The organism is Agrobacterium sp. ICMP 6402, assembly GCF_009498615.1.
Classification (GTDB): Bacteria; Pseudomonadota; Alphaproteobacteria; order Rhizobiales; family Rhizobiaceae; genus Agrobacterium; species Agrobacterium burrii.
The window spans coordinates 811-46,044 of sequence record NZ_QSNV01000018.1; the positions used below are offsets into that span (position 1 = coordinate 811).

General features: G+C 58.9%; 43 protein-coding genes. 26 read left to right on the forward strand and 17 right to left on the reverse strand.

From position 1 onward, the window contains the following. Nucleotides 1-109: 109 nt before the first annotated feature. Nucleotides 110-832 carry a CPBP family intramembrane glutamic endopeptidase gene (locus tag DXT96_RS26075; RefSeq protein WP_153517130.1) on the reverse strand — a complete coding sequence of 241 codons (723 nt, stop codon included), beginning with the start codon at nt 830-832 and terminating at the stop codon, nt 110-112. 253 nt (nt 833-1,085) lie between these two features. On the opposite strand from DXT96_RS26075, the gene DXT96_RS26080 reads away from it, so the two are divergent. The 9 genes from DXT96_RS26080 to queE all read left to right on the forward strand — a co-directional run bounded on the left by DXT96_RS26080 (nt 1,086) and on the right by queE (nt 9,340). Beyond that, a complete protein-coding gene (locus DXT96_RS26080) occupies nt 1,086-2,318 on the forward strand; it encodes an ABC transporter substrate-binding protein (protein ID WP_153517097.1) in 1,233 nt (410 codons plus the stop codon). A gap of 144 nt (nt 2,319-2,462) precedes the next feature. Continuing rightward, nucleotides 2,463-3,365, forward strand: coding sequence for a carbohydrate ABC transporter permease (locus DXT96_RS26085; protein ID WP_149899208.1), 903 nt, complete (start codon nt 2,463-2,465; stop codon nt 3,363-3,365). After that, complete coding sequence (locus DXT96_RS26090; RefSeq protein WP_371419013.1) at nt 3,358-4,299, forward strand: carbohydrate ABC transporter permease; 942 nt, start codon at nt 3,358-3,360, stop codon at nt 4,297-4,299. The genes DXT96_RS26085 and DXT96_RS26090 overlap by 8 nt, the downstream gene beginning before the upstream one ends. A gap of 5 nt (nt 4,300-4,304) precedes the next feature. Beyond that, nucleotides 4,305-5,393 (forward strand): ABC transporter ATP-binding protein, encoded by a 1,089-nt coding sequence (locus tag DXT96_RS26095; protein WP_153517099.1) that lies wholly within the window; start codon nt 4,305-4,307, stop codon nt 5,391-5,393. A 61-nt stretch (nt 5,394-5,454) separates the two neighbouring features. Then, the gene (locus DXT96_RS26100) at nt 5,455-6,219 is read left to right on the forward strand and encodes a sugar phosphate isomerase/epimerase (RefSeq protein ID WP_153517100.1); all 765 of its coding nucleotides are present in this window, start codon (nt 5,455-5,457) and stop codon (nt 6,217-6,219) included. 22 nt (nt 6,220-6,241) lie between these two features. Continuing rightward, entirely contained in the window at nt 6,242-7,375 is a 1,134-nt protein-coding gene (locus tag DXT96_RS26105) for a Gfo/Idh/MocA family protein (protein ID WP_153517101.1), read from the forward strand. A gap of 146 nt (nt 7,376-7,521) precedes the next feature. Further along, nucleotides 7,522-8,232, forward strand: coding sequence for a 7-cyano-7-deazaguanine synthase QueC (queC, locus tag DXT96_RS26110; protein WP_153517102.1), 711 nt, complete (start codon nt 7,522-7,524; stop codon nt 8,230-8,232). Then, nucleotides 8,232-8,588, forward strand: coding sequence for a 6-carboxytetrahydropterin synthase QueD (queD, locus tag DXT96_RS26115; RefSeq protein ID WP_153517103.1), 357 nt, complete (start codon nt 8,232-8,234; stop codon nt 8,586-8,588). Before queC ends, queD begins: the two co-directional genes overlap by 1 nt. Continuing rightward, the gene (queE, locus tag DXT96_RS26120; protein ID WP_153517104.1) at nt 8,585-9,340 is read left to right on the forward strand and encodes a 7-carboxy-7-deazaguanine synthase QueE; all 756 of its coding nucleotides are present in this window, start codon (nt 8,585-8,587) and stop codon (nt 9,338-9,340) included. Before queD ends, queE begins: the two co-directional genes overlap by 4 nt. Nucleotides 9,341-9,582: 242 nt before the next feature. Here queE and DXT96_RS26125 read toward each other — a convergent pair whose 3' ends face one another. The 6 genes from DXT96_RS26125 to DXT96_RS26150 form a co-directional block, all read right to left on the reverse strand. Next, a complete protein-coding gene (locus DXT96_RS26125) occupies nt 9,583-10,632 on the reverse strand; it encodes a Gfo/Idh/MocA family protein (protein WP_153517105.1) in 1,050 nt (349 codons plus the stop codon). 6 nt (nt 10,633-10,638) lie between these two features. Next, nucleotides 10,639-11,424: a ThuA domain-containing protein gene (locus DXT96_RS26130; RefSeq protein WP_153517106.1), complete on the reverse strand. Its 786-nt coding sequence runs from the start codon at nt 11,422-11,424 to the stop codon at nt 10,639-10,641. A gap of 57 nt (nt 11,425-11,481) precedes the next feature. Further along, the gene (locus tag DXT96_RS26135; RefSeq protein ID WP_153517107.1) at nt 11,482-12,510 is read right to left on the reverse strand and encodes an ABC transporter ATP-binding protein; all 1,029 of its coding nucleotides are present in this window, start codon (nt 12,508-12,510) and stop codon (nt 11,482-11,484) included. A gap of 10 nt (nt 12,511-12,520) precedes the next feature. Continuing rightward, nucleotides 12,521-13,354, reverse strand: a complete 834-nt coding sequence (locus DXT96_RS26140) for a carbohydrate ABC transporter permease (protein ID WP_153517108.1) — start codon at nt 13,352-13,354, stop codon at nt 12,521-12,523. Then, nucleotides 13,351-14,325 (reverse strand): carbohydrate ABC transporter permease, encoded by a 975-nt coding sequence (locus tag DXT96_RS26145; RefSeq protein WP_153517109.1) that lies wholly within the window; start codon nt 14,323-14,325, stop codon nt 13,351-13,353. Before DXT96_RS26145 ends, DXT96_RS26140 begins: the two co-directional genes overlap by 4 nt. Nucleotides 14,326-14,386: 61 nt before the next feature. Beyond that, entirely contained in the window at nt 14,387-15,652 is a 1,266-nt protein-coding gene (locus tag DXT96_RS26150; protein ID WP_153517110.1) for an ABC transporter substrate-binding protein, read from the reverse strand. Nucleotides 15,653-15,921: 269 nt separating this feature from the next. Between DXT96_RS26150 and DXT96_RS26155 the strand changes: the two genes are divergently transcribed. The 3 genes from DXT96_RS26155 (at nt 15,922) to DXT96_RS26165 (ending at nt 17,689) form a co-directional block, all read left to right on the forward strand. Beyond that, entirely contained in the window at nt 15,922-16,935 is a 1,014-nt protein-coding gene (locus DXT96_RS26155) for a substrate-binding domain-containing protein (RefSeq protein ID WP_153517111.1), read from the forward strand. A 174-nt stretch (nt 16,936-17,109) separates the two neighbouring features. Next, nucleotides 17,110-17,307, forward strand: coding sequence for a hypothetical protein (locus tag DXT96_RS26160; protein WP_035243556.1), 198 nt, complete (start codon nt 17,110-17,112; stop codon nt 17,305-17,307). Between the two features lie 223 nt (nt 17,308-17,530). Then, a complete protein-coding gene (locus DXT96_RS26165) occupies nt 17,531-17,689 on the forward strand; it encodes a hypothetical protein (protein ID WP_080842802.1) in 159 nt (52 codons plus the stop codon). On the opposite strand, the gene DXT96_RS26170 is transcribed toward DXT96_RS26165, so the two are convergent. Then, nucleotides 17,686-18,276 carry a DNA-3-methyladenine glycosylase gene (locus tag DXT96_RS26170; protein WP_153517112.1) on the reverse strand — a complete coding sequence of 197 codons (591 nt, stop codon included), beginning with the start codon at nt 18,274-18,276 and terminating at the stop codon, nt 17,686-17,688. The two genes, DXT96_RS26165 and DXT96_RS26170, sit on opposite strands and share 4 nt — an antisense overlap. A 97-nt stretch (nt 18,277-18,373) precedes the next feature. On the opposite strand from DXT96_RS26170, the gene DXT96_RS27030 reads away from it, so the two are divergent. From DXT96_RS27030 to DXT96_RS26190, 4 genes are all read left to right on the forward strand, one after another. After that, complete coding sequence (locus DXT96_RS27030) at nt 18,374-18,757, forward strand: hypothetical protein (protein WP_174375309.1); 384 nt, start codon at nt 18,374-18,376, stop codon at nt 18,755-18,757. Next, nucleotides 18,754-19,539 carry an SDR family NAD(P)-dependent oxidoreductase gene (locus DXT96_RS26180; RefSeq protein WP_149899192.1) on the forward strand — a complete coding sequence of 262 codons (786 nt, stop codon included), beginning with the start codon at nt 18,754-18,756 and terminating at the stop codon, nt 19,537-19,539. The genes DXT96_RS27030 and DXT96_RS26180 overlap by 4 nt, the downstream gene beginning before the upstream one ends. Before the next feature lie 164 nt (nt 19,540-19,703). Then, nucleotides 19,704-20,759: a murein L,D-transpeptidase family protein gene (locus DXT96_RS26185; RefSeq protein WP_188356017.1), complete on the forward strand. Its 1,056-nt coding sequence runs from the start codon at nt 19,704-19,706 to the stop codon at nt 20,757-20,759. Nucleotides 20,760-20,778: 19 nt separating this feature from the next. Continuing rightward, on the forward strand, nt 20,779-21,564 hold the full coding sequence (locus DXT96_RS26190; RefSeq protein ID WP_153517114.1) for a L,D-transpeptidase: 786 nt from the start codon (nt 20,779-20,781) through the stop codon (nt 21,562-21,564). Between the two features lie 72 nt (nt 21,565-21,636). Here DXT96_RS26190 and DXT96_RS26195 read toward each other — a convergent pair whose 3' ends face one another. Continuing rightward, nucleotides 21,637-23,457: a methyl-accepting chemotaxis protein gene (locus DXT96_RS26195; protein ID WP_153517115.1), complete on the reverse strand. Its 1,821-nt coding sequence runs from the start codon at nt 23,455-23,457 to the stop codon at nt 21,637-21,639. Nucleotides 23,458-23,601: 144 nt separating this feature from the next. After that, the gene (locus tag DXT96_RS26200; protein WP_153517116.1) at nt 23,602-24,936 is read right to left on the reverse strand and encodes an aspartate aminotransferase family protein; all 1,335 of its coding nucleotides are present in this window, start codon (nt 24,934-24,936) and stop codon (nt 23,602-23,604) included. A gap of 146 nt (nt 24,937-25,082) precedes the next feature. On the opposite strand from DXT96_RS26200, the gene DXT96_RS26205 reads away from it, so the two are divergent. The 4 genes from DXT96_RS26205 to DXT96_RS26220 all read left to right on the forward strand — a co-directional run bounded on the left by DXT96_RS26205 (nt 25,083) and on the right by DXT96_RS26220 (nt 29,651). Further along, nucleotides 25,083-25,631 (forward strand): cupin domain-containing protein, encoded by a 549-nt coding sequence (locus DXT96_RS26205; RefSeq protein WP_153517117.1) that lies wholly within the window; start codon nt 25,083-25,085, stop codon nt 25,629-25,631. A gap of 617 nt (nt 25,632-26,248) precedes the next feature. Next, nucleotides 26,249-26,929, forward strand: a complete 681-nt coding sequence (locus DXT96_RS26210) for a sugar transferase (RefSeq protein ID WP_149899187.1) — start codon at nt 26,249-26,251, stop codon at nt 26,927-26,929. 192 nt (nt 26,930-27,121) lie between these two features. Next, on the forward strand, nt 27,122-28,375 hold the full coding sequence (locus tag DXT96_RS26215; RefSeq protein WP_153517118.1) for a polysaccharide biosynthesis/export family protein: 1,254 nt from the start codon (nt 27,122-27,124) through the stop codon (nt 28,373-28,375). Between the two features lie 7 nt (nt 28,376-28,382). After that, nucleotides 28,383-29,651, forward strand: coding sequence for an O-antigen ligase (locus tag DXT96_RS26220; RefSeq protein WP_153517119.1), 1,269 nt, complete (start codon nt 28,383-28,385; stop codon nt 29,649-29,651). On the opposite strand, the gene DXT96_RS26225 is transcribed toward DXT96_RS26220, so the two are convergent. From DXT96_RS26225 to DXT96_RS26245, 5 genes are all read right to left on the reverse strand, one after another. Continuing rightward, the gene (locus DXT96_RS26225; protein ID WP_153517120.1) at nt 29,648-30,142 is read right to left on the reverse strand and encodes a hypothetical protein; all 495 of its coding nucleotides are present in this window, start codon (nt 30,140-30,142) and stop codon (nt 29,648-29,650) included. The genes DXT96_RS26220 and DXT96_RS26225 overlap by 4 nt on opposite strands. 85 nt (nt 30,143-30,227) lie before the next feature. Further along, nucleotides 30,228-31,586 carry an HlyD family type I secretion periplasmic adaptor subunit gene (locus tag DXT96_RS26230; RefSeq protein WP_149899183.1) on the reverse strand — a complete coding sequence of 453 codons (1,359 nt, stop codon included), beginning with the start codon at nt 31,584-31,586 and terminating at the stop codon, nt 30,228-30,230. An 8-nt stretch (nt 31,587-31,594) separates the two neighbouring features. Next, entirely contained in the window at nt 31,595-33,811 is a 2,217-nt protein-coding gene (locus DXT96_RS26235; RefSeq protein ID WP_153517121.1) for a type I secretion system permease/ATPase, read from the reverse strand. 83 nt (nt 33,812-33,894) lie between these two features. Next, the gene (locus DXT96_RS26240) at nt 33,895-35,913 is read right to left on the reverse strand and encodes a hypothetical protein (RefSeq protein WP_153517122.1); all 2,019 of its coding nucleotides are present in this window, start codon (nt 35,911-35,913) and stop codon (nt 33,895-33,897) included. A gap of 151 nt (nt 35,914-36,064) precedes the next feature. Next, nucleotides 36,065-37,030: a fibrinogen-binding protein gene (locus DXT96_RS26245; protein WP_153517123.1), complete on the reverse strand. Its 966-nt coding sequence runs from the start codon at nt 37,028-37,030 to the stop codon at nt 36,065-36,067. Nucleotides 37,031-37,934: 904 nt separating this feature from the next. On the opposite strand from DXT96_RS26245, the gene DXT96_RS26250 reads away from it, so the two are divergent. After that, entirely contained in the window at nt 37,935-38,705 is a 771-nt protein-coding gene (locus DXT96_RS26250; RefSeq protein WP_153517124.1) for a response regulator transcription factor, read from the forward strand. A gap of 49 nt (nt 38,706-38,754) precedes the next feature. Here DXT96_RS26250 and DXT96_RS26255 read toward each other — a convergent pair whose 3' ends face one another. Then, nucleotides 38,755-39,105 carry a hypothetical protein gene (locus DXT96_RS26255; RefSeq protein ID WP_149899178.1) on the reverse strand — a complete coding sequence of 117 codons (351 nt, stop codon included), beginning with the start codon at nt 39,103-39,105 and terminating at the stop codon, nt 38,755-38,757. Nucleotides 39,106-39,500: 395 nt separating this feature from the next. Between DXT96_RS26255 and DXT96_RS26260 the strand changes: the two genes are divergently transcribed. The 5 genes from DXT96_RS26260 to DXT96_RS26280 are packed head-to-tail and all read left to right on the forward strand — an operon-like array spanning nt 39,501 to nt 44,931. Further along, nucleotides 39,501-40,523, forward strand: coding sequence for a UDP-glucuronic acid decarboxylase family protein (locus tag DXT96_RS26260; protein WP_153517125.1), 1,023 nt, complete (start codon nt 39,501-39,503; stop codon nt 40,521-40,523). A gap of 1 nt (nt 40,524) precedes the next feature. Continuing rightward, nucleotides 40,525-41,508, forward strand: coding sequence for a UDP-glucose 4-epimerase GalE (galE, locus tag DXT96_RS26265; RefSeq protein WP_153517126.1), 984 nt, complete (start codon nt 40,525-40,527; stop codon nt 41,506-41,508). Then, nucleotides 41,505-43,436 carry a glycosyltransferase family 2 protein gene (locus DXT96_RS26270; RefSeq protein WP_153517127.1) on the forward strand — a complete coding sequence of 644 codons (1,932 nt, stop codon included), beginning with the start codon at nt 41,505-41,507 and terminating at the stop codon, nt 43,434-43,436. The genes galE and DXT96_RS26270 overlap by 4 nt, the downstream gene beginning before the upstream one ends. Nucleotides 43,437-43,451: 15 nt before the next feature. Beyond that, nucleotides 43,452-43,955 (forward strand): DUF995 domain-containing protein, encoded by a 504-nt coding sequence (locus tag DXT96_RS26275; RefSeq protein WP_153517128.1) that lies wholly within the window; start codon nt 43,452-43,454, stop codon nt 43,953-43,955. Nucleotides 43,956-43,968: 13 nt separating this feature from the next. Next, entirely contained in the window at nt 43,969-44,931 is a 963-nt protein-coding gene (locus DXT96_RS26280; RefSeq protein WP_153517129.1) for a glycoside hydrolase family 26 protein, read from the forward strand. Between the two features lie 54 nt (nt 44,932-44,985). Here DXT96_RS26280 and DXT96_RS26285 read toward each other — a convergent pair. Then, the coding region (locus DXT96_RS26285) for an AGE family epimerase/isomerase (RefSeq protein ID WP_194287750.1) at nt 44,986-45,234 on the reverse strand (249 nt) is incomplete at its 5' end.

Genomic DNA, 45,234 nt, shown 5'->3' on the forward strand with positions numbered 1-45,234 from the left:
AGATGATGTCATTCGCATCGAGGATGACTATAAGCGGCAATAGATGTTGTGCGCTAAAGCCATATTCCAATAGCGAAAAACGGCAGTCGCGCAGACTGCCGTTTCCCGTTCAGGATGCCAGCGCATTCACGCAATGGGCAAACGTATGGGAAAACATTGCTGCCTCCAGTCCCCGACGCCAGAACAGCCACCCGAACAACAGGCCGGGGATAAAATTGGCGAGCAGGATTGTAATGATCAGCGATGGTTGCGGCTGAGCGGCGATCGTGAACAGAAGCGGCAGATGACCAGCGGCGAAGAGGGCGGCGGCCAGCACTATGGTGGCCCACAAAATGGCTGGGCGGACTCCACCTTTGCCGCCCAGGCGCCAGAGTGCCCATGCGAAAAATGACATCAGGCCCCATCGGGTCAGCAACTCTTCCGTGATGCCGCCGTAAAGAATTCGGGTTGTCAGCGGAACGGGAAAAGCGGTCATCTTTGCCATGGTTGCTGCATCCGTGACCGATGGCAGGATTGCCCGCGCATAGGCAATCATCAGCAGGCCGACGGCGAGACCCACCAGTAGTGCGGGCGGCACCTGCCTTCGTAGTATTGCGCTGAGATTGCCTCCCTGCAGCCAGGCATCGACCAGCGGCGCGCCAAGCCCGACTTTTACGGCCAGAGCCTGGCCGACCGCGACTGCCGCAACGGTCAGAATTGCTGGCTGGATCAGCATCAACAGGCGCATCGCGAGTGAAAATTGCATTCCCGGCGCAAGCTGCTCGAACCCCGCCAGTAAAAGCGATGCGACACCGGCCAAGCCGATGATCAAAAGAATATGCCAACGTTTCATAGTCGTGTTGCCCGTTTTACCCTGTTGCTCATCCGGTCTGGTGCCGATGCAGTTGTCCGTCCCGATACAGTAGAAGATCGGCATTGCCGGTAAGTTACGCGGCTCGACCCTGCGTTTCGTCCGGTCATTCCGCTTTTTCGGCTGTTCGAAACAACTCACGAGAAGGATGGCTAGATTCGTATCTATGGCGGTTGCCTAATCAAAAATCTTCGCATACGTTCCTACTGCAACGTTTCAGTGAGGGAGGAGACTCATGCGAATGCGTGTTATTTCTGCGGCCTTTTTGGCCAGTGTTATTATACCGGCGGGTATGGCCGGGGCTACCGATTTGGAAGTTACCCATTGGTGGACATCGGGCGGCGAAGCCGCAGCGGTCGCCGAGCTTGCCAAGGCTTTCGATGCGACCGGCAATAAATGGGTGGATGGCGCGATTGCCGGTTCAGGCGGCACTGCCCGTCCGATCATGATCAGCCGCATCACCGGCGGCGACCCGATGGGGGCCACCCAGTTCAACCATGGCCGACAGGCGGAAGAGCTGGTGCAGGCCGGCCTGATGCGTGACCTTTCAGACGTTGCCGCAAAGGGCAATTGGAAAGACGTCATCAAACCGGCAAGCCTGCTCGACAGCTGCACGATCGACGGCAAGATCTATTGTGCGCCGGTCAACATCCATTCCTGGCAATGGCTGTGGCTTTCCAACGCAGCCTTCAAGAAGGCGGGCGTCGAGGTTCCGAAGAACTGGACCGAATTCGTCGCCGCAGCACCGGCGCTGAAAAAAGCCGGTATCCAGCCGCTCGCACTTGGCGGGCAGGCGTGGCAGGCCAACGGCCTGTTTGACACGCTGACGCTTTCGATCGGTGGCAAGGACCTCTATCAGAAAGTCTATGGCGACAAGGATGCCGAGGCGGCAGCTGGCCCTGATATGGCGAAGATTTTCGCAGCAGCCGTCGATGCCCGCGATATGGCCAAGGGCACTAATGTTCAGGACTGGAACCAGGCAACCAACATGGTCATAACCGGCAAGGCCGGCGGCCAGATCATGGGTGACTGGGCGCAGGGTGAATTCCAGCTGGCCAATCAGAAGGCCGGTACGGATTATTCCTGCCTGCCGGGCCTCGGCCTTAATGACTATATCACCACCGGCGGCGACGCTTTTTATTTCCCGGTCCTTAAAGACGAGGCGAAAACCAAGGCGCAGGACGTGCTGGCGGCAACCATCGTCGATCCGAAAACGCAGGTCGCCTTCAACCTGAAGAAGGGTTCCTTGCCGATCCGTGGCGACGTCGATCTCAATGCCGCCAATGACTGCATGAAGAAGGGTCTGGCAATTCTGGCCAAGGGCAATGCGCTGACCAGCACCGACCAGCTGATTTCTGCCGATACGCAGAAACAGAAGGAAGACCTGATGGCGGAATTCTTCGCCGGCTCGATGTCGGCGGCAGATGGCCAGAAGCGCTTCGCGGACCTCATCGGTGCGGCTGACTGATTGTGAACTCTCCGGGTTGGGGAGCGGTTCGCCGCTCCCCCTCTCCAACCTCAGGTCTGTGGAATAAGTATCAGCACGGGCAGGGGTTTGATGCGGCAAGGCTTTTGCCTGACCGCTAACTGTAACGTTACAGGAGGAGGTAACATGGCAAGTCAAACGCGCTCGAGGCGTCCCAATCAGCTTTTTCGCAATCTCAATTCCAAGATTGCCTCCATTCCCATGATCTTGACCGCCATGGTGATCTTCCTCGGCGGCACGGTCTGGACGGTGATTTATTCCTTCACCAATTCCAAGCTTCTGCCGCGGGCGAGCTTCATCGGTTTTGACCAGTATGAGCGGCTATGGGCCGCGCCACGCTGGATCATTTCCATCCAGAATCTGGCGATTTATGGCATTCTGTCGCTGATCTTCAGCCTCGTCATCGGCTTTGTGCTGGCGGCGCTGATGGACCAGAAAATTCGGTTCGAGAATACCTTCCGCACCATTTTCCTCTATCCCTTTGCATTGTCCTTCATTGTTACCGGGCTTGTCTGGCAATGGCTGTTGAACCCGGAATTCGGTATCCAGTCCGTGGTCCGCTCGATGGGCTGGGAAAGCTTCACCTTCGATCCGCTCTATAATTCGCAGATCGTGATCTACGGCATTCTGATTGCCGCGCTCTGGCAGGGCACCGGGCTCGTCATGTGCCTGATGCTGGCGGGTCTGCGCGGCATAGACGAGGATATCTGGAAGGCGACGCGTGTTGACGGCATTCCGATGTGGAAGACCTATATCCTCATCATCATTCCCATGATGCGACCTGTCTTCATCACCACCCTCGTCATCATCGCCAGCGGCATCGTCAAGGTCTACGATCTGGTTGTGGCGCAGACCAGCGGCGGGCCGGGTATCGCTTCTGAGGTGCCGGCGAAATATGTCTATGACTATATGTTTCAGGCGCAGAACCTGGGGCAGGGCTTTGCCGCCTCGACCATGATGCTTCTGACTGTCGCCATCATTGTCATTCCATGGGCCTACCTCGAATTTGGAGGCAAGAAGCGTGGCTAATATCAGCACATTAAACACGGTCGTCGTCGCCACCGATGCGGTTTCCAAGGAGCTTTCCGGCCCGCGCGGCAGGAAGCCGAGGAAAACCTTTTCCCGCCGCAACATCATTCTTTACGGTACGCTGTTTGTGGCCGCCGCCTATTACCTTTTGCCGCTTTACGTAATGGTCGTCACCTCGCTGAAGGGCATGCCGGAAATCCGTCTCGGCAACATCTTCGCGCCGCCGGTGGAAATCACCTTCGAGCCATGGGTCAAAGCTTGGGCGAATGCCTGCACGGGTCTGAACTGCGACGGGCTTTCGCGCGGCTTCTGGAACTCGGTGCGCATTCTCGTTCCTTCCGTCGTCATCTCTATCATCGTTGCGTCCGTCAGCGGCTACGCCATGGCCAACTGGAAGTTTAAGGGGTCGGAGCTGTTCTTCTCGATCCTCATCATCGGCGCTTTCATCCCCTATCAGGTGATGATCTATCCGATCGTCATCGTGCTGCGCGAAATGGGCGTTTATGGCACGCTGACCGGCCTCGTGATCGTGCACACCATCTTCGGCATGCCGATCCTGACGCTGCTGTTCCGCAATTATTTCGCCTCGCTGCCGGAGGAACTGTTCAAGGCGGCCCGCATCGACGGCGCCAATTTCTGGCAAATCTATTTCCGCATCATGCTGCCCATGTCGCTGCCGATCTTCGTTGTCGCGATGATCCTGCAGGTGACCGGCATCTGGAACGACTTCCTGTTCGGCGTGGTGTTCACGCGACCGGAATATTACCCGATGACGGTGCAGCTCAATAACATCGTCAACTCCGTGCAGGGCGTGAAGGAATATAACGTCAACATGGCCGCAACCCTTCTGACGGGTGCCGTGCCGCTGATCGTCTATTTCGTCTCCGGCAGGCTTTTCGTCCGCGGCATTGCCGCAGGCGCAGTAAAAGGTTGAGCTATATGAACAAAAGCGTTTCCATCCGCGATCTTTCCCTGTCCTTCGGTGCCGTTACCGTGCTGAAAGACCTCAATCTCGATATTTACGACGGCGAATTCCTCGTGCTGCTCGGCTCTTCCGGCTGCGGCAAGTCGACCCTTCTCAATTGCATCGCCGGGCTTCTGGAGCCGACTGACGGGCAGATCTTCATCAAGGATCGTAACGTCACCTGGGAAGAACCCAAGGATCGTGGCATCGGCATGGTGTTCCAGTCCTATGCACTTTATCCGCAGATGACGGTGGAGAAGAATCTCTCCTTCGGCCTTCAGGTCGCGAAGGTGCCGAAAGAGGAAATCGACCGGCGCGTCAAACGGGCCGCCGGCATATTGCAGATCGAGCCGCTGCTGAAGCGCAAGCCCGCCGAACTTTCCGGCGGCCAACGTCAGCGCGTGGCGATCGGCCGGGCGCTGGTGCGCGATGTTGACGTGTTCCTGTTCGACGAACCGCTCTCCAACCTCGACGCCAAGCTGCGCTCGGAACTACGCGTCGAGATCAAGCGCCTGCACCAGGCGCTGAAGAACACCATGATTTATGTGACGCATGATCAGATCGAGGCGCTGACGCTGGCGGATCGCATCGCCATCATGAAAAGCGGCGTCATCCAGCAGCTGGCCGATCCTGTCACGATCTACAACAAACCGAGGAACCTCTTCGTCGCCGGCTTCATCGGTTCGCCGTCGATGAATTTTCTGCGCGGCGAGCTGATCGAAAAGGACGGCAAGGTGGTGTTCACCACCAATGGCGTCACCTTCTCGCTGGATGGTTATCAGCCGGAAACGCCGCTCACCGCCGGCCGCGCCGTGGTTCTCGGCGTTCGCCCCGAACATGTGCGTGTCGATGCCGATATCGTCGGCGGTGAAGTGCATGAGGCGGTGGTCGATATCGAGGAGCCGATGGGCGCCGACAATCTTATCTGGCTGAAACATGCCGGTCACACCATGTCGGTGCGCGTCGGCGGCCACCGGCGGTTTTCGCCCGGCACCAAGGTTCGCCTCGGCCTCGACCTGACAATGGCCTCGTTGTTCGACGCCGAGAGCGAGGATCGGCTTTAGAGGCTCGGTAATTCCCCCCCCACACACAATCCCAAGACGCAAAATCTCTATGGAGGAGACAATGACAGAACTCGGTTTTCAGCTTTACAGCGCCCGTAATTTCCAGCCTTTTTCCGATATTTTGAAGAAGCTTTCGGCGGCGGGTTACAAACAGGTCGAAGGTTACGGCGCCATGTATGCGTCGCTGGATGAGGCCGGTTTGAAGGCTCTGCGCGCCGAACTCGACGCCAACGGTCTTTCCATGCCAACCGGCCATTTCGGCCTCGACCTTCTGGAAGGCGATCCGAAAAAGGCGTTGAATATCGCCAAGGTGCTGGGCGTAGAGGCGATCTATTGCCCCTATCTCATACCCGACCAGCGCCCCGCGGATGCGGCCGGCTGGTTCGCCTTCGGCAAACGGCTGCAGGAAGCCGGCAAGCCCTTCGTGGATGCCGGGCTGACCTTCGGCTGGCACAACCACGATTTCGAATTCAAGGCGCTCGAGGATGGCTCCACCCCGCAGGAGCAGATTTTTGCTGGCGGGCCGGACCTGAAATGGGAAGCGGATATCGCCTGGATTATTCGGGGCAATGCCGATCCGCTCGCCTGGATCGAAAGTTACGGCAAGCGCATCACCGCCGTGCACGTGAAGGACATCGCGCCCGCAGGCGAAAACGCGGATGAAGATGGCTGGGCCGATGTCGGTCACGGCACCGTGGACTGGAAGGGTCTCATTGCCGCGCTGAAGGCGAAATCCGCCACGAAACATTTCGTGGTCGAGCACGACAATCCGAAAGATATCGACCGGCTGATCACCCGCTCGATCGCCTCGTTCAAAACCTATTAAGTCTCAATCCGGAGTTTTCATCATGCAAAGGGATCTTGGCGTCGGCATCATCGGATGCGGCAACATCTCGTCTGCTTATTTCTCGCTGGCGCCGCTCTTCAAGGGCATCAAGGTGCTGGCCTGCGCCGACCTTAACCGCAATGCCGCCGAACTGCGAGCGGAAGAATTTGGCGTTGTCGCGCAGTCCATTGAGGAACTGCTCGCCAACCCTGACATCGATGTGGTGGTGAACCTCACCATTCCCGCCGCGCATTTTCCGGTGTCGAAAGCAGCACTCGAGGCGGGCAAACACGTCTATTCGGAAAAACCGCTTGTGCTTTCGCTGGAGGAGGGAGAGGAGTTGCGGCGTATCGCCCGCGAAAAGAAGCTTTCCGTTGGCTGCGCGCCGGATACCTTCCTTGGCGGTGCGCACCAGCTTGCCCGGCAATATATCGATGACGGCAAGGTTGGCCGCATCACCTCAGGCACATGCCACGTCATGAGCCCCGGCATGGAGATGTGGCACCCCAATCCCGGCTTCTTCTTCCTGAAGGGCGGCGGGCCGATCCTCGATCTCGGTCCTTATTATGTCGCCAACCTCATCAACCTTATCGGCCCGGTCAAGCGCGTCGGTGCTTTGACCTCCATGGCCAACCCCACCCGCACCGTCACCAGCCAGCCGCTGAACGGCGAGATCATTCCGGTGGAAACGCCGACCAATATCCATGCTCTCCTGGAATTCGTGAACGGCGCGACGATCACGCTTTCGGCCAGCTGGGATGTGTGGTCGCATCGCCACGCCAATATGGAGCTTTACGGTACGGAAGGCTCGATCTACGTGCCGGACCCGAACTTTTTTGGCGGCATAGTCGAGGCGAGCGGGCGCGACAAGGATATCCAGCCGCTGGAAGACTGGGCGCATCCCTTCGGCGTTTCCAATCAGGAAAGCCCGAACGGCCCGCGCGCCAATTATCGCACGGCCGGCCTTGCCGATATGGCGATTGCCATTTTGGAAGGCCGCGATGCCCGCTGCTCGCTGGAACGTTCCCTGCATGGCATCGATGTGATGACCTCGATCCTGAAGTCAGGCGAAGAAGGTCGTTTCATCGAGATGACGACGACCTGCACACAACCGGCAGCACTTGGCATCGAAGAGGCGCAGGCGCTGCTGCGTTAAGCCATAAAGCGATTGGAAAGCGGCGAAGGTGACTTCGCCGCTTTTGTGTTTTTGGCAAAGCCCTTCACAAATCCAGCACTTTGCTTTAAAGCCGCCCCCTGTAATCCGGTCGCAGCCCACCCGGTCAAAACAAGGGATCCCAACCTATGAAAACCATCGTCATCTGCTCCGGCGGATTGGACTCCGTTTCGCTTGCCCATAAAATCGCGGCGGAACACGAACTTCTCGCTCTCGTCTCCTTCGATTATGGCCAGCGCCACAGGAAGGAACTGGATTTCGCCGCCAGTTGCGCCACTCGGCTCGGCGTGCCCCATCATGTCATCGATATCAGAACCATCGGCGCGCATCTCACCGGCTCGGCGCTGACTGATGATATCGACGTGCCTGATGGCCATTATGCAGAGGAGACCATGCGCTCCACCGTGGTGCCGAACCGCAATGCCATCATGCTCACCATCGCTTTTGGCCTTGCCGCTGCACAGCAGGCGGATGCGGTGGCGATTGCCGTGCATGGCGGCGATCATTTCATCTATCCCGATTGCCGTCCGGGCTTCATCGACAGTTTCAACGCCATGCAGGCGCATGCGCTGGAAGGTTATGTCGATGTCACCCTGTTTGCGCCCTACGTCACCGTCTCGAAGGCGGCAATCGTTACCGATGCGGTGAAATACGGCACGCCCTTTGGCGAAACCTGGTCCTGTTACAAGGGCGGCCTCACCCATTGCGGCCGTTGCGGCACCTGCGTGGAGCGGCGCGAGGCCTTTCATCTGGCCGGCGTTACCGACCCGACCGATTATGAAGACCCGGATTTCTGGGTGGCGGCCACCCACGCCTTTGCGGCACAGGAGGTGCGCTGATGTTTCGCATCACCAAGGAATTTCACTTTTCCGCTTCGCACCAGCTGAAAAGCCTGCCCGCCGATCACCAGTGCAGCCGTCTGCATGGCCATAACTACATCGTCGAGGTGGAACTGAAGGGCGAAGCGCTGAACGAGCACGGTTTCGTGCGCGACTATCACGAGCTTGCGCCGCTGAAGCACTACATCGACGACCAGTTCGACCATCGCCATCTGAACGATGTTCTCGGCCATGACCGGGTGACGGCGGAATGCCTTGCGAAGCATTTCTACGACTGGTGCAAGGATCGACTGCCGGAAACCAGCGCCGTGCGGGTCAGCGAAACCGCCAAGACCTGGGCGGAATATCGGCCATGACGGCGGCTGCACAAAAGATTGCAGCGAAGGAAACCCCGATCCGCATCAGCGAAATCTTCGGCCCCACTATTCAGGGTGAGGGGCCGCTGATCGGCCTGCCAACCGTCTTCGTGCGTACCGGCGGCTGCGATTATCGCTGTTCCTGGTGCGATACGCTGCACGCCGTCGACAGCGATTACCGCGACACGTGGAAACCGACGCCGGTCGAGGCGATCTGGCAGGAGGTGCGGCGGCTTTCGGGTGGCGTGCCGCTGACGGTGTCACTGTCAGGCGGTAATCCGGCCATCCAGCCGCTCGGGCCGTTGATCGCCAAGGGGCAGGGCGAGGGTTATCGTTTCGCGCTGGAAACGCAGGGCAGCGTCGCGAAAGACTGGTTTGCCGATCTCGACCATCTGGTGCTGAGCCCTAAACCGCCATCGAGCGGCATGGAAACGGACTGGCACGCCTTCGAGGACTGTCTTGCCGCCGCCGGCGACGGTCCGCAGGTGGCGCTGAAGATCGTGGTTTTTGACGACGTGGATTACGCCTATGCGAAGGCAGCATCCGCGCGCTTCCCGCATCTGGCCGTCTATCTCCAGCCCGGCAACCATACCCCGCCGCCGCCCGATGATGACGATGCGCGCGTGGATATCGACGGGGTGATGGACCGGATGTTGTGGCTGGTGGACAAGGTCAGCGAAGACCGCTGGTTTTCGGTGCGGGTGCTGCCGCAGCTGCATGTGCTGTTGTGGGGGAACAAGCGCGGGGTTTGAAGCTGCGTGGGAGTGAAATTTCACGCTGTAGCTTGCATCCTCAAGAAGCGCACAATGTATTGAGCGAGTGGAAGCCGCTTATTTCTTCTCCCCGAGGGGGAGAAGGTCGCGGCAGCGGGATGAGGGGGCTTGCTCGCCGAAATCCGAGGACGTTGCCCCCTCATCCGACCCTTCGGGCCACCTTCTCCCCCTCGGGGAGAAGAAACATGCGGCAACGTTTTGCCGCATGTTGTTCTTTCATATCAAGCCGAAACGGCAACCTCGCGTCGTTCCCGATCCGCGATGATCGATAGATCGAGCACCTTCTGCAGATTGGCCGCGTGGCGGAAATCTGGGTCGGCCGGGCCGCCTTCCATGACCGCCTTGGCGAATTTTTCGTAATTCGTCGATACGGGGTCGACATCGATCGTCTTCCAGATCGCCTTTTCCACATCCTCGCCAATGCAGGCACGCAGGCTGGAATAGTCAGGCGTGTGGATGACTTCCAGCGCGCCCTTGTCGCCATGGATGCGCAGGCGAAGTTCATTAAGGTGACCCGTCGCCCAGCGGCTGGCGTGGATGACGCCCATGGCGCCGTTTTCCATTTCGGCGGTCATGGTGAAGCTGTCATTGGCGTCGAGGTCGTAGACGCCGATTTTGTTGCCCTCATATTTGTCGAAGGTCTTCAGCCGCGTGAAGATGCGTTCCACATCGCTGCCCGCGCCATAAGAGGCGAAGTCGAGAATGTGGATGCCGACATCACCAAGCACGCCGTTCGAGCCATGCTTGGTGGAAAGCCGCCACAGCCACTTGCTCTCCGTCATCCAGTCACCCCAGGCCTTGGAGACGAGCCAGCTCTGGAGATAGGAGGCCTCGAGATGGCGGACCTTGCCGATCTTGCCTGATAGCACCATCTCGCGCGCCGCCTGCAAGGGGGCAACGTTGCGATAGGTGAGGTTGACCATGGCGACGAGGCCGGCCTTTTCGGCGGCGTCGGCCATTTCGGCGGCCTTGGCGTAGTTTTCCGCCAGCGGCTTTTCGCAGAAGACATGCTTGCCGGCTGCCAGCAGCTTCAGGCTGGTGGGGTGGTGGATGGCATCAGGCGTGACGTTTGCCGCCGCATCGAATTCGCCCCACGCAATCGCGTCATCCAGCGAGGTGAAGGAGAGCGGGATGTTGTGGCGGAGCGCAAAGCCGCGCACCACCACATCGTCCACATCCACCGCCGCGACGAGTTCGACGCCGGGGATTTGCGAGAAATATGTGGCATGGTTGTTGGCCATGCCGCCGGTTCCGAGAATGAGAAGTCTCATGGCTGTTTACCTGTAACCTGCTTCGCCTGCCTGATGCAGCTTGGGGCCGCGTTCCTCGATAGGCTCCAGCGCCTTGTCGACGGGAACATTGGGGGCGTCGTGGATGCTTTTCAGTGCGCCGACCGGATTATAGGCCCATTTTACCGAGTTGCTGATGACCTTCTGGACATTGGCGTCGTGATAGGTGGGATAGGTTTCGTGGCCGGGGCGGAAATAGAAGATATTGCCGGCGCCACGACGCCAGGTGAGACCGGAACGGAAGACCTCGCCGCCCTGGAACCAGGAGATGAACACGGTTTCCAGCGGCTCCGGCACGGAGAACTGCTCGCCATACATTTCCTCGTTTTCCAGCTCGAAATGTTCCGGCAGGCCGGCGGCAATTGGGTGACGTGGATTGATCGTCCACAGGCGTTCACGCTCGCCCGCCTCACGCCATTTCAGCGCGCAGGGCGTACCCATCAGCCGCTTGAACGGCTTGGAGAAGTGGCCGGAATGCAGGACGATGAGGCCCATGCCTTCCCAGACGCGCTTGGCGACGCGCTCGACGATCTCGTCCTGCACCGCGCCATGGTCCTTGTGGCCCCACCAGACCAGAACGTCGGTCTTGTCGAGGCGCTCCTGCGACAGGCCGTGTTCCGGCTCCTGCAGGGTGGCGGTGGTGGCGTTGATCTCGGGGTTCTGGTTCAACGCATCGGCAATCGTGTTGTGCATGCCGTTTGGATAGATCGAACGCACCGTCTCATTGATGTGTTCGTGGATATTTTCGCCCCATACAACGGTGTTGATGGTCATTGTCATGCTCCTCGGTAAAAGCCGGGACCTTGGGTGATCCCGGCGGAAGTTGAAATCTCAGGCAGCGCCGCGCACGGGATTGCGGGCCAGCGCCTGGCCTTGCGTGTCGAAACGATGGATCTGCGCCGCATCGGCCACGAGCGTGATGCGCTCGCCAGCCTTGCGGTCGGTTACGCCTTCTTCGCGCACGACGATGGGTTCGCCAGCGCCGATCTCGACATAGATGAAGCTGTCCGATCCCAGCATTTCCGAATGCACGATCTCGCCGCTCCAGCCGTTCTCGCCGGTGGTGACGGTGATGTGCTCGGGGCGGATGCCGATGGTCGCCGCGCCTTCCGCCTCGGCATATTTGCCTGTGAGGAAGTTCATCTTCGGCGAGCCGATGAAGCCGGCGACGAAGGTGTTGACAGGGCTTTCGTAAAGCTCCAGCGGCGTGCCGATCTGCTCGACGCGGCCATCACGCAACACGCAGATGCGGTCAGCGAGCGTCATCGCCTCCACCTGATCGTGGGTAACGTAGATCATCGTCGTATCATGCATTTCACGATGCAGCTTGGCGATTTCCAGACGGGTGGCGACGCGCAGCGCCGCATCGAGGTTGGAGAGCGGTTCGTCGAACAGGAACACCTTCGGGTCGCGCACGATGGCGCGGCCGATGGCGACGCGCTGACGCTGGCCGCCGGAAAGCTGTTTCGGCAGGCGCTCCAGATAGGGCGTGAGTTGCAGCATTTCGGCTGCCGCTTCGACGCGCTTTTTGCGCTGTTCTTTGTCCGCGCCCGACAGTTTCATGCCGAAGGCCATGTTCTCGAACACGGTCATGTGCGGATAAAGCGCGTAGGACTGGAAGACCATGGCGACGCCGCGTTTGGCGGGCGGCAGGCGGTTGACCGGCTGGCTATCGAAGGACAGCGTACCGCCCGAAATTTCCTCCAGCCCGCAGATGAGACGCAGCAATGTGGACTTGCCGCAACCGGAAGGGCCGACGAAAACCATGAACTCGCCGGAGCGGATATCCATGTCGATGCCCTTGATGACATCGAAGGCGCCGAAGGATTTGCGAAGATCGCGCAGTTGAATGGTGGTCATTTGTTTTCTCCTAGCCTTTGACGCCGCCGGCGGTGAGGCCGGAGATGATGCGTCGCTGGAAGATCAGAACGAGGACGACGAGCGGGGCGGTGACGATGACGGAGGCCGCCATGATCGTTCCCCAGGGGATTTCGAACTGCGAGCCGCCCGACAGAAGGGCGATGGCGACCGGCACCGTGCGCTGCTCGTTCGATGAGGTGAAGGTGAGCGCAAAGAGGAACTCGTTCCACGCGGCGATGAAGGCGAGAAGCCCTGTCGTGACGAGTGCCGGCCACATTAGCGGCATGAACACCTGCGTGATGATGACCCATGGCGTGGCACCATCGACGATCGCCGCTTCCTCGATCTCGATCGGCAGGTCGCGCATGAAGGTTGTCAGCACCCACACCGTGAATGGCAGGGTGAAGATCATGTAGGAAAAGATCAGCGCGAGCGGTGTGTTGAAGATTCCCGCCCAGCGGATCAGTTCGAACAGGCCGGCAAGAACGGCGATCTGCGGGAACATCGATACAGAGAGGATGGTGAGCAGAAGAAGCGCGCGGCCACGGAAGCGAACCCGTGCCAGGGCATAGGAGGCCGTGACTGCAAGGAACAGCGACAGCACGACGACTGAAGAAGCAACGAACAGCGAGTTGCCGAGATTGCGCAGGAAAGTGCCGTTGCCGATGACGAAGCTGTAATTGGTCAGCGAGAATTCACGCGGCCAATAATTGACCTGGAACAGCGCCGAGCCGGATTTCAGGCTGGTCAGGATCGCATAATAAAACGGGAAGACCGAGATCAACATGATGATGGCGACCAAGGCGTAAAAGGCTGTAGTCTTGACGATATCGGTGACGGTCATCGCGCGGCTCCATCGGTGTTGACGCGCCCGAGCCACATATAAATGACCGTGATCGAGGCGATGATGAGGAACAGCATGGTGGAGGCCGCAGCGCCGTAAGCGAACTTGTCGAAATCAAACAGGTTCTCGCGCGCCAGCACGGACATGGTGCGGGTCTGGGCGTTGTTGGGCGTCAGGATATAGATGAGGTCGAAAACGCGCATCGCATCCAGCATGCGGAAGATGACGGCGACCATCAGGGCCGGGCGGATCATCGGCAGGGTGACGCGGAAGAACACCTTGACCGGATGAATGCCGTCCACCTTGGCCGCCTCATACATATCCTTCGGCACCATTTGCAGGCCGGCGAGGATGAGCAGCGCCATGAAGGGCGTGGTCTTCCAGATATCGACGATCAGCACGGCGACCATCGCGGTATCCGGATTGGCCGTCCAGGCGATCTTTTGCGAGATCAGCCCGAGATTGAGGAACAGGTCGTTCAAGATGCCGAACTGGTCATTCAGCATCCACGCCCACATCTGCGCCGAAACAATGGTGGGAATGGCCCATGGGACCAAGATGGCGGCGCGCACGAAGCCGCGCCCCTTGAATTCGGCGTTCAGCACCAGCGCGACGATGAGGCCGAGCACGGTTTCGAAGCTGACGGAAAGAATGGTGAATTTCAGCGTATTGAGAACCGCGCCCCACCAGGCGGGATCGGCCAGCAGGCCGCGATAGATGGTGCGGCCGCTGCTGAGCGTGATCCAGGTGAGGTAATTCTTGAGGCCGACGAATTGCGCACCCTCGAGATTGGTAAGCGACGCATCGGTGAAGCTGAACCAGACGGTGCGCACCAGCGGCCAGCCGGCCACCAGTCCAAGCACCAGAAATGTGGGGGCAAGAAACAGCCAAGCGGATTTCAGGCGTTCCGATTGCAGGTCGGAGCCGGTGCCGGATGCCGCGACCGGTCGTTGAAGGGCGGTATCATTCATGGATATATCTCGCGGTTGAGGCGCGGGAAACGATCAGAGACCGCTTCCCGCGCGGGCCGGATTACCAGCCGTTGCCTTTGAGATCGGTCAGTTCAACCTCGAGCAACTCGAGATTTTCGGCTGCCGTGCCGTTGCCGGAGAGCGTGTTGTGAACCGCGCCCCAGAACTTGGCTGAAACCTCGTTATATTTCACCTTGGCCGAGGCGGAGGGACGGGGAACGGCGGTCTCGAAGATCGGCTTCCATGTCGGCATGAACGGCTGCGCGGCCGCGACATCCGTGTCGTCGTAGAGAGAAGCGATAGTCGGCATGTTGGAAAGCTGGACGGCACGCATCTTCTGGGTTTCCTTGGATGCGATGAACTTCACGAGCTGGATGGCCGCGTCCTGATTGGCGGAATATTTCGATACGGCAAGGTTCCAGCCGCCCAGTGTCGAGGCTGGGGCTTCGCCTTCAGTACCGGCCGGAAGCGGGGTGACGCCGAACTTATCCTTGATGGCGCTATCGGCGCCATTTCCAAGCGCGTAGGCATAGGGCCAGTTGCGCATGAAGACGGAATTGCCGGTCTGCCACACGCCGCGCGCTTCCTCTTCCTTATAGGCGAGCACGCCCTGCGGCGCGATGGTGCCGACCCAGCCCTTGGCCGCTTCGATGGCGGCTGCGGCTTTCTCGTTGTTGATGGAGATATCGCCATTGCTTTCGACGATATGGCCGCCGCCGGCCGACGCGATCCATTCCAGCGCGTTGCAGGTCAGGCCCTCATAGGCGCTCCCCTGGAAAACGAAGCCCCACAGGTCCTTCTGGCCAGCTGCGCGTTCCTTGTCTTGAACTTCCCTGGCGGTCTCGCTCAGTTCCTTCCAGGTTTTCGGCGGCTGCTTGCCGTATTTTTCCAGAAGGTCCTTGCGGTAGAACAGCGCCGGCGCGTCGGTGAACATCGGCATGGCGACGAGCTTGCCGTCCACGGTCTGCGACGCAACGATGGAGGGGAAATGATCGCCGATGACATCCTTGGTCGCTGCGGTCAGATCCACGAATTGCTCAGCCAGCTGCGGCGCCCAGATCACGTCGGTCTGGTAAACGTCGACATCCTTGTTGCCGGCGGCAAGCCACAGCCGGTACTGGCTGAACTGTTCGCTGGATGAAGACGGCATGGTGACGAGATTGACCTTGTGGCCGGTCTCTTTTTCAAAGGCGGCGATCCGCTCTTTGAAAAATGCGACGTTCTTGCCTGTCGAATTGGCGGCGATGGAAATTTCCGCAGCCTGCACGGAAACGGCGGCAGAAAACACGCTGCCGCACAGGAACAAAGTCTTCATGGAAATATTCATTGTCAAAACTCCTCCGTTGACGCTCCCGATCATCCTCAAAATTGAAAGCGCTTTTGACTGAAAGGAAGCTCGCAAAAGCCGGGCAATCTGTCAATACTCTTTCTAATTGGGTGGATATCGGGCGATTTCTCCTGCAATTTTTAGGCGTTTGCCTTTCAAGAATGCCAACTGTAAGGTTTCAGGAGATGAAAAATTGAAATCGTTTTCAATTTTTGTCGGCTTGAAAAATCCGCAGCGGCAACGCATGCAGGGGCAAATTGGCAAAAAACATGAAGCTCAAGGAATTCGCAGAAAAGGTCGGGCTGTCGCCCACCACCGTCAGCCGGGCGCTTGGCGGCTATCCCGAGGTGCGCGAGGAAACGCGGCAGCGGGTGATGGAGGCTGCGCTGAAATACGGCTACCGGCCCAATGCCAACGCGGTCAGGCTGGCAACCGGCAGGGCCGGCGCCATCGGCGTGGTCATGGGCCGTTCAGGTGGCGGGCATTTCTTCTCGGAGTTCATGGGTGGAATGGCGACCCGGCTGGAAGGGGAAGAGACCGACATCCTCGTCAGCGTGACGGTCGACAATGATCTTGACGAGGAGCTGGCGATTTTCAGCCGGCTTGCATCGAGCGGACGGGTGGATGGCATCATCGTGCATTCGCCAAGACCGGAGGATGAGCGCATTGCGCTGCTCAACCGGCTGGGCGTACCTTTCATCGTGCATGGCCGCTCGAAGACAACCTTCGAACATGCCTGGCTCGATATCGATAATCATGACGTGACCTATCGCCCGACGATCCATTTTCTGGAGCGTGGACACAGGCGGATTGCCCTTATCAATGGTCCGGTCGGCCGTACCTTCGTGCAGGATCGAGAACAGGGTTTTCGCGATGCGCTGGCGACCCACGGCATCGCGCCGGATCCGCGTTTCATGATGAGCGAGCATTTCAGCGAAGAGGCGGCCTTCCGTTTTGCCCGTTCGCTTCTGGAGCAGACGCCGCGCCCTACAGCCTTCGTGGCGGGTGCGATGATGACGGCGCAGGGGGTCTATCGCGCTGCAACCCAGATGGGGCTGATCATCGGCAAGGACGTTTCCGTCATCGCTCATGATGACGTGTTTCCTTATCTGACACCGGAAAGCATGATGCCGCCGCTCTCCACCACCCGCTCGCCCATGCGCATGGCCGGCATGCGGGTGACGGACCTGCTGTTGCAGATCGTCGGCGGCCGACCCGTGCGCGAGGTTCAGGAATTATGGCCGGTGGAGCTGATCTTACGGGAGTCGGTCGGGCCTGCCTGAACTTGTCGGCATAGCTCACTGATTCCACTCCATTTTGTGAACGTCAGTTGATAGCGTTCGCCTTTCGTCATCTATACGGCGGCGACATCTCATGTATAATCGAAGCAGTCGTGTTCGTTATGGAACAGGACTTGGGCCGGCGCGTTGAGGGGACGTGTCGAAGGAGGACGACGGATGTTTGAATTTTTAAAACCGCAACAGCAGCCTGTGATCGATGACGTGGAAGCGACCGGCACTTACGCCGACGCGCTGCTCAATGTTCCAAGCCCGGAACTGACCCGTTCGACAGCCCGTGAGCATGGCCATGAGGCCCATTCCCGCGATTATTGCGAAAACCGCGATATTTCCCGCAGCGCGCTCGGTTTTGCCTGAGCCGTCGCAAAAAGCTTCCTAAAAAACGGAACGGACCGCCGGTCCCGGCGTTTTCCCTGTATAACCACGGGGCGGCGCAACCGGACCGAAGGGACCTGATCGGCATATGACCGATGGGCGAATTCTTATGTTGCGCCGCCTGAATGGCGACGGCGCAGGCGCGTTGTCCCGATAGATGAAGCGCAATCCGGTTTGGATCGCGCATTTATATCAGGAGGCCGCGATGTCGACCGTTCCCGTCGAACCTTATCCCGAACCGCCAATGCCGGTGCCGCCGCAGCCGGATATTCCGCCTGTGGAAGAGCCGGAACCCGACAGGCTGCCGGATGAAATTCCAACCCCCAATCCCGACGAAAACGATCAGCCGCCAAAAGTCCTCTAGACGGCTTTATTCTCGAGGTTTTCGAACTTCTTGCTGATGAAGGTCGAGCCTGCAAGCCCGAACCGCCATGGATAATCCACCGCGCGGCTGATGCCGATGCGCCTGCCGCTGGTAATGGCGGCGGCTTCCTTCGGCAACCGTAGAAGAAACGGCGGGGCATCGAGCGGCATGCCGTCCATGTCTCCGGTAATGGCCATTGCCTGACAGAGCCTGCCGGGACCTGAGCAAAGAAGTTTCGGCTTGTCGGTTCCGCGCCGCAGTTTCATCATGTCCATGCCGGTCAGAGGTTCGATGGCGCGCAGCAGCACGGCGGAGCCGGGCGCACAGACGAAATTCGCGCACCAGTGAATGCCATAGGACCGGTAGACATAAAGATGGCCGGCCGGGCCGAACATTGCCCTGTTGCGAGGCGTCTGCCCGTTGAAGGCGTGGGATGCCGGATCGTCGGGATGATAGGCTTCGGTTTCCACGATGATGCCGCCGGCATTGCCGACGCGAAATTCCGCGCCGATGAGCGCGCGGGCCACGTCCAGCGCGTCACGCTTGAAGAAACTCTCCTGCATTTCCGGGCTAAAGGCCTGATTCATCTGGAACCCCTTCCGCTCTGCCATCGTTGTGAATTCAGGTTTCAGTGTTACCGCATCGGATGGCTAAGCCGATGCTTTTCAAACCGGAGGGCATGTCATGCAACTTTCCACGACCTATGTAAAACGCAATAACGGCGTCATATCCGTCGAGTTCGTCGGCAGCGATGGCGATCAGGTTTCCGTCCGTCTCGCCGATGGGCTGGAGGGCATCGATGATGCCGAGGCCATCAAGCGCGCCAGCGCAGTGATGGTTCAGCTGACGGCTTTCGGCACCCGCCACGGCGCTGATGCGTCGTCGCAGTTTTCCGCGCTGGGAACGGCGCAGGGTGATGTTCCGCATGGTCAGGCAAGCGCCCGCACCGCGAAGGATCGCGATATTCTGGAAGAAGAATTGGACGAGGGACTGGAAGACAGCTTTCCAGCCAGCGATCCGGTTTCGGCCACCGTCACCTCGATAGCCTCCAGAAAAGGCGGGCTGTGATATTGGCTTACCGCAAAGTTGCTCTCATCACCGGCGCGGGTTCCGGCATCGGTCGCGCCGCCGCCCTCCATCTGGCCGCGGAAGGTTTTTCGGTTGGCCTGCTCGGTCGCACCGAATCCGAATTGCGGGCGGTAGCGGCTGATATAGAAGCCGCATCCGGCTCTTCGAAGGTCCTTGTCGCCGATGTTTCGGACGAAGCGGCCATGCGACATGCCGTCGCAGCGCTGGTGGAAAGCTTCGGTCGTCTGGATGTCGTGGTGGCCAATGCCGGCGTCAACGGCGTCTGGGCGCCCATCGATGAGTTGAAGCCTTCCGAGTGGGACGACACGATCCGCATCAACCTGCGCGGCACCTATCTCACCGTGCATGCCAGCGTGCCGCATCTGAAGGCGGCGGGTGGCGGCTCCATCGTTATCGTTTCGTCGATCAACGGCACCCGCACCTTCACCTCGCCTGGCGCTACCGCCTATTCCGTGACCAAGGCCGGGCAGCTTGCCATGGCCCAGCAACTGGCGCTGGAGCTTGGGCGGCACCGCATTCGCGTCAATGCCGTCTGTCCGGGCGAGATCGATACGGCGATCGATGAAAACACAGATATACGTGGACGCGAAAAGACCGAAGTGCCGGTTCGTTTTCCTGCCGGAGATATTCCGATCACGGGAGGCGTCGCAGGCACGAGCGACGATGTCGCCGCGCTGATCGGGTTCCTGGCATCCGATGCGTCGCGCCACATTACCGGCACGCCGGTCTGGATCGACGGCGGGCAGGGGCTGCTTCGATAGGCGGATCGTCCGGCGCCCCTCACGGGCTTGTGTCTCTATGATTAACGAAAGGGTAACGTCTGTTCACGAGACTTTGTCCATGTGCGAGGTTGCCGCGTTATGGCCACCTTCGCTAGTTAAGCGTCTGCCGGAAAGGCGGGCAAATCAGGCGGGTAGAACGATCCATGGACATGAAGGCATTGCTGGATTTCGCGGTTGCGGGGTTACGGCTGAAGGTGATGGCGGGGGTAAGAGTGGCTGCGGTCGTTGCGATCGGCGGCGGTCTTGCCGCGTGCACCTCCATGGGTCTTGATAGTGTCAAGAAAGACCCGCCGAAGCTGTCCTCAAAGATGATGGCGCAGATGTCCGCCAAGAGCATGCGGCCGGAAAGCCCCGTCCTCGTTCGCATTTTCAAGCAGGAAAGCGAGCTTGAGGTCTGGAAGATCGACAAGACCGGAAGTTATGCGCTGCTCAAGACCTATCCCATGTGCCGCTGGTCCGGAAAGCTCGGGCCGAAGATGAAGACCGGCGACCGGCAGGCGCCGGAAGGTTTTTATCATGTCTCGGCCGGCATGCTTAACCCGAATTCGCAATATTTCGTCTCCTTCAATCTCGGTTATCCCAACCGGCTGGAATCGGCGCTCGGTTACACCGGCGAGGCGCTGATGGTGCACGGCGCCTGTTCGTCGTCCGGCTGTTACGCCATGACCGACCAGCAGGTCGGCGAGATTTACGCCGTCGTGGCGCGCGCTCTGCAGGGCGGGCAGGATCGTTTTCAGGTGCAGGCCTATCCTTTCCGTATGAGCGCCAGAAACATGGTGGCCAATCGCGACGATCCCAACATGCCTTTCTGGAAGACACTCAAGGAAGGCTACGACTATTTCGAGGTAACGCGTCGCCAGCCCAAGGTCTCCGTCTGCGGCCGGCGCTATGTCTTCAACAGCGAATTTGCCGAAGGTGAGCCCGCCGATCCGCTGGCCGCCTGCCCGCCAGCCATCAATCAGCCGGACCCGGCTGTGGCGTCGAAACTGGCCGAGGAACAACAAAAAATTGCCGCCGCGATGAACGAGGGAACTTCCGCCCCTCTCAGCGCGTATGTAGACGGCGGCATGCATCCGAGCTTCCGTGCCATTCTGAAATCCAGCGGCGCCAAGTCCATGGCATCGCAGGTTTCCGGCACGAAGTACCCTATCAGCCGCCCCGATGCGGCGCTGGCAGACCCCTTTGCCAGTGTGAGATGACGTAAATGAGGTTTTTCAATTGAACGACACGACAACGACCCGGCGGGGTTTCCTGCTTGGAGCAGGTGGATTGGCGCTTGCCGGCCTTGCGGGCTGTAACACCACGGCGCGCGAAGCCGCACGGCCGACCGCCCCCGCCGACGACCCGATGTATGCGCTGATGTACGGCCCCAAGCCGGACGAGCAGTTTCCGCTGCCGGAAATTCCCTATAAGCGCATTCCACGCCAGTTTCTGCGGCAGATGGTGGCCAATCCGACAGGCGAGCGCCCCGGTATTATCGTCGTCGATACCGCCAACCATTTCCTCTATCTCACCTATGAGAACGGTCAGGCCATGCGTTACGGCGTCGGTCTCGGCCGCGCCGGTTTCGAATGGTCCGGCCGCGGCGTCATCCAGTACAAGCGCCAATGGCCGCGCTGGACGCCGCCTGACGAGATGGTCGCCCGACAGCCGGAACTGGAGCCGTACAGCAGCCGCAACGGCGGCATGGAGCCGGGCCTCAAGAACCCGCTCGGTGCGCGTGCGCTCTATATCTTCAAGGACGGCAAGGACACGATCTACCGTCTGCACGGTTCGCCCGAATGGTGGACCATCGGCAAGTCGGTATCATCAGGCTGCGTGCGCCTCATCAACCAGGATATCGTCGATCTCTATAACCGCGTGCCGGATGGTACGCCGATCGTTGTGACGGCGCTTGGCCCGGCGCAGCAGGGCGTGCCGATCGGTCAGGAAGGCGTGCCCGTTGCCCAATATGGCAATGGCGTGGTTGGCGACGGGTTGTCGCAGCCGGTCCAGACCTACTGATAGACAAAAATTTCCAGCCGCTGAAATCGGCGGCTGGAAATGATGGGCGAATGGCAGCGTAATGCTTCCGCCTCAGGCCACGTGACGGATGATGTCGTGGCCGCCGACATCCTCCATATCCAGACGGAAACGTGAAACCAGCGCGCGCAACTTTGCCGTTTCGGCGGCAAGCGTTGCCGAGGCGGCGGTGGATTGTTCCACCATCGCCGCATTCTGCTGGGTGGCGTGATCCATGGAGTTCACGGCGGCGTTGATTTCGGCAAGCCCCGTCGATTGTTCGGCGGCTGATGTCGCGATTGCGGTCATGTGCTGGTCGATGCCGGCGATGCGCTCGCCAATATCCTTCAGCGCCGCACCGGTATCGAGAACCAGCTTCACGCCGCTTTCCACTTCTGCCGATGATTGGCGGATATGGTCGCGGATTTCGCTTGCGGCCTTTGCGGAACGCTGGGCGAGATCGCGCACTTCCTGCGCCACCACGGCGAACCCCTTACCGGCCTCACCGGCGCGGGCGGCCTCCACCCCGGCATTCAGCGCCAGAAGATTAGTCTGGAAAGCGATTTCGTCGATGACGCCGATGATGCCGGTAATCTGCCGCGACGATGTCTCGATGCGGCGCATCGCCTCTTCGGCGTGGCTGACCACCTCAACCGATTTCAGGGCGCTGTGGTTGGCGTCGGTGGCGGCAAGCCGCGCCTCAGAAGTGCGTTTGTTGGCGTTTGAGACATTGGCCGTGATTTCCTCGAGTGCTGCGGCGGTCTGTTCGAGGGAGGCTGCCTGATTTTCCGTACGGCGGGAAAGGTCACCGGCGCCGGCGGCAATCTCGCGGCTGCTGCCGTCGATCGTGCCGATACCATCGGAAATCGCAAACAATGTTTCGGCCAGCTGCCGGACAGAACTGTTGAAATCGTGCCGCAGGGCTTCAAATTGCGGCGCGAAGGCCTGATCGAGCTGGAAGGCCAGATCACCCGACGCCAGCCGCTTCAGACCGCTAGCGAGGCCTGATGTGGCAATGCGCAATCGTTCGGAAGCGTCCTCCTCGGCCTGCTGGCGTGCTGCTTCCTGATCGGCTTGCGCCTGCAGGCGGGCCGCTGCCGCCTGTTCTTCAAGCGCCCGGTTGGCGATTGCCGCCTGCCGGAAGACTTCAACGGCGACGGACATGGAGCCGATCTCGTCCTTGCGGTCGATGCCGGAGGGTGGCTGAGATGTATCGCCGCCCGCCAGTGTTTCCATATTCTTTGACAATTGCAGGATGGGGTGGATAACCGATTTGCGGGTAAGAAGGAAAAGCCCGGCGGAGAAAATTGCCGCCAGAACCAGCAGGCCCTTCAAGGCAAGGTTGATGGTCTCCTTGGTCTTTTCGCTTTCGGCCGAGGCGGCATCGGACAGGGCCTCGATCTGGTCGCCGGCCGTTTCCATCGCTTTTTCAAGCGCCGAAAATTGCCGCATGAACTCAGGCATCAGCTTGATCGCCTCTTCCGGGCTGGAGCCGGCAAGGCCGACAACCGCATTGGCGGCGTCCATATAAGCGAGCAGCGGTTTTTCGACGCCGTCGATCACGGTTTTGACGTTTGTGCCGGCTGAGAGAGACCTGTTGGCCTCGATCATTTCGCGGAAGCTGGCTTCATGTTCGCCAAGGTCAGCCTCAACCGCCTTGAGATCGAGGCCCATACTGGCATTGGTGGAAAGAATGGCGGCAAGTACGTCGGAGCGCAATGCATCATGCATCATGTCCGCCTGCATGTGGTTGCGCAGCACTTCTGCCGAAAGTGCGACATATTCGCTGTTGCGGTTTAGCGTTTCCGTTGCCCACATGCCAACGCCCGTGGCGGCGCCGGTGATGGAAAAGATTGCAATGCTAGCCAATATTATCTTTTTCTGAATCGACGCCATGGGGACGTTCCCGCGCTGTTGGTTATACTGCGGGAAAATAATAGAACATGCTTAATAAATGATCTATGTAAGCTCTGTTTTTGATAAAAGCGAAAAGGGCTGCAATTTCTATTGCAGCCTTTCCTATATTAGGACTTTATACTTTTAATTTGCGCGTTTCAGCGCGTCGCCGAGGATTGAGACGATATCATCGAAATGGGATTTTTCGGCGATCAGCGGCGGCGAGAGGGCGATGATATCGCCGGTGACGCGGACAAGCAGGCCACGCTCGAAGCAATCCGTGAAGATGTCATAGGCGCGCGCACCGATGGCGCCATCGCGCGATTGCAGCTCGATGCCGGCGATGAGGCCGATGGTGCGGATGTCGATGACGTTTGGCAGGCCCTTCAGAGAATGGATGGCATCTTGCCAGACATCCTGCAATTCGGATGCGCGGGTAAAGAGGCCTTCGTCGCGGTAGATATCGAGCGCGGCGATGCCGGCGGCACAGGCGACGGGATGGCCGGAATAGGTATAGCCGTGGAACAGCTCGATCTGACTTTCCGGGCCATGCATCAGCGCATGATGCACCTTGCGGCTGGTGAAGACCGCGCCCATGGGGATCGCGCCATTGGTCAGACCCTTGGCGGTGGTGACGATGTCAGGCGTAACGCCGAAGTAGTTGCTGGCGAATGATGCGCCCACGCGGCCGAAACCGGTGATGACTTCATCGAAAATGAGGAGAATGCCATGCCTGTCGCAGATGGCGCGAAGGCGCTCCAGATAACCCTTCGGCGGCACCAGCACGCCGGTAGAGCCGGCCACCGGCTCGACGATGCAGGCGGCGATGGTTTCAGCGCCATGCAGCGCGACCAGCCGTTCCAGATCGTCGGCAAGCTCGGCGCCATGCTCGGGCTGGCCCTTGACGAAGCTGTTTTTCGCCAGATCGTGGGTGTGGCGCAGGTGATCGGCGGGGATTTGCGGGAAAACACGGCGGTTGTTGACGAGACCGCCCACCGAGATACCGCCGAAACCGACGCCGTGATAACCGCGCTCACGGCCGATAAGCCGGCTGCGGGTGCCCTGGCCGATGGCGCGCTGATAGGCGATGGCGATCTTAAGGGCCGTATCGACCGATTCTGAACCGGAGCCGGTGTAGAAGACGCGATCAAGCTTTGCACCTTCCGGGCCGGGAGCGATTTCCGCCAGCCGCTCGGCGAATTCGAAAGCGACGGGATGGCCCATCTGGAAGGAGGGCGCGTAATCCATGGTCGAAAGCTGGTGCTTGACGGCGGAGGCGATCTGCTGGCGGCCATGGCCGAGATTGACGCACCAGAGGCCAGCCGTACCGTCGAGAACCTGGCGGCCGTCATCGCTGGTGTAATACATGCCCTCGGCGCTGACCAGCAGGCGCGGGCTGGCCTTGAACTGCCGGTTGGCGGTAAACGGCATCCAGTAGCTGTCAAGCGAGGTGGAATTGGATCGGCTGGGGTTGTCCATCATGGTTCTCCTGTTCGTTGCCGATGATTGAAAGCTATTTTCCAGACTGAACAAGCCCTTTTCTCGCTGTGGCCAAGTCATTGAAAATGCTATAGGCGAAAAGGAAGGTTTTCGATATTTCGAACAAGGGTAACGGAGGCTCCAGCATGTCGGTGGATATAGGCGGGCGTTTGCGGCATTTGCGGCTGCGCCACAATATTTCCCAGCGGGAACTGGCAAGACGCGCCGGTGTGACCAATTCGACGATTTCGCTGATCGAAAGCAACACCTCCAACCCGTCCGTGGGGGCGTTGAAGCGTATTCTCGACGGCATACCCATCGGCCTTACCGAGTTTTTCGCATTCGAGCCGGAGACAAGCCGCAAAGCCTTTTACCGGGCGGATGAGTTGGTCGAGATCGGCAAGGGGCCGATCTCGTTTCGGCAGGTGGGCGACAATGTCTTCGGTCGCAGCCTGCAAATCCTGAAGGAATGTTACCAGCCGGGCGCCGATACCGGCAAGGTACCGCTGGTGCATGATGGTGAGGAGGGGGGCATTATCCTCTCCGGGCGTCTCGAAGTGACGGTTGATGAGGAGAGGCGGGTGCTGGGGCCTGGGGACGCCTATTATTTCGAAAGCCGCAGGCCACATCGCTTCCGTTGCGTTGGACCCGTGCCGTGCGAGGTCATCAGTGCCTGCACGCCGCCCACCTTCTGATTCTACCGGGTTCTGCGTCAGGTGGGGCAAGAAGGGCGGCCGTTCCATCATGCGCGGAAAAAAACGGCCGGGAGCAGAGGATTTTCTGCAGGATGACGAGGTTTTGATACGAATTCCTGCCACTATTTTGCCGCTTTTGCGCCGCTCTTGCAACTTCTCCATCGCTTTTTCTTGGCAAAGCCACAGTGCCGGGTAAAAAAATCCCGGCTAATATGTCAAATTTTATATGCATTGCCGCAATCTTGCTGCGCCGCAAAAAAATTTAATAGTCTGTTACACGCATGGCTTTTCTTGGTGTTCCTGTCTCATCTCATCAAGTCATAAGAAACATATAAGAAAAGACTATCCGGGGTCGAAAACGCAATACATGCAGCGGCGACACCCATGCTCTGGACACATGGCCATAGGCGCATTTGTTGCTTTTTTATGCAGCGGATAATATTGCCCGGAGGTTGATCGGCCGCTGCCGCAAGAAATCGCATAGACGGTCATGGGCAATGTGCCTTACAAAAAATCCATTAGCATCAAATTCCGAACACAGACTTGTTATCTCCTTTAGACGGAAAGACACGCCTCCGGGCACCGACCAATCGCAAAACATAAATGGAGTTCACTCTATGAAGTCCGCGACCCAATCGGCTGAACAGACACTCAGCAGTTCCGAAGATTTCGATGTCAGCTTCCCTATCGGGGGCATCGCAAAACGCAGCTTCGATATGGCATCGGCTGTGCTTGCGCTGCTCATCTTCAGCCCGATTTTCCTGTTGATCGCCGCTCTGGTGAAATTTTCCGATCCCGGCCCGATCTTTTACGGTCACCGGCGTGTCGGACATAATGGCCGCTATTTCCATTGCCTGAAATTCAGGACGATGGCGATGAACGGCGACGAGATGTTGCGGCAATATCTTGCCGCCAATCCGGAAGCCGCCGAAGAATGGCGCGCGACCCGCAAGCTTAAGAACGATCCGCGCGTTACCGCCGTCGGCGCCGTGCTGCGCAAGCTTAGCCTCGATGAACTGCCGCAGCTCCTCAACATCATCCGTGGTGAAATGAGCGTGGTTGGCCCGCGCCCCGTCGTTGACGAGGAACTGAGCTATTATGAAAGCGATGCCGCTTATTATCTCAGCACCCGTCCTGGCCTGACCGGCCTGTGGCAGATCAGCGGCCGTAACGACGTCTCCTACAAGACCCGCGTCGCTTTCGACACGCAATACGTTCAGAACTGGTCGATGCGGCAGGATGTCTTCATCATCGTCAAGACCATTCCAGCCGTGTGCCTGTCGCGCGGCAGCTACTGAAATCAATATTGAGTTCGGCTTTATCGATTTTCGTTTCGACACGCACCCTGACCGGGATCCCAAGTCCGGTCTTCGGGTGCGTCATTGGTGCTAACAATAGCGGCCGCTCATGCGGCGCTGCGCAGCCGGCCCTGTCCGGTTGCTCTATCGTCTGATCGCCTGCATGGCGATCAGCAAACAGGGAGTCTCCCGATGAACGGCTTTTTTGCCACCACCCGCCGTCCGCTTGCCACCCTCGTGCTTGCCGTTGCCTTTGCCGCGCCGCTCTCCGCAATGGCGGCAGAGGGTGGACAATACACGCTCGGCACCGCCGACAAGCTGCGCATCCGCGTCGCCGAATGGCAGCCCGCCGATGGCAGCATCCGCAACTGGGACGTCATCAACGGCGATTATTCCGTTGGCCCATCCGGGGCGCTGTCCTTGCCCTTCATCGGCCAGCTCGAGGTTTCGGGAAAAACACCCTCGGAAGTCGGGGAGGCGATTGGCGCGCAGCTTCAGAGCAAATTTGCGCTTCGCAACCTGCCGTCGGCTTCCGTCGAAATTGCCCAGTTCCGGCCGATCTTTCTGAGCGGTGACGTGCAGACGCCGGGCGAATATCCCTATGCAGCCAATCTCACGGTTCTGAAGGCCGTCAGCCTTGCCGGCGGCCTGCGTCGCTCCGATGCCGGGCAGCGTTTTGCCCGCGACTTCATCAATGCGCGCGGGGACGCCGCCGTCTATGACAACCAGCGGGCAAGGCTGCTCGCCCGCCAGGCGCGGCTGATTGCCGAGGTGAAGGGTGACGCGTCCATCGCCAAGACGCCTGAAATGGAAAAGATCAGCGAGATCGATGTGCTTCTGGCCAGCGAAAGCGCGCTGATGAAGTCCCGTACCGAGCGTTATACGCTTCAACTGAAGGCGCTGACGGATCTGCATGCCCTTTTGCAGAGCGAAGTCGAGTCGCTGAATAAAAAATCGGAAACACAGAACCGCCAGCTCCAACTTGCCAACGAGGACCGCGACCGCGTCAACCGTCTGAACGAGCAGGGGCTTGCACTGTCGCAACGGCGTATCTCGGCGGAAGAACGGGCGGCGGAGGTGGAATCCACCCTGCTCGATATCGACACGCAGTCGCTGCGCGCCAAGCAGGACATCAACAAGGCAACCCAGGACGAGATCAACCTGCGCAACGACTGGGTGGCGCAGCGTTCCAAGGAATTGCAGGATACCGAAGCGGAACTCGACAAGCTCAATCTGCAGCTGACCACCAGCCGCGAATTGATGTCGGAGGCGCTGGCGCAATCGGCCGAGGCGATCCGCTTCGATCCGTCGGGGAAGTCCGCGACCATCAGCTACCTCGTGGTGCGTGAGGAAAATGGCAAGCCGAAGGAAGTGAAGGTGGATGAAAACACCCTGCTTCAGCCCGGCGACGTCATCAAGGTTTCATCCGAAATCCTGATGCAGTGAGGTTCGCATGCGGATTGCCAAATCGGCGCTGATCGATCCCGAACGCAATGAAATCTTCGGAATGGCGGCGATTGCGCTGTCATTCTTCGTGTTCGCCTATTCGTCGCGTTTCGGGCAAATCTCGGTGCTGGCCTATTATGGCGTGTGGCTGCCGCTGGTGGTGGTCAATTACCGGCAGGTGCTCGGCAATTATCCGCGTTATCTGTGGATCTTTGCCTTTGGTATCCTGACAGTGCTGTCCAGCTTCTGGTCGGAGGCTGCGTCAGTGACCATGCGCGCCTCCATCCAGTACATGACGCATATCGTCTGCGCCTTGATCGCCATGCGGGTGATATCCATTCGCACGCTGACACGCGGCGCGCTGATCGGCATCGCCGTGGTTTTGCTGTATTCGCTGCTATTCGGCATTTATCTCTTCGATGCATTGGATGGCACCTATAGTTTCGTTGGCGCTTTCTCGTCGAAGAACCAGCTCGGTTTTTACGCATCGCTTGGCGTCATTTTCGCCGTCGCCTCCGTGGTGGTCCTCAAACAGAGAGGCATCTGGCTGCCAATCGCCGGCGTTACCGGGCTTTTATCGGCCTATAGCCTTGTCGCGTCGCAATCGGCCACATCCACGATTACGACAGCGGCGGTGGTTGCGCTCATCGTCGGCTTCATCCCGATCGGCATGCTGTCTCCCGCCAACCGCAAGATGACGTTTTTCGCGCTCGGCGGCCTTGGTGCATTGCTGGTGGTCGCTTCGCTGCAATTCGGCCTGCTCGATGCCATTCTGGGTGTTTTCGGCAAGGATTCGACGCTTACCGGCCGCACCTATCTCTGGCAGCAGGGCATAGAGGCGGCAAAACAGACACCGATCCTCGGTGTCGGTTATCAGGGCTTCTGGGTCGCGAGTTTTGCCGATGCCGAACGCCTGTGGAACGACTTCTTCATCACCGGCCGCACCGGCTTCCACTTCCATAATACCTATATCGAAACGGTGGTGGAAAATGGCATCGTCGGCATGGCGCTGCTTGGCATGGTGCTTTACGGCACGCTGCTCGGGCATCTGCGCTCGGTGCTGATGCGCAAGAGCGATCCGCAGGGCGTCATCCTGTTTGCGGTCTGCGCGCTGTTCGTGGTGCGCTCCTTCGTGGAGATCGATATCATCTTTCCCTACCAGATCGGCTCGTTCCTGCTTTATTTCGCTGCGGGCAAATTGTGCCTGCCAATGAAGGCAGCGCAGAATGGTGAAACTCACCCGGCGATGGGTATGCGGTTGCAGACGAGAGTCTAGAGATAATCCGCCGAGACATGCGGGCTGGCGTGGATGAATTTCCACATGTCCTTGCTGACATCGACGATATCGGCAATCGACTTTTCCAGATGCTCGATTTCCTTCTCGTCCATGCGTTCGACCTTGCCGTAGCGAACCTTGCTGTCGTCCTCCACCAGCCGCATCAGCTGGGTGCTGGCGATTTCGCCCTTTTCGTCGAAGGAATAGATGCAATGATTGTATTTGTTGCGCGTCCGCGCTTCCTTCTTCAGCCGCGCCATGATGGAGAGAATGGTCTTGCGGTCCGGCGCTGGCGTGGAGGGGAGTTTCGCCAGACGTTCGATGAGGTCCATGCGGGCCCGCGTGGTGTTGAGCGTCAGAAACACGACGATAGCCGCTTCCTTCTCCACTTTCAGGAGGTGGACGATCAGATAGATCATCAGGCTTTCGGTGTTGGTCCACACGTAATTAAGCCTGCCGACCAGCAGCAATACATCCGACATCACCGCCATGCTGCTTCTCCCGCCCCGGCGAAATATATTCGGATATTATATGCTGACCGCTGCGGAAAAGACAGTATAGGTTACTGATATTTCTTCATCTTTCCTTGAAGGCACGCGACATGCTGTCGGAGATCGGCTTGGTCAGATATTCGAAGAAGGTACGCTCCGAGGTCTGGATCAGAACGTCGGCCGGCATGCCGGGCACGGGGTGGAAGTTATGGACCTTGGAGATTTCCTCGTCGGAAATCTGGACGCGAATGATATAGACGTCCTTGACCTGAAGACCGGCATTTTCCTCGATACTGTCGGCTGACACGTAAAACACCTTGCCGTTCAAAACCGGCGTGGTGCGGCGGTTCAGCGCCGACAGACGGATCGCGGCGGTCTGGCCCTCATGCAGTTGGTCGATGGAGGTTCTGAGAACCTGCGCTTCAAGGATGAGGGGAACGTGAGCGGGCAGAATTTCCATGATCGGCTTGCCGGTGGTGATGACACCGCCGGCGGTATGGTAATAGGCGCGCACCACCGTGCCGTTGACCGGCGAGCGGATAATGGTGCGTTCCAGCACTTCGGCGGCGCCACGCACCTGTTCGCGCACGCTGTCGAGATCAGAATCAGCGGTTTCCAGCGCATCGAGTGCGGCCTGTTTGTTGGCATTGACGGCAATCACCGCTTCCTGCTTGAACTTGGCGATCTCGGCCTCGCTCTGGTTCATTTCGCCGGTCAGGCGGGCGATATCGCCCATGGCGTCGGCAATGGCGCGTTCCAGCGCCAGCATGTCGGTCTTGCGGATGACACCGTCTCTCGCGAGCTTTTCCTTGGAATCGCGTTCCTGTGTCAGAAGCGCCAGCTGCCGGTCGAAGGACTTCTTTTGCCCATCGTAACCGGTATAGCGGAATTCCAGCGAGCGGATGTTCTTCTCGATCAGGTTCAACTGCTCGTCGAGCTTGACGATCTTGCTGTGGAACACGATGTTCTGGCTCTGGATGATGGAGTTGATGTCCGGATCGCCGGCTTCCTTCATGACGATTTCAGGCACCTTGAAGTTTTTCTCTCCCTGCGCCTCGGCACGCAGGCGCACCACGATGGTTTCCAGACGAAGCCGCCGCAGCTGCAACATACGCTCATTGGCAAGCGCCGTCGTCCTGTCGAGTGTCAACAAGACGTCGCCTTCCTTGACCGTATCGCCTTCGCTGACCATCATTTCCTTGATGATGCCGCCTTCCAGATGCTGGACGACCTTGTTGTTGCCGGTGGCAACGAAGCTGCCCTGGGCGATGATGGCGGAGGAGAGCGGTGCTGTCCCGGCCCAATATCCGAAGCCGCCGAAGGATGCGAGCAGCACGGCAAGACCGATGGAACTGTGCAGGCGGATGGAGCGCGGCACTTCGCTGTACCATTCCATCTGGCCCTGGGGTTTGATTTCGGCAATGGCGGTTGTCTTCTTGAACATGACGATCCTCAACCCTCGATCTGCGGGGACTGGTTGGCCTGGCGGCCATTGCCGGAAAGCGCTTTCAGCACCTCGATCCTTTCGCCGAACATGGCGAGCGATCCGTCCTTCAGGACCATGATCTTGTCGACACATTGCAAAAGTGCGGGGCGCTGGGTGATGGTCACAGTGGTGATGCCCTGTTTCTTGGCGTGCAGCAGCGCCTTGGCCAAAGCCTGTTCGCCCGCCGTGTCGAGGTTGGAGTTGGGCTCGTCCAGCACCACGAACTTGGGATCGCCGAAAAAGGCGCGGGCAAGCGCGATGCGCTGTTTCTGGCCGCCGGAAAGCGGTGCACCATCGGCGGCGACGACGGTCTCATACCCTTGCGGGAAACCGGCAATCAGCTCGTGTACGTCGGCCAGCACTGCCGCCTCGTAAATCTGCCGGTCGTCGACATCGTCGCGCATGCGGCAGATATTGGCCTTGATCGTGCCGGGGAACAGCTGCACGTCCTGCGGCAGATAACCGATGCTCTCACCGAATTGCCGCTGGTCCCAGTTGCGCAGATCCATGAGATCGAGGCGGACATTGCCTGAGGTTGGCAGGATGGAGCCGACCAGCATCTTGCCGAGCGTCGTTTTGCCGGAGCCGGAGTTGCCGATGATGGCGAGCGATTCTCCCTTTTTCAGCGAAAAGGAAATGCCGTTCAAAATCACCTTCTTCTGCGGCGGTGGCACGAAGAGAATGCGCTCCACATCGAGACGCCCCTCCGGATTGGGCAGGCGCAGGCGCGGGAAATTCAGCGGTGAGCTGATGAGAAGCTGCTTGATGCGGCCATAGGAGGCGGCCGACCTGTTGAACTGGTGCCAGCCTTCGATGGCGCCTTCAATGGGGGCGAGCGCGCGGCCGGAAATGATCGAGGCGGCGATGACCATGCCGCCGGTCAATTCGCCGGCGAGTGACAGATGCGCACCCCAGCCCAGCAGGGCGATCTGCGTGATCATGCGTGCGGCCTTGGAAACGCCTGAAAACATGATGTTGCGATCCTGCGCCGCCACGTGCGATTTCAACGATCCGGCGGTTTCACGGCCCCACATCTTCACGGCTTCCGGTATCATCGCCAGCGCATTGATGATCTGCGAATTGCGCGACATGGAATCGAGGTGGAAATTGGCGCGGCTCAGATAACCGGAGGCTTCGGAAAACTGCTTTGCAGTGAAACGCTGGTTCAGCCAGGCGATAATGAACAGCACCGCACAGCAGACCATGATGATGATGCCGAGATGCGGATGCACGAGATAAACCACCACGATGAAGAGCGGCATCAGCGGTGCATCGAGGAAGGCGATCAGGGTGCCGGAGGTCAGGAAGGAGCGCAGTTGCTGCAGGTCCTGCAGGATCTGGTAGTCCTTACCGCTGCCGTGCAGCGCGGCGCGGGCGGCGGCGGACAGGATCGGTGCGCCAAGCTGCACCTCAAGCTCGACGGCGGTGCGCATCAGGATGAAGCGGCGGATGGCGTCCAGAAAGGCCTGCAACAGAACCGCGCCGAGAACAGCGACGGTCAGCATGACAAGCGTATCCATTGAACGGCTGGTCAGTACCCGGTCGGATATCTGGAACAGATAAAGCGGAATGGCGAGCAGCAGGATGTTGATGGCGATGGTGAACAGCATCACCACCACCATGTTGCGACGAACAGCGGCGATGCCCTTGGCAAGGCTGGCGGCGAAATTGATCGGCTCGCTGCGTTTGTGGAAGCCACTGTGGGCACCGCCACCGCCACCACCACCCCCGCCGCCATTGTCCGTCGGCTCCTTGCCACCGCCGCCCGTCACCGGCCGACGTTCGTTTTGGCGGATCGGACCGTCATTATTGTCTATGGTCTTGACGAAAGGTAGATCGGTACTGTCGACCTTTGCCTGCGGTTCCGCCGGGGCGGCGGGTTGCCGGTCCGGCTGTGGCGCTGGCTTCTCCAGCGGAACATCGCGCAATTGTTGGGGTTGTTCGGTTCTTGCGAGTGGTTGGGGAAGAGGTTGTGGGGGAGTGATCTGTGTAGGAGCGATCTGCGTGGGCGATGCAATGGTCTTCGCAGTCTGTTCCGAGCCGGATAGCTGGCGCAGATTTTCGATGGCGTCGTTGATGGCTGAAATACAGGCGTCCGTCAGTTTGCTGTCTTCCGCTTCCTGATCCAGCGGCAAGTCGAGTGAGCGTCCGTCGGCAATTGTTTTTCTGGAAATATGATCCATTTTGTATCGGTCCCCTCGGTGATCTCACGGTGTTTGCGGTTCCGGCTGTGGCGGGGCGTATTTGCAGCCCCGCCTGCCAAAATCTACGCGGTCACCGCCTGCATGACGTCTGCCGAATGTGCGTTCGACCAGGACAGGTCGTGGCCGCCATTGATGACGCCGTCGGATTCGTTGTGAGTGGTGGCGGGATCGTCGTGAAGAAAAGCGATGACCTCGTTTGCCAGCTGACCGTGCTGTGTCGGCTGCAATGTGTCGTTTTCGATGATGCCGCCCTGAATGAGAATGGCATCGGAATAAACGCCGCCGGCGACATAGGTGGTCGAACCGAAGCTGTCGTAGTCGATGATCTGTGCGAGATTGATGACCGCGTTGCTGCCGGTATCGATATGGATGGTGGCATTCTGGTTGTTCTCGAGAACCTTGGCGGCTGCCTGGGTCACATCGTCGGAATCGCCCAGCACGCTTACCTGTTTGATGATGCTGACATCATAAAGGTTGCCGGTGATGTAGAGGACGTTCAGCCCCTGATAGCCGGCAAAGTTGGCGTCGTGGGCAAGGGCGTCCGGCATGTTCGGGTCGCGCTCGTTGATCCCGTTCACCGTCTGGTGCATGTAATCAGGCATGGCCTCGAAACGGTCGTTGCTGCCGACATTGTGAATGGTGGCATCGTTCCAGAGCAGGTTATTGCCGGATTGGATGGTGGCGCCACCAGGCGCATCGGGATTGGCGCGCGCCCAGTCATTGTCGTAAAGCACGGCGATCTGGCTGATCAGGTTCATATCAAGCACATTGCCGCCGCCGATGACCAGATCGTACTGCATGCCGATGCCGAGGAAATTGGCGATGTTGAGCGCGGCGTTGCCGCCGGTCAAAACGCTGACGCTCGCACCTGACGTGGTGACCGTCATCGTGTCATTGTCACTGATGAACTGGTATTGTTCGATCCAGTGGACGAAGGACACATCGCCTTCCAGCACGCTGACGCGCCAGGCGGTTGGGAATATCGGCGTTTCGCCGCTCTCATGGCTGTCCGCGGCACTATGTTCCGCGCCGGGATAGACGCTGCGCTGGAAGCTGGCGATATTGTAGGCGGCCGTTGCTGCCTGATCTTCCGAGTGGGTGAAGACGGAAGAAATATCGTCCCGGTCACTGTAGATATAGGCTTGGGTGATGGCGTCGATCTGGTGATAATCGCCCATGACGGCGGTGACCGAGGTCATGACGCCGGTATTGACCAGCGTGGCGATGTTGGCGACGACATTGGCGCCAGCGGCAATATCGAGGCTGTTGCCGGCCGGGCTATCCTCATGCAGGGAAACGTCGCTTTTTTCAGGTGCCTCGGCGGGCTTGGCGATGCCGCGATCCGGCATGAAGTCGTCGAGCGCCGGCTTGTCGTAGGCGACCGCGCCATTGATATAAAGACCGTTGATGTCGTTGCCGGCCAGAACGAAATCCTGATCCGCACCGGTGCCGAGCGAGGTGACGTCGTTGTAACGGGCGTGGTCGATATAGTCGTGCGCGGATTTGGCGAGCGCCTGTAACGCGTCATAGCTGTCGGTGCGCTGAAAGGTGGAAAAAGGCGTGAAGGCGGACGCTTCATTATAGAACTCGACGGTGCGCGCTGTCACGAAGCTGGTGTCGCGCGCCACGTTCGGACCGTCGGTCATGTTCAGATAGTCGTCGTCCTGAAGAATATTGACCTGTGTAAGATGGCCGGCCACCGAGCCGGGGCCGGTATGAACGACCAATTCGCGCTCATCAAACGAGAGGCGGCCGGGAAAACGGAAATGCGCGCCGGAAATATCGACCGGGATGGCATTTGCTAGCTGCTGCATGTCATATTCGACACCGCGGGCGAAATGCGGTCGCATGTAATCGAAATCGTAATAGCCGGAGCGATATTTGACGCCGGGATCGTAGTCCTCGAGCGGGACGTCATAGTTCTTGTCGAGCAGCCTTGCTGCCTCATCGTCTGGCAGTCGGTCCGGATCGGAATGCGCCGGGCCTTCGCTATAGTTGCTTCTCAGGCGCGCTTCCTCGATCACCGTGTCGAACATGCCGATGAAATGCGCGATCATGTCGGAAATCTTGTCGATATGCATTGGAGGTCCCTCCCTGATCATTGCGGCGGGGACTGGGGGCGGCAGGCGGCACACGTCTTGATGGCGGTGCTTCGTTCACCGAACCCGGTTCTTTTAACCGCAAACTGCACCGGCGGATGCCGGTGCAGCTCTTCTCGTCAAGAGGTGGGTATCAGGAGTGATCTTCCCCAACGTCCGAAACATGCGAGTTACCGCCTGTGATCGTGACGTCAACGGCATTGGAGAGCATGTTGGCGCCCTGCACCAGTTCCAGATGGAAGCCGGAATTTGCAAGGATTGCCGATGCATCCGCAGTGCTGGTGCCTGCTGCGTCGTCGCCGGCCTTGAGGTCCCAACCCTTGCCGTCCATGCCTTCGGCGCCGAAAGCGTCACCGGCATTGGCGTTCAGGTGGTTCTGAGCCCCGCCATTGTCCATCCTGACGTCGTAGGCGTAATCCTGATCTGCCAGATGGTTGGCCTGCACCAGGCTGAAGCCGGCATCGTTGCCGTCACCGCCGAGCGAGTTGTTGAGGATATTGTCGACGTCGAGAGTGAAGGAGAAGTCGTCACCCAGGTTGAAGGTCAGGTCGCCACCAGCGACACCGAGATTGCCGACATCCTTGACGCCCGCAATGTTACCGAAGTCGTCATCCGACTTGTAGTAGCTGTCAGCGGAGTTGAAGCTGTCGGTGGTCGTCGATACCTTGGTGGAGGTGTCGTTGTCGGAATAGGTGAACGTCTTGTTGTCCGAATCCGATACCGTCTTCACGCTGGTGTCGTTGTCGCTGTACGATTTGCTGTCGTAGCTCCAGTCGTAGTCGGTCTTGATTGCGGTGTTGGTTTCGGTGCTGGTCGAGGTCGTGGTGGTCGTGTCATTGTCGCTGTACGACTTGCTGTCATAGCTCCAGTCATAGTCGTTGTCGCGATTGTCGCCATTGCCGACTGCGACGTCGATCTGTGCGTCAACATCCACATTGGTGCTGTTGTCGCTATTGTCGTTGTTGCGGTTTTCACCGTTTGCGGTGCCGACATTGCTGTCTTCCACCGAGGCGTCGTTGGTCGAGGTGTTTGCAAAACCCTCGGAAAGAGCGCCGATCTTGGTGATGTCGTCGCCGGCTGGCTGTGGATTGTAACCCATTTCGATTTCCTCCGAAAAAGCTCGGAGCAGCTTTCGAAATCCCTCTCATCTAAAACGGGATTTTTTCGCGCTTGCTCCGCGTTGCACAAAGATTGATGTCTGCAGATGCACTCATTACGTCTCATCTGCGGTTCGGCATCGGCCCGTAACCGGGCTCTTTTCGTTCAGCCCTTGTGCGCTACTCGATAAAAAGGCGCACAAATCCGTTCCTCGCTCCAATGGGGAGCGCGGTGGCTTCGTCTTTTTGCTTGCATGGTGTCTTGAAAAGGAGCCGGCGCTGGCAAACACACGTTAAGGCCGGTTTAGTCTTTTTATCTGCCGCCATTCAGCGACGGTCAGACTGTGCCGCAGAAAAATCGTGCTTTCTAGCTATCAATTCGGGCTAGACATATAGGTACACGTCACCGGAATATATATGCCGGAGGGGTAGACCGTGCGGTGTTTCTGCTACCGCAGCCGCCCAAAACAGCGGATTTGGTAGTAGAAGCCGGCTTTTCAAAAACATGGTTTATGTGCGAGGGAAGGGGTCGTTATCCCGAAACGGCACATCGTCCGGGATCGTTTGCTGGAGAGATATGAAAAGGCATTTCAACCAAAAGTTATATTTTCTTGGAATACAAAACCGGAGCGGAGGCTTTTCTAACGCCTTTGTTTCCTTGACGATTTCCAAGTGAATGATTCTGTCTCACCGTAATCAATTTTGTATGCCTAATGTAAAAAATAACCCGTATGGGCCATTTATTTACACAGCTTTTCGTATTAGCCTCCTAAATTAACGGGTAATTAATGATAGTTGACATGGCTTGAAGCGGGAATTGCCCCCTATGTTCTCGGGGGCGTCCTGGCGAACGACAGATGACACAGCCAAAAGAATGTAATGCGTAAGCGCTTTAGGGAGGCGTCAATGTTCATGGGAACGTCAGATTATGCGGCAAAACAAAAAACCGCTGTTTCACCTATAAATGGAACTTTATTAATTATAGCGGATCCGGACCTGTTTTCCGAGTGTCTCGTAGAGGCGTTGGGCAAAAAGTTCCCCACATTCGCGGTGATGAGCGTTGCTTCGTCGGCGACGATCAATAGTGATTACGGTTCCGATGTCCGGCTGGTGCTGCCATACCGCATGTCGGGCGAGCGGCTTAACAATCTTCTTGCGGCAATCCGCGAAAAGCATCCCGATGCGCCGATCGCCCTGGTGGTCGAAACCATCGACAAGTTCGAAGAGCCGTTGAAGCAGCTGGTGGGGACGCGCGTCATCGATGGCGTGCTGCCACTCAATCTTCGGCTTGATGTGTTTATGGCGGCGGTCGATCTATTGATGAAGGGCGGAGAACATTTCCCTGCAGCCCTTCTCGGCAAGCTCACACCCTATTCCTCTGCTGTCGTCAGCAAGAGCGTTCACAACAATGGCGTGATCGCCAACCGCGCTGACGCGCTTGCGGTCAACCGGGGCGAAATGGCGGCACTGACGACGCGTGAGGTGCAAATCCTCGACCTTCTTTGCAAGGGAACGCAAAACAAGATCATCGCCGACAGGCTGCATCTATCCGAAAACACCGTGAAGGTGCACGTCCGCAACATCTATAAGAAGATGAACGTGCGCAACCGAACGGAAGCGGCGTCGCGCTTCTTTCACAAGGATGACGACACGGCTGTTTCCGGCTGGAAGAACTAAACGTCAGGCCGGCCGGGCGTCAGTTTCCGCCGATGTTCGTGCCCGAGACTTAAGGTCTCAGGAAACAACGGGACTTCTGGCCAAATCCGCTCGGCGAGCAAATATAGGGAGAAGAACCGGAATAGGAATGTCGCGATATCGAAGGCGCCTCGGACGACGCATCGGCAACAAGCGTCACAGCTGCATTGCCTGTCCTGTCATAGCCGTAGGAAGCCCTGGTCGGAACAACCCGCGTCTTCATCGTCGTCGCATCCGCTGATGCGGTTTTGATGAGAACGGCGTCTTCGACCACGGCGCACGAAGCTGTCGCGAAAGTAAGTGATGCAAGGGCTGCAGCAACGAGCGCAAAATGATTGCGCCTGGCCGCTTTGCCACTCTTGGAATAAGGCATTTCATTCATCGTGTATGTCCCCTGAAATCGACCGTCTGTCGCATCTCGCCGGGCGGTTTTGTCCCGGTGGACCGAGCCTTACAAAACCAGGATAGTCCCGACTGGTTGAGCGAAGCTTGCGCTAATGCTCAATAAGAAAGGCATAATGGAGGCGTAGTTAAAAAGTATTAAATCAGGGGTTATTTTTAGTAATTCAGCGTAATCAATTGTAATATTTCGATAAAATGAAGTTGACCTGTTTTTCGCTGCGCCTATCATAAAAGTTGAAATCTATCGAATCGCAATATTAGACCTCCAGAAGAAATAAAAACCGGAGGCTGATATTCAATATACCGCACAATCGGAAGTTTGATTGAGTTCAAGTCGAATCAGCCGGGCTGATTCCTCATGGGGAGGAGTGTGTAATGCGTAATTTCGTTCCCAACGAGCATGATAATGGCGTCACGATCTATTCGGAATGGCGTCCTGGCCAGCGCGTTCTCGTCAATGGCGGCGCTGGTTTCCTTGGTTCCCACCTTTGCGAGCGTCTGCTGGCCGGCGGCCACGAAGTAATCTGTCTCGACGATCTTTCGACCGGACGACTGGCGAATGTCGAGCATTTACGGGACAATAAGCGGTTTTTGCTGGTCGAGCACGACGTGCGCAAACCCTATGACATCGACGTCTCGCTGATCTTCAACTTCGCGTCGCCGGCCTCGCCGCCGGATTACCAGCGCGATCCGGTCGGCACCTTGCTCACCAATGTCCTTGGCGCCGTCAATGTGCTGGAGGTCGCCCGCAGATGCGGTGCAACCGTAGTGCAGTCCTCGACCTCGGAGGTCTATGGCGATCCACTCGTCAATCCCCAGCCGGAAAGCTATTTCGGCAATGTAAATACAATCGGGCCGCGTGCTTGTTACGATGAGGGCAAGCGCAGCGCGGAAACCCTCTTTTTCGATTATCATCGCTTTTATGGCGTCGATATCAAGGTGGGGCGAATCTTCAACACCTATGGGCCGCGCATGCGACCCGATGATGGTCGCGTGGTTTCCAACTTCATCGTGCAGGCGCTGAAAGGCACCGACATCACCATTTATGGCGATGGCAGCCAGACGCGTTCCTTCTGTTATGTCGATGACCTGATCGATGGTTTCCTGCGTTTTTCGGCCAAGCCGAAGGATTGCACCGGGCCGATCAATCTCGGCAATCCGAGCGAAATTCCGGTACGGCAGTTGGCCGACATCGTCATTCGTATGACGGGTTCCCGCTCGCGCATCGTGCATCTGCCGGCCGCGATCGACGATCCGCAGCAGCGTCGGCCCGATATTTCACGGGCCAATGAGCAACTGAGATGGCAACCGCGCGTGCCGCTCGAAATAGGTCTGGAAAAAACCATCACCTATTTCGATGCGCTGCTGTCCGGCAGGAAAGTGGCGGAGGCCGTATGAGATGGCCCGCACAATCCTCGTCACGGGCGGGGCCGGATTCATAGGCAGCCACATCTGCAAGGCGCTGGCAAAATCCGGCTTCAAGCCCGTCGCTTACGACAATCTCTCGACCGGCCATGCCGACGCGGTTCGCTGGGGCCCCTTCATTGAGGGCGACATTCTTGATCGTGGCCTGCTGAAGGCCACGCTTAAGGAATTCTCACCGGCCTTCGTCATCCATTGCGCCGCCAATGCCTATGTCGGCGAATCCGTCGAAGACCCGCGAAAATATTACCGCAACAATGTCGGCGGTAGCCTGGCTTTGCTGGATGCCTGTCTCGACCAGAATATCGGCGGGCTGGTGTTTTCCTCCAGCTGCGCCACCTATGGCGTGCCGCCGCAATTGCCGATCCGTGAGGAAACCGCGCAGATGCCGGTCAATCCTTACGGCCGTACGAAGCTGATCTTCGAAATGGCGCTGGATGACTATGCCGCCGCCTATGGCCTGCGTTTCGTGGCGCTGCGCTATTTCAATGCGGCCGGTGCCGACCCGGATGGCGAGCTTTGCGAACGCCACGAGCCGGAAACCCACCTGATCCCCCGGGCGCTGATGGCTGCCGCAGCACGGCTGCCGCAACTCGATGTCTTCGGTGCGGATTACGACACCACGGACGGCACCTGCATTCGCGACTATATTCATGTCAGCGATCTCGCCGATGCCCATGTGGCCGCCGTCAATTATCTTGATGATGGCGGGGAGACGCTGCGTGTCAACCTTGGTTCCGGCCACGGCACGTCGGTCGGCGATATCATCCGGGCGATCCACCGCGTCACGGGGCAGGAAGTGCCGGTGCATTTCGGTGCAAGGCGCGAAGGCGATCCGCCGGCGCTGTTCGCCGATATTGAAAGAGCGCGGCAGACACTCGGCTTTGCGCCGAAGCATTCCGATATCGACACGATCATCCGCACGGCCGGTCCCGGTTTCGGACTGGAGGTGCGGTCATGACGGCGCGCTCCACCCCTTCCGTTCAACCGGCACGTGCCGCCGTAGGCGCATTGCGGATGCTCCCGGTCTTCACCGGCTGGAACCGCATGGCCTATCGTCTGGGCATCGGCGGCTGGCTGGTGACGCTGACCTATTTCTGGGGCTGGTGGCTCAACCGCGACCGGGTGATCGACTGGCCCTATTATACCGTCGTTACGCTGACGCTGGCGTGGATCACGTTGCTGCCGTCCTATTTCATCTTCATATTCCTCAATGCCCGCGTCGTCGACCGGCGCTCCCCTTTGCCCAAGGGCCGGGTGGCGATGGTCGTTACCAAGGCCCCATCGGAGCCTTTCGCTGTCGTGCGCAAGACGCTGCTGGCCATGTTGGAACAAAAAGGGCTGGAATTCGACGTCTGGCTTGCGGATGAAGACCCGGATGCGCAGACGATTGCCTGGTGTGGTGCGCATGGTGTTTTCATCTCGACCCGGAAGGGTGTCGCTGACTATCACCGCAAGACCTGGCCGCGCCGCACCCGCTGCAAGGAAGGCAATCTTGCCTATTTCTACGATCATTACGGCTATGAGCGTTACGATTTCGTCGCTCAATTCGATGCCGACCATGTGCCGGAACCGGGCTATCTGAGCGAAATCATCCGTCCCTTCGCCGATCCGGCGGTCGGATACGTCTCCGCACCCAGCATCTGCGATGCCAATGCCGGCGAGAGCTGGGCCGCGCGCGGCAGGCTTTATGCCGAGGCAAGTCTGCATGGCGCGCTGCAGCTCGGCTATAACAATAGCTGGGCGCCGCTCTGCATCGGCTCACATTATGCCGTGCGCACCAAGGCGCTGCGTGAGGTGGGTGGTCTTGGACCCGAGCTTGCCGAGGATCATTCCACCTCGCTGCTGATGAATGCCGGTGGCTGGCGCGGCGTCCATGCCGTCAACGCCATCGCCCATGGCGACGGGCCGGCGACATTCGCCGATCTCATCGTGCAGGAATTCCAGTGGTCGCGCAGCCTGATGACCATCCTGCTGCAATATTCGCGGCACTATGTGCCGAAGCTGCCTTTGCGGCTGAAATTCCAGTTCCTGTTTTCGCAGCTCTGGTATCCGCTGTTTTCGGGCTTCATGGCGCTGATGTTCGTGCTTCCCATTGTTGCCCTGTTGCGTGGGCATGTGCTGGTCAACGCGTCTTATCCGGCGTTTCTGGCGCATTTCCTGCCGATTTCACTGATCATGATCGTGTTCGCCTTCTTCTGGCGGGCCACGGGCGCATTTCGCCCGCATGATGCCAGGCTGTTCAGCTGGGAAGCCATGGTGTTCCTGTTCCTGCGCTGGCCCTGGTCGCTGATGGGTGTTTTGGCGGCAATCCGCGATACGATCCGTGGTGATTTCGTGGATTTCCGCATCACGCCGAAAGGCACGCAGGCCAAACCGCCGCTGCCGCTGCGGGTGATCGTTCCTTATATGGTGCTGGCGGCGGTGAGCCTTCTCGCCATGGTCCTGGCGCCGCGCGATAGCGGAGCGGAAGGCTTCTTCATATTCGGGGCGATCAATGTGGTGATCTATGCCGGACTTTCGGTGTTTCTGCTCATCCGCCACGCAATGGAAAACGGCGTGCCGCGATTGCCGGCCATGCGCAGCGGCGCGACCGCTGCCGCCTGTTCGCTGTTGCTCGTCGCCGGCAGCGCTGCGGAACTGAGTTCCCACGCGATTGGCGGCCTTGAGGCCCTGTCGCACGGGCAGCCCTACGTCACCTTCACCGAAACGCGCTTCACGGTTGCCGGTGCGGGTGTGGAGGGCGCGAGATCGGTGCGTCTGAAACTGCGCATCACCCTGCCAGGTTTGCCCGGTCATCGGGAAATGCAGGCGGAACCGGCCGTCGCACCGTCGCCGACAGTGGCAACCGGAGAAATCATGCTGGCCGACAATAGGGTCGGACAATAGAAGGAGGAGACTGTGATGAAAACAACAATAGACAAATGCGGGTTCTCCGCTTTCGTACTCTGCCTTGCGGTGATCGCGCCCAGTGCCGTCCACGCCGCGGGCGGCACGAAGACGCCGAAACCGCTCAGAACCAGTGAAGTCGTGGAGATGTACTTCGACAAGACCTGGAAATGGGATACGGGCGGCGGACGCTTCATTGCCGACGGCCGTAAATTCATCGCCCTGACGGAAGAAAAGGGCAAAAAATCCGTCGGTGAAGGCCGCTGGACCGTCGATGCCAACGGCACGCTGTGCATGCGCGCGACCTGGAAAGCCGATAATGGAAGCGGCAAGGCCGATACCTGCTTCGACCACGGCCGTATCGGCAAGGTGCTTTACCAGCGCAAGCAGGGCGGCCAGTGGTACGTGTTCCGGCACAACCCGCCGAAGCCCGGCGATGAATTCCTGAAACTTGTCCGCAAGGACGACGTCACCCCGCAGATCGCCGCCTATGGCAAGGCGATGACGGCGACGCGGTAGGGAGGAGAGTGTCATGCAGATAACAAGAAGAAAACTGCTCTTTGCAAGCGGGGCTGCCGTTGCCTTTTCAGCCAGCATGTACCCCATGTTCAAACTGGATGCGCAGGGTGTTGCACCCATGGGCGCCACGGGCATGAAGACGCTTGCCGACAAACGTCCGACATTGCATGCGGAGGGTATCCGTTTCGGCGCTTACGATCCGCATGGTGATTTCACCGGACAGGCCGGGGTGGCGACGGAACATCTGTTCCTGCCCTGGGAAGACGTGGATCTCGACAGCCTCGCGCTCGCCGACGCCTATGCTCTTGAGCGCAAGCGCAATGTGTTGATCACCGTCGAACCATGGTCGTGGGACGTCAACTGGCGTCTTTCCTCCGACGAGTTGCGCCGCAAGGTGCTGGGAGGCGACTACGACAAGAACATGCAGGCAATCACCGCCCGCATGTCGGCAATGAAAAGCCCGCTGATCCTGCGCTGGGGACAGGAAATGGAAGACACGTCCGGCCGCTTCTCGTGGTCGGGCTGGAGCCCGCAGGACTATATCACGGCTTACAAGCGCGTGGTGGACATGACCCGCAAGGCGGTTCCCGGCGTCAAGGTGATGTGGTCGCCCAAGGGTCTCGATGGCCTGCAGGCCTACTACCCCGGCGATAACTATGCCGATCTCGTCGGCCTTTCGGTCTTCGGTCTCGAAGACTACGACAAGATCGAATATGGCGGACCGAAGACCTTCTCCGATCTGCTGCGCAAGGGCTATGGCCTTGTGGATACCTATAACAAGCCGGTCTGGGTTGCCGAACTCGGCTATGAAGGCGGCGATTCCTATGTTCGTCCGTGGATGAACGACGTGACGCTGAAGCAGGCGGATTTTCCGAAGCTGGAAGAGGTCGTCTATTTCAACGACAAGGACGTGCATCCATGGCCGCACAATCTCGGCAAGCCCGACTGGCGCGTGGTGCGTCCGGCCAAGGCTTGAACGAGGCCGGAGCGGGCCGAGCGGACGCCCGGCCCGCTCGCCCGCCCGGACATTTTACCCGCTGACGGCGAGCACCGCCTCGGCCTCATAGATGGCGCAGACGATGTGATAAAACGTGCTGGCTGGCGCCGGTTCGTCGAGCATCGGCCTGTCGGCCGGCCATTTGTCGAACCATAATCCCCTGACCGGTGTGTCGAGGAAGGGCTGCAGCGCGCCGATGGCCCTGAGACCCGATGCGAGGTAACGCTGCCGTTCCTCGCCAGACGTGACGCTGGCAAGGCGCACCGCCGCCTTCAGCCATTC

Excerpts from the sequence above, each read along its gene's own strand:
- queD (WP_153517103.1), top strand. The coding sequence starts at position 8,232 with ATGTTTCGCATCACCAAGGAATTTCACTTTTCCGCTTCGCACCAGCTG.
- DXT96_RS26170 (WP_153517112.1), bottom strand. The coding sequence starts at position 18,276 with ATGAATCAGGCCTTTAGCCCGGAAATGCAGGAGAGTTTCTTCAAGCGT.
- DXT96_RS26165 (WP_080842802.1), top strand. The coding sequence starts at position 17,531 with ATGTCGACCGTTCCCGTCGAACCTTATCCCGAACCGCCAATGCCGGTG.
- DXT96_RS26220 (WP_153517119.1), top strand. The coding sequence starts at position 28,383 with ATGCGGATTGCCAAATCGGCGCTGATCGATCCCGAACGCAATGAAATC.
- DXT96_RS26280 (WP_153517129.1), top strand. The coding sequence starts at position 43,969 with ATGCAGATAACAAGAAGAAAACTGCTCTTTGCAAGCGGGGCTGCCGTT.
- DXT96_RS27030 (WP_174375309.1), top strand. The coding sequence starts at position 18,374 with ATGCAACTTTCCACGACCTATGTAAAACGCAATAACGGCGTCATATCC.
- DXT96_RS26130 (WP_153517106.1), bottom strand. The coding sequence starts at position 11,424 with ATGACCATCAACACCGTTGTATGGGGCGAAAATATCCACGAACACATC.
- DXT96_RS26075 (WP_153517130.1), bottom strand. The coding sequence starts at position 832 with ATGAAACGTTGGCATATTCTTTTGATCATCGGCTTGGCCGGTGTCGCA.
- DXT96_RS26085 (WP_149899208.1), top strand. The coding sequence starts at position 2,463 with ATGGCAAGTCAAACGCGCTCGAGGCGTCCCAATCAGCTTTTTCGCAAT.
- DXT96_RS26245 (WP_153517123.1), bottom strand. The coding sequence starts at position 37,030 with ATGGGTTACAATCCACAGCCAGCCGGCGACGACATCACCAAGATCGGC.
- DXT96_RS26255 (WP_149899178.1), bottom strand. The coding sequence starts at position 39,105 with ATGAATGAAATGCCTTATTCCAAGAGTGGCAAAGCGGCCAGGCGCAAT.
- DXT96_RS26275 (WP_153517128.1), top strand. The coding sequence starts at position 43,452 with ATGAAAACAACAATAGACAAATGCGGGTTCTCCGCTTTCGTACTCTGC.
- queE (WP_153517104.1), top strand. The coding sequence starts at position 8,585 with ATGACGGCGGCTGCACAAAAGATTGCAGCGAAGGAAACCCCGATCCGC.
- DXT96_RS26160 (WP_035243556.1), top strand. The coding sequence starts at position 17,110 with ATGTTTGAATTTTTAAAACCGCAACAGCAGCCTGTGATCGATGACGTG.
- DXT96_RS26135 (WP_153517107.1), bottom strand. The coding sequence starts at position 12,510 with ATGACCACCATTCAACTGCGCGATCTTCGCAAATCCTTCGGCGCCTTC.
- DXT96_RS26240 (WP_153517122.1), bottom strand. The coding sequence starts at position 35,913 with ATGCATATCGACAAGATTTCCGACATGATCGCGCATTTCATCGGCATG.
- DXT96_RS26250 (WP_153517124.1), top strand. The coding sequence starts at position 37,935 with ATGTTCATGGGAACGTCAGATTATGCGGCAAAACAAAAAACCGCTGTT.
- galE (WP_153517126.1), top strand. The coding sequence starts at position 40,525 with ATGGCCCGCACAATCCTCGTCACGGGCGGGGCCGGATTCATAGGCAGC.
- DXT96_RS26080 (WP_153517097.1), top strand. The coding sequence starts at position 1,086 with ATGCGAATGCGTGTTATTTCTGCGGCCTTTTTGGCCAGTGTTATTATA.
- DXT96_RS26225 (WP_153517120.1), bottom strand. The coding sequence starts at position 30,142 with ATGGCGGTGATGTCGGATGTATTGCTGCTGGTCGGCAGGCTTAATTAC.
- DXT96_RS26155 (WP_153517111.1), top strand. The coding sequence starts at position 15,922 with ATGAAGCTCAAGGAATTCGCAGAAAAGGTCGGGCTGTCGCCCACCACC.
- DXT96_RS26235 (WP_153517121.1), bottom strand. The coding sequence starts at position 33,811 with ATGGATCATATTTCCAGAAAAACAATTGCCGACGGACGCTCACTCGAC.
- DXT96_RS26125 (WP_153517105.1), bottom strand. The coding sequence starts at position 10,632 with ATGAGACTTCTCATTCTCGGAACCGGCGGCATGGCCAACAACCATGCC.
- DXT96_RS26105 (WP_153517101.1), top strand. The coding sequence starts at position 6,242 with ATGCAAAGGGATCTTGGCGTCGGCATCATCGGATGCGGCAACATCTCG.
- DXT96_RS26100 (WP_153517100.1), top strand. The coding sequence starts at position 5,455 with ATGACAGAACTCGGTTTTCAGCTTTACAGCGCCCGTAATTTCCAGCCT.
- DXT96_RS26150 (WP_153517110.1), bottom strand. The coding sequence starts at position 15,652 with ATGAATATTTCCATGAAGACTTTGTTCCTGTGCGGCAGCGTGTTTTCT.
- DXT96_RS26210 (WP_149899187.1), top strand. The coding sequence starts at position 26,249 with ATGAAGTCCGCGACCCAATCGGCTGAACAGACACTCAGCAGTTCCGAA.
- DXT96_RS26095 (WP_153517099.1), top strand. The coding sequence starts at position 4,305 with ATGAACAAAAGCGTTTCCATCCGCGATCTTTCCCTGTCCTTCGGTGCC.
- queC (WP_153517102.1), top strand. The coding sequence starts at position 7,522 with ATGAAAACCATCGTCATCTGCTCCGGCGGATTGGACTCCGTTTCGCTT.
- DXT96_RS26270 (WP_153517127.1), top strand. The coding sequence starts at position 41,505 with ATGACGGCGCGCTCCACCCCTTCCGTTCAACCGGCACGTGCCGCCGTA.
- DXT96_RS26200 (WP_153517116.1), bottom strand. The coding sequence starts at position 24,936 with ATGGACAACCCCAGCCGATCCAATTCCACCTCGCTTGACAGCTACTGG.
- DXT96_RS26205 (WP_153517117.1), top strand. The coding sequence starts at position 25,083 with ATGTCGGTGGATATAGGCGGGCGTTTGCGGCATTTGCGGCTGCGCCAC.
- DXT96_RS26185 (WP_188356017.1), top strand. The coding sequence starts at position 19,704 with ATGGACATGAAGGCATTGCTGGATTTCGCGGTTGCGGGGTTACGGCTG.
- DXT96_RS26140 (WP_153517108.1), bottom strand. The coding sequence starts at position 13,354 with ATGACCGTCACCGATATCGTCAAGACTACAGCCTTTTACGCCTTGGTC.
- DXT96_RS26145 (WP_153517109.1), bottom strand. The coding sequence starts at position 14,325 with ATGAATGATACCGCCCTTCAACGACCGGTCGCGGCATCCGGCACCGGC.
- DXT96_RS26260 (WP_153517125.1), top strand. The coding sequence starts at position 39,501 with ATGCGTAATTTCGTTCCCAACGAGCATGATAATGGCGTCACGATCTAT.
- DXT96_RS26215 (WP_153517118.1), top strand. The coding sequence starts at position 27,122 with ATGAACGGCTTTTTTGCCACCACCCGCCGTCCGCTTGCCACCCTCGTG.
- DXT96_RS26195 (WP_153517115.1), bottom strand. The coding sequence starts at position 23,457 with ATGGCGTCGATTCAGAAAAAGATAATATTGGCTAGCATTGCAATCTTT.
- DXT96_RS26230 (WP_149899183.1), bottom strand. The coding sequence starts at position 31,586 with ATGTTCAAGAAGACAACCGCCATTGCCGAAATCAAACCCCAGGGCCAG.